General features: G+C 48.5%; 54 protein-coding genes and 1 riboswitch (1 of these 55 running past the window's edge). Of the genes, 26 read left to right on the forward strand and 28 right to left on the reverse strand.

Features of this window, described 5'->3' with window-relative positions:
- Positions 1-385: 385 nt before the first annotated feature.
- Genes AB6805_RS13200 through AB6805_RS13210 form a run of 3 tightly spaced genes read left to right on the forward strand, consistent with a single transcriptional unit; the run spans position 386 to position 1,246 of the window.
- Positions 386-694 carry a hypothetical protein gene (locus tag AB6805_RS13200; protein ID WP_370909889.1) on the forward strand — a complete coding sequence of 103 codons (309 nt, stop codon included), beginning with the start codon at positions 386-388 and terminating at the stop codon, positions 692-694.
- Between the two features lie 3 nt (positions 695-697).
- A complete protein-coding gene (locus AB6805_RS13205) occupies positions 698-982 on the forward strand; it encodes a hypothetical protein (protein WP_370909890.1) in 285 nt (94 codons plus the stop codon).
- Positions 983-1,030: 48 nt separating this feature from the next.
- The gene (locus tag AB6805_RS13210; RefSeq protein ID WP_370909891.1) at positions 1,031-1,246 is read left to right on the forward strand and encodes a hypothetical protein; all 216 of its coding nucleotides are present in this window, start codon (positions 1,031-1,033) and stop codon (positions 1,244-1,246) included.
- Positions 1,247-1,264: 18 nt separating this feature from the next.
- On the opposite strand, the gene AB6805_RS13215 is transcribed toward AB6805_RS13210, so the two are convergent.
- Positions 1,265-1,957, reverse strand: a complete 693-nt coding sequence (locus AB6805_RS13215) for a uracil-DNA glycosylase family protein (RefSeq protein WP_370909892.1) — start codon at positions 1,955-1,957, stop codon at positions 1,265-1,267.
- A gap of 8 nt (positions 1,958-1,965) precedes the next feature.
- On the reverse strand, positions 1,966-4,083 hold the full coding sequence (locus AB6805_RS13220) for an ATP-binding protein (RefSeq protein ID WP_370909893.1): 2,118 nt from the start codon (positions 4,081-4,083) through the stop codon (positions 1,966-1,968).
- A 296-nt stretch (positions 4,084-4,379) separates the two neighbouring features.
- Between AB6805_RS13220 and AB6805_RS13225 the strand changes: the two genes are divergently transcribed.
- The 3 genes from AB6805_RS13225 to AB6805_RS13235 all read left to right on the forward strand — a co-directional run bounded on the left by AB6805_RS13225 (position 4,380) and on the right by AB6805_RS13235 (position 8,129).
- The gene (locus tag AB6805_RS13225; protein WP_370909894.1) at positions 4,380-5,615 is read left to right on the forward strand and encodes a YdcF family protein; all 1,236 of its coding nucleotides are present in this window, start codon (positions 4,380-4,382) and stop codon (positions 5,613-5,615) included.
- 51 nt (positions 5,616-5,666) lie between these two features.
- Positions 5,667-6,611 carry an NAD-dependent epimerase/dehydratase family protein gene (locus AB6805_RS13230; protein WP_370909895.1) on the forward strand — a complete coding sequence of 315 codons (945 nt, stop codon included), beginning with the start codon at positions 5,667-5,669 and terminating at the stop codon, positions 6,609-6,611.
- A gap of 75 nt (positions 6,612-6,686) precedes the next feature.
- Positions 6,687-6,800, forward strand: a riboswitch (SAM riboswitch).
- Between the two features lie 150 nt (positions 6,801-6,950).
- Positions 6,951-8,129, forward strand: a complete 1,179-nt coding sequence (locus AB6805_RS13235) for a PLP-dependent aspartate aminotransferase family protein (RefSeq protein WP_370909896.1) — start codon at positions 6,951-6,953, stop codon at positions 8,127-8,129.
- Here the strand turns inward: AB6805_RS13235 and AB6805_RS13240 are convergent.
- A complete protein-coding gene (locus tag AB6805_RS13240) occupies positions 8,080-9,291 on the reverse strand; it encodes a dicarboxylate/amino acid:cation symporter (RefSeq protein ID WP_370909897.1) in 1,212 nt (403 codons plus the stop codon). The genes AB6805_RS13235 and AB6805_RS13240 overlap by 50 nt on opposite strands.
- Positions 9,292-9,390: 99 nt before the next feature.
- Here AB6805_RS13240 and AB6805_RS13245 point away from each other — a divergent pair, with 99 nt between their 5' ends.
- Positions 9,391-9,717, forward strand: a complete 327-nt coding sequence (locus AB6805_RS13245) for a NirD/YgiW/YdeI family stress tolerance protein (protein WP_370909898.1) — start codon at positions 9,391-9,393, stop codon at positions 9,715-9,717.
- Between the two features lie 9 nt (positions 9,718-9,726).
- Here the strand turns inward: AB6805_RS13245 and AB6805_RS13250 are convergent, their stop codons facing one another.
- Positions 9,727-10,686 carry a sulfite exporter TauE/SafE family protein gene (locus AB6805_RS13250; RefSeq protein WP_370909899.1) on the reverse strand — a complete coding sequence of 320 codons (960 nt, stop codon included), beginning with the start codon at positions 10,684-10,686 and terminating at the stop codon, positions 9,727-9,729.
- Positions 10,687-10,896: 210 nt separating this feature from the next.
- Here AB6805_RS13250 and AB6805_RS13255 point away from each other — a divergent pair, with 210 nt between their 5' ends.
- Together AB6805_RS13255 and AB6805_RS13260 are read left to right on the forward strand one after the other, a co-directional pair.
- Positions 10,897-12,186, forward strand: a complete 1,290-nt coding sequence (locus tag AB6805_RS13255; protein ID WP_370909900.1) for a hemolysin family protein — start codon at positions 10,897-10,899, stop codon at positions 12,184-12,186.
- 10 nt (positions 12,187-12,196) lie between these two features.
- Entirely contained in the window at positions 12,197-13,060 is an 864-nt protein-coding gene (locus tag AB6805_RS13260; protein WP_370909901.1) for a pirin family protein, read from the forward strand.
- A 29-nt stretch (positions 13,061-13,089) separates the two neighbouring features.
- Here AB6805_RS13260 and AB6805_RS13265 read toward each other — a convergent pair whose 3' ends face one another.
- Entirely contained in the window at positions 13,090-13,332 is a 243-nt protein-coding gene (locus AB6805_RS13265) for a hypothetical protein (RefSeq protein WP_370909902.1), read from the reverse strand.
- A gap of 264 nt (positions 13,333-13,596) precedes the next feature.
- Between AB6805_RS13265 and AB6805_RS13270 the strand changes: the two genes are divergently transcribed.
- Together AB6805_RS13270 and AB6805_RS13275 are read left to right on the forward strand one after the other, a co-directional pair.
- Positions 13,597-13,776 (forward strand): hypothetical protein, encoded by a 180-nt coding sequence (locus AB6805_RS13270; protein WP_370909903.1) that lies wholly within the window; start codon positions 13,597-13,599, stop codon positions 13,774-13,776.
- A gap of 53 nt (positions 13,777-13,829) precedes the next feature.
- Positions 13,830-14,459 (forward strand): hypothetical protein, encoded by a 630-nt coding sequence (locus AB6805_RS13275; protein ID WP_370909904.1) that lies wholly within the window; start codon positions 13,830-13,832, stop codon positions 14,457-14,459.
- 42 nt (positions 14,460-14,501) lie between these two features.
- On the opposite strand, the gene AB6805_RS13280 is transcribed toward AB6805_RS13275, so the two are convergent.
- The 15 genes from AB6805_RS13280 to AB6805_RS13350 all read right to left on the reverse strand — a co-directional run bounded on the left by AB6805_RS13280 (position 14,502) and on the right by AB6805_RS13350 (position 33,130).
- Complete coding sequence (locus AB6805_RS13280) at positions 14,502-16,094, reverse strand: beta-N-acetylhexosaminidase (RefSeq protein WP_370909905.1); 1,593 nt, start codon at positions 16,092-16,094, stop codon at positions 14,502-14,504.
- A gap of 75 nt (positions 16,095-16,169) precedes the next feature.
- Positions 16,170-18,785, reverse strand: a complete 2,616-nt coding sequence (locus AB6805_RS13285; protein WP_370909906.1) for a DUF4132 domain-containing protein — start codon at positions 18,783-18,785, stop codon at positions 16,170-16,172.
- Between the two features lie 21 nt (positions 18,786-18,806).
- Positions 18,807-19,946, reverse strand: a complete 1,140-nt coding sequence (locus AB6805_RS13290; RefSeq protein WP_370909907.1) for a VWA domain-containing protein — start codon at positions 19,944-19,946, stop codon at positions 18,807-18,809.
- Entirely contained in the window at positions 19,936-22,296 is a 2,361-nt protein-coding gene (locus AB6805_RS13295; protein ID WP_370909908.1) for a DUF5682 family protein, read from the reverse strand. The genes AB6805_RS13290 and AB6805_RS13295 overlap by 11 nt, the downstream gene beginning before the upstream one ends.
- Before the next feature lie 296 nt (positions 22,297-22,592).
- Positions 22,593-23,672 carry an AAA family ATPase gene (locus AB6805_RS13300; protein WP_370909909.1) on the reverse strand — a complete coding sequence of 360 codons (1,080 nt, stop codon included), beginning with the start codon at positions 23,670-23,672 and terminating at the stop codon, positions 22,593-22,595.
- Between the two features lie 25 nt (positions 23,673-23,697).
- Positions 23,698-25,152 (reverse strand): DUF5691 domain-containing protein, encoded by a 1,455-nt coding sequence (locus AB6805_RS13305; RefSeq protein ID WP_370909910.1) that lies wholly within the window; start codon positions 25,150-25,152, stop codon positions 23,698-23,700.
- Positions 25,152-26,465 (reverse strand): SWIM zinc finger domain-containing protein, encoded by a 1,314-nt coding sequence (locus AB6805_RS13310; protein ID WP_370909911.1) that lies wholly within the window; start codon positions 26,463-26,465, stop codon positions 25,152-25,154. Before AB6805_RS13310 ends, AB6805_RS13305 begins: the two co-directional genes overlap by 1 nt.
- A 116-nt stretch (positions 26,466-26,581) precedes the next feature.
- On the reverse strand, positions 26,582-26,893 hold the full coding sequence (locus AB6805_RS13315; protein WP_370909912.1) for a DUF59 domain-containing protein: 312 nt from the start codon (positions 26,891-26,893) through the stop codon (positions 26,582-26,584).
- Positions 26,890-27,318: a SufE family protein gene (locus AB6805_RS13320; RefSeq protein ID WP_370909913.1), complete on the reverse strand. Its 429-nt coding sequence runs from the start codon at positions 27,316-27,318 to the stop codon at positions 26,890-26,892. The genes AB6805_RS13315 and AB6805_RS13320 overlap by 4 nt, the downstream gene beginning before the upstream one ends.
- 10 nt (positions 27,319-27,328) lie before the next feature.
- Complete coding sequence (locus AB6805_RS13325) at positions 27,329-28,576, reverse strand: aminotransferase class V-fold PLP-dependent enzyme (RefSeq protein ID WP_370909914.1); 1,248 nt, start codon at positions 28,574-28,576, stop codon at positions 27,329-27,331.
- Between the two features lie 7 nt (positions 28,577-28,583).
- Complete coding sequence (gene sufD / locus AB6805_RS13330) at positions 28,584-29,903, reverse strand: Fe-S cluster assembly protein SufD (protein WP_370909915.1); 1,320 nt, start codon at positions 29,901-29,903, stop codon at positions 28,584-28,586.
- Between the two features lie 8 nt (positions 29,904-29,911).
- The gene (sufC, locus tag AB6805_RS13335) at positions 29,912-30,676 is read right to left on the reverse strand and encodes a Fe-S cluster assembly ATPase SufC (RefSeq protein WP_370909916.1); all 765 of its coding nucleotides are present in this window, start codon (positions 30,674-30,676) and stop codon (positions 29,912-29,914) included.
- Positions 30,677-30,718: 42 nt separating this feature from the next.
- Positions 30,719-32,164, reverse strand: coding sequence for a Fe-S cluster assembly protein SufB (sufB, locus tag AB6805_RS13340; RefSeq protein ID WP_370909917.1), 1,446 nt, complete (start codon positions 32,162-32,164; stop codon positions 30,719-30,721).
- A gap of 13 nt (positions 32,165-32,177) precedes the next feature.
- The gene (locus AB6805_RS13345) at positions 32,178-32,504 is read right to left on the reverse strand and encodes a HesB/IscA family protein (RefSeq protein ID WP_370909918.1); all 327 of its coding nucleotides are present in this window, start codon (positions 32,502-32,504) and stop codon (positions 32,178-32,180) included.
- A 56-nt stretch (positions 32,505-32,560) separates the two neighbouring features.
- Positions 32,561-33,130, reverse strand: a complete 570-nt coding sequence (locus tag AB6805_RS13350; RefSeq protein ID WP_079467720.1) for an NADPH-dependent FMN reductase — start codon at positions 33,128-33,130, stop codon at positions 32,561-32,563.
- A 138-nt stretch (positions 33,131-33,268) separates the two neighbouring features.
- Here AB6805_RS13350 and AB6805_RS13355 point away from each other — a divergent pair, with 138 nt between their 5' ends.
- Positions 33,269-33,910, forward strand: a complete 642-nt coding sequence (locus AB6805_RS13355) for a helix-turn-helix transcriptional regulator (protein WP_370909919.1) — start codon at positions 33,269-33,271, stop codon at positions 33,908-33,910.
- A 224-nt stretch (positions 33,911-34,134) separates the two neighbouring features.
- Here the strand turns inward: AB6805_RS13355 and AB6805_RS13360 are convergent, their stop codons facing one another.
- From AB6805_RS13360 to AB6805_RS13370, 3 genes are read right to left on the reverse strand one after another with little or no spacing between them, the layout of a single operon-like run.
- Positions 34,135-34,551, reverse strand: a complete 417-nt coding sequence (locus AB6805_RS13360) for an EamA family transporter (RefSeq protein ID WP_370909920.1) — start codon at positions 34,549-34,551, stop codon at positions 34,135-34,137.
- Between the two features lie 60 nt (positions 34,552-34,611).
- Positions 34,612-35,106, reverse strand: coding sequence for an N-acetyltransferase family protein (locus tag AB6805_RS13365; RefSeq protein ID WP_370909921.1), 495 nt, complete (start codon positions 35,104-35,106; stop codon positions 34,612-34,614).
- Between the two features lie 9 nt (positions 35,107-35,115).
- Positions 35,116-35,670, reverse strand: a complete 555-nt coding sequence (locus tag AB6805_RS13370) for a GNAT family N-acetyltransferase (protein ID WP_370909922.1) — start codon at positions 35,668-35,670, stop codon at positions 35,116-35,118.
- Positions 35,671-35,813: 143 nt separating this feature from the next.
- Between AB6805_RS13370 and AB6805_RS13375 the strand changes: the two genes are divergently transcribed.
- Both AB6805_RS13375 and AB6805_RS13380 read left to right on the forward strand, forming a co-directional pair.
- Entirely contained in the window at positions 35,814-36,494 is a 681-nt protein-coding gene (locus AB6805_RS13375; RefSeq protein ID WP_370909923.1) for a response regulator transcription factor, read from the forward strand.
- Between the two features lie 4 nt (positions 36,495-36,498).
- A complete protein-coding gene (locus AB6805_RS13380; protein WP_370909924.1) occupies positions 36,499-37,872 on the forward strand; it encodes an ATP-binding protein in 1,374 nt (457 codons plus the stop codon).
- 44 nt (positions 37,873-37,916) lie between these two features.
- Here AB6805_RS13380 and AB6805_RS13385 read toward each other — a convergent pair whose 3' ends face one another.
- A complete protein-coding gene (locus AB6805_RS13385; RefSeq protein ID WP_370909925.1) occupies positions 37,917-39,002 on the reverse strand; it encodes an AI-2E family transporter in 1,086 nt (361 codons plus the stop codon).
- Positions 39,003-39,144: 142 nt separating this feature from the next.
- Here AB6805_RS13385 and AB6805_RS13390 point away from each other — a divergent pair, with 142 nt between their 5' ends.
- The gene (locus AB6805_RS13390) at positions 39,145-40,230 is read left to right on the forward strand and encodes a family 20 glycosylhydrolase (protein ID WP_370909926.1); all 1,086 of its coding nucleotides are present in this window, start codon (positions 39,145-39,147) and stop codon (positions 40,228-40,230) included.
- Positions 40,231-40,275: 45 nt separating this feature from the next.
- On the opposite strand, the gene AB6805_RS13395 is transcribed toward AB6805_RS13390, so the two are convergent.
- Complete coding sequence (locus AB6805_RS13395; protein ID WP_370909927.1) at positions 40,276-41,196, reverse strand: helix-turn-helix transcriptional regulator; 921 nt, start codon at positions 41,194-41,196, stop codon at positions 40,276-40,278.
- 456 nt (positions 41,197-41,652) lie between these two features.
- On the opposite strand from AB6805_RS13395, the gene AB6805_RS13400 reads away from it, so the two are divergent.
- From AB6805_RS13400 to AB6805_RS13410, 3 genes are all read left to right on the forward strand, one after another.
- Positions 41,653-41,889 (forward strand): hypothetical protein, encoded by a 237-nt coding sequence (locus AB6805_RS13400; RefSeq protein WP_370909928.1) that lies wholly within the window; start codon positions 41,653-41,655, stop codon positions 41,887-41,889.
- A gap of 69 nt (positions 41,890-41,958) precedes the next feature.
- A complete protein-coding gene (locus AB6805_RS13405) occupies positions 41,959-42,306 on the forward strand; it encodes a DsrE family protein (protein WP_370909929.1) in 348 nt (115 codons plus the stop codon).
- A gap of 208 nt (positions 42,307-42,514) precedes the next feature.
- A complete protein-coding gene (locus AB6805_RS13410; protein WP_370909930.1) occupies positions 42,515-43,342 on the forward strand; it encodes a DUF6089 family protein in 828 nt (275 codons plus the stop codon).
- Between the two features lie 212 nt (positions 43,343-43,554).
- On the opposite strand, the gene AB6805_RS13415 is transcribed toward AB6805_RS13410, so the two are convergent.
- Complete coding sequence (locus AB6805_RS13415) at positions 43,555-43,785, reverse strand: hypothetical protein (protein WP_370909931.1); 231 nt, start codon at positions 43,783-43,785, stop codon at positions 43,555-43,557.
- Between the two features lie 192 nt (positions 43,786-43,977).
- On the opposite strand from AB6805_RS13415, the gene AB6805_RS13420 reads away from it, so the two are divergent.
- The 3 genes from AB6805_RS13420 (at position 43,978) to AB6805_RS13430 (ending at position 46,802) form a co-directional block, all read left to right on the forward strand.
- Positions 43,978-44,304: a hypothetical protein gene (locus AB6805_RS13420; RefSeq protein WP_370909932.1), complete on the forward strand. Its 327-nt coding sequence runs from the start codon at positions 43,978-43,980 to the stop codon at positions 44,302-44,304.
- A gap of 106 nt (positions 44,305-44,410) precedes the next feature.
- Positions 44,411-46,333, forward strand: a complete 1,923-nt coding sequence (locus AB6805_RS13425) for a menaquinone biosynthesis decarboxylase (RefSeq protein WP_370909933.1) — start codon at positions 44,411-44,413, stop codon at positions 46,331-46,333.
- Positions 46,305-46,802 (forward strand): DUF6265 family protein, encoded by a 498-nt coding sequence (locus tag AB6805_RS13430; RefSeq protein ID WP_370909934.1) that lies wholly within the window; start codon positions 46,305-46,307, stop codon positions 46,800-46,802. The genes AB6805_RS13425 and AB6805_RS13430 overlap by 29 nt, the downstream gene beginning before the upstream one ends.
- A gap of 547 nt (positions 46,803-47,349) precedes the next feature.
- Here AB6805_RS13430 and AB6805_RS13435 read toward each other — a convergent pair.
- On the reverse strand, positions 47,350-48,933 hold the full coding sequence (locus AB6805_RS13435; RefSeq protein WP_370909935.1) for a peptide chain release factor 3: 1,584 nt from the start codon (positions 48,931-48,933) through the stop codon (positions 47,350-47,352).
- Between the two features lie 102 nt (positions 48,934-49,035).
- Between AB6805_RS13435 and AB6805_RS13440 the strand changes: the two genes are divergently transcribed.
- The 5 genes from AB6805_RS13440 (at position 49,036) to AB6805_RS13460 (ending at position 57,238) form a co-directional block, all read left to right on the forward strand.
- A complete protein-coding gene (locus AB6805_RS13440) occupies positions 49,036-50,289 on the forward strand; it encodes an ABC transporter permease (protein ID WP_370909936.1) in 1,254 nt (417 codons plus the stop codon).
- A 78-nt stretch (positions 50,290-50,367) separates the two neighbouring features.
- Positions 50,368-51,372, forward strand: a complete 1,005-nt coding sequence (gene tsaD, locus AB6805_RS13445) for a tRNA (adenosine(37)-N6)-threonylcarbamoyltransferase complex transferase subunit TsaD (protein WP_370909937.1) — start codon at positions 50,368-50,370, stop codon at positions 51,370-51,372.
- Positions 51,373-51,544: 172 nt separating this feature from the next.
- Complete coding sequence (locus AB6805_RS13450; protein ID WP_370909938.1) at positions 51,545-53,680, forward strand: alpha-L-fucosidase; 2,136 nt, start codon at positions 51,545-51,547, stop codon at positions 53,678-53,680.
- Between the two features lie 2 nt (positions 53,681-53,682).
- Positions 53,683-54,405 (forward strand): tRNA1(Val) (adenine(37)-N6)-methyltransferase, encoded by a 723-nt coding sequence (locus tag AB6805_RS13455; RefSeq protein ID WP_370909939.1) that lies wholly within the window; start codon positions 53,683-53,685, stop codon positions 54,403-54,405.
- Positions 54,406-54,439: 34 nt separating this feature from the next.
- Positions 54,440-57,238: a gliding motility-associated C-terminal domain-containing protein gene (locus tag AB6805_RS13460; protein WP_370909940.1), complete on the forward strand. Its 2,799-nt coding sequence runs from the start codon at positions 54,440-54,442 to the stop codon at positions 57,236-57,238.
- Here AB6805_RS13460 and AB6805_RS13465 read toward each other — a convergent pair.
- Positions 57,233-57,671 carry the final stretch of an NAD(P)-dependent oxidoreductase gene (locus AB6805_RS13465; protein ID WP_370909941.1) on the reverse strand. It continues 776 nt past the right edge of the window, so the window shows 439 of its 1,215 coding nt (coding positions 777-1,215); its start codon lies off the right edge, out of view; it ends in the stop codon at positions 57,233-57,235. The two genes, AB6805_RS13460 and AB6805_RS13465, sit on opposite strands and share 6 nt — an antisense overlap.

Below are 57,671 nucleotides of genomic sequence, written 5' to 3' on the forward strand. Positions count from 1 at the left end.
TCAGGATTATATGTATCTCTGTAAAACAGATTCAGGATTATTTCTTCAACTGTATAGCTATATTAGGACGAGACAGAGTGCATGGGGAGTGCATGGGGAGTGCATGACGAGTGCATTGGAAGTGCATTAGAAGTCCATGCTGACAGTATTAATACCGCATGGGTTATCCAAGGTATACGCAGGTTTGAAGCATAGCAGAAGTATCCCGGAAGTAACATATATACAAGCATTCTCCATACCTCCCCGCCGGAGGGCGCAACCCCGCCTTGTAAAAAAAATTGTTTACATGTGTTAAATTCACTATATTGTAGTAGTACCTGCTTTATGCCAACAGGAGGTACCATTCGACTATAATATATTATTCAACCTAAACCTGATCAAAACCGTGAATCTGCTGCTCCTTAGCCTTTTGTTTGCCCTGGCATTATGGGCGATGATCTCCATGTACAGGAGTCGTAATCGCAAAAAGGCCGAATTGCTTTTACCTGTAAGGTCTGCGAGTATCATAAAAATTCATAGTTACAAGTCTTTCGGTATCATTGCCACCATCCGCTTTAAATACGACCTGACCCCTCAGATTGGCGACCGGTTGCATGAAGAAGGCAATATCTACCAGATCACCGGCGTGGTAACGCCCGATCCGGTACAGGAACAACCCAAAGATACCTGGGATTGCCGTCTTGTAAAAATCTAAAAAATGGAGTATCTCAAAGTATCTTGGCTTCATCATTTTGAAGACGAACCGGTATACCTATACAGTGAGATAGATTCGCAGCGTTTCGAAAACAGGAAAATTGAAATCTACCCGGATGGAAGCTTCGGCATCGCCTGCAGCAATTTTCATTTCGGCGGCACCGCCTTGTCCGATCAGGTAATGCCCGGCCTGGAAGAAATCATGGAAGACAGGCAATTTATTCCGGAACTAATTTCCCAGGCAGAATTTGAACTGATCTGGAATCAATATTTTTATTTTTTGTCCTGACATAGCTGGTCCGTGGTTTGCGTAAGTTCTTTAGAAAAAAAGAATCTTATGAACGCATTTATGATTAAAACTTCCGGAGGCCGCTTTTATGTAAAGCCCTCTTCAGCTGAACGCTTTCTGGTAGACGTAGACGGGGAAGAGGTAATGATGGAGAAAGACGAAGACGGATATGTACGTGCACCAGGCGCTACAGACAATGGCCGTCGTTTAAACATGGGACTGCTGAACAACATTGCAGACCAGATCGCGGTTCAGACGGCGTAAAAATTCCACAGATTGGGGTTACGGGTGTTCCTCAAAAGCTGTGAGGTATTTGTCGATATACTGCGACTTCGTTTTGGATTTGTACTGCATTACAAAGCGGGGATGTTCCAGCGGGATAATCGCCTTGAAGAATTTCTCCTTTTCATTTAATGCCTGCAGGAACGCGGCATTCTTCCCTGTCCCCATACAATAGCATACCTCACGACTGATATTCCACTGCAATTGCTCTTTTAAACTGCTCACGATAAAAGGATAGGCGGCTTTTGTTAAAGCGGCGCTGTCGTAGTAATTGTAATTTATTTCCTTCCCGCCAGGTTGAAGGGAGGTAAACCCGAGCGGACAAACAGAGCTGATATAAAACTGCTGGTAAAACTTTTTCACTCCACCATAGGCCTCTATTACATCATACACAAATACAGAAGAAGGTTCGTGTGTTTTAAGCCCGGTAATTTCAATGCCGCACTTATCCCACATACGTTTAGTATCCGTAAAAGGTACGCCGGTAGATCCCGATCCCAGCCGGCCGGGGTTAATGCCAAGGATCAGTTGGCGTGGCTGTTTATCGTTATAAAATTTTTTGTAGAACTGTGTCATGATATCCATGATACCGGGGCCTTCCCGGAAAGGGTTCATCACACGTATACCTGCGGGCAACTTGCCCGGGAAATGCAGCTGGCTGTTGAAACTAATGATCTGATCGGCGATAGTCATTCCGCAATTTACGCCATTTGATGATGCCTGGTAATTTTTTCCAGGATGTCTTCTTCGCGGTAAGGCTTCATGATGTAATCATTTAAACCTGAACGGAGATACAGCTCAATATCATCTTCCATAACATTACCGGTGATGGCAATAATGGTTACTGACGCTTTCTTCTTGTCAGGTAATTCCCGGATCATGTTGGTCAGCATCAGTCCATCAATGCCGGGGAGGTCAATGTCGGTCAGTACAAAATCGAATGCTTCACGATGGTATACTTCCAGTGCTTCTTCTGCTGAAGAAACAATCAGGTAGGAAGCCTGCATTCTGTCCAGCATCAGGGCCAGCAGTTTCTGGTTGAGGATACTGTCCTCTACCACCAGTAACCGGATACCCGCCGGAATAGTTGCGTTTGTAGATGTATTATTCACAGGGACAATAATTTTTTTGGTAACAGGTGATGGGGTCATCAGCTTATACCTGATTTCAAAATAAAAAGTGGAGCCTTTTCCTGCAAGGCTTTCCACATGTATCTTTCCGTTGTGCAGGTCGATGATCTTCTTGGAAATATGTAATCCCAATCCGCTTCCCTTATGATAATGGTTATTTCCCTGGGAGAAGGCCTCGAACACCAAAGGTAGTTCTTTATGCGAAATACCTACACCCGTATCTTTTACGCTTACCTGTAATAAGTTGTTGTCACGTATGTGCGCGGTTACCGTAATGCCGCCCTTTTCTGTGAACTTAATGGCATTGGCTACCAGGTTAATCAACACCTGTTTCAGGCGGAAGGCATCGCCCACCACAATTAAAGTGCTGGGGAAGTAGATGTTTACCTCCAGCGTGAGCGACTTCATGGCTGCCTGTACGGCCAGTGTATTGCATACTTCTTCAATAGCAGTACGGGGAGCAAACTTCTCTTCTCTTAATATAGGTTCTGCAGATTCCATCCGCGTGTAGTCGAGCACGTTATTCACTACCTGTAGCAGCATTTCTGCAGAGTGACGTATAGCCGCCACCGTTTCGGGCGTTGTATCGCGTTCCAGCAGGTGCGTATAGCCGAGCACCGACTGTACCGGTGTGCGTATTTCATGACTGATCGTCGCTGCAAAGTCGCTTTTCTGTTGAGCAAACTTTTCAGCCTGTTGCTTAGCCCTTAACAACGCCAGGTCATAGCGGTATAAACGGACAATACCATATATAATAATCGCTGCCAGTAGCAGGATGAGCGGAATCTCCCAGTAATTATGCTTGTCCAGCTTGTAGAGGGAATGATCGATATCGTGACCCAGTTGAAGCCGCCTCTTATCGGTTTCCGCCACGATGTCCTGTTTCAGGTTTGCCATGAGGTGAAGCAATTCGGAGAACAGCCGCTCGTTGGCAATAACGAGGGCGTATTCTTTTTGCTTCAGGTTATTATGACTTTCGGTGGCATCTTTTATAAACTTGTTATAGGCGGCCTGGATCTTTGACAGCTGATCTTTTGAAAAGGCTTTGCCATCCTTTGGTGCGTCGTATTGAACGATTTTCACCTGCTGGCTGGTTTGCTGTACCTGCGATTTATTGCTGATCGCGTCTTTGATGCGGCCCAGTAGTTTCTTGCGACCCTTTGCGGTGGCCGTTTCCGTAGTTATAATCGTGTCGGCCTTTATGTTGGGCGCCGGTATTTTAATGTTACTCAGTTGCTGCAGGGGGAGGGGGTGGGTGGCAGTGTCCCATACCTGCGATAGCTGTAGCAATGAATCTACGTATAGGCGTGTCTGCAGGTACAGCTGCGACTTCTTTACTTTGTCCGCCAGCAGCGCATGCATCTGCCTTTCATTTTTAGCGGAGCTCACGGCGCTGTCCAGGTGCGCAGTAATACTGGTCAACTGGCCCACATAAGCATTCAGGTAATGCTTGTCGTAAGTGAGCGTATATACACGGAAGTTATTGTCTGCTGCGTACAACAGCTGCACTGCCTGGTCAATATGACCTACATCAGTTTTAGTAGCTATCAGGTCTTTAACAACGATGCTTAACTGTGCTGACTCTTTTTTTCTTAATGAGATGATCATGAAAAAGGTCATCAAAACAATCACCATTATCGTTAGCACAGCATAACGTACAAAGGTCTTTTTCTCGTGGGTTGTATACATTGTTACATATGATTGGAACGTCGGCGTGGTGGCAAAACCGCGACGAAAATAATGATTTTACGTTCCCTAACTAATAGATAATCAATGAAAAACTAAAAGAATAGGTATGTATTTTCTGCTGAGTTTCCTATGTATAATTATAATTAATACATTATATATTTTTACCTATTAAAACTTTCATATGGGGGCAAACTTTAAGGTTTTAATATTGGTATATAAAATATGTATTATATTTTAGGGAGAAGATAAAGTTCCCTTTTCCTTTTGTATTATTGTTGCTGTAATACCTGCTTTTGATGAAAAACTGTTTTCTTACCGGTCTGTTACTCCTCGTATGCTTGCCTTTTGTTTTTGGTCAACCTGTTTCACCGGACCCGAATTACAAATTTTACAAAGGAACCAGTGCCCTGCAGGACAGGATCTTTTACCTGTTTACATTGCTGGAGCGTGTGCCTGGTGTACCGCAGCTGATAAATAAGGATAGCACCCTTACCGCGTTGCGGGATGAATACACACAGCGTGTAACCCATCCCGTGAGTAGCGGTGATCTTACCGCTCCGTTGCAGTTTGCCGGTAATACCATCAGTAAAGTGAGCAGCGCTTTTATTACTTTATTACAGCAGCATCCAAAGGAAATGGAACGACTGGTAAGTGAAATGCGCAGTAGTGGCTTATTCCAGTTATATGCCGGGAAAACGGACCCGGTATTGCTCTCCCTTGCCTGGAAGGATGCCGCCGATGGTATGAACTATATCCTTAATGCCTATACGAACGGAAAAGGACTCCGCTACCCCGTGATTGACTCGGCCACTTATTACGTGATGTCGCCCGCTTACAGGGCAATGGTACAACATGTAATTGAAGAGGTGGGGAAAAAGAAGCCGGACCTGTTCTTCCAGCCGTCGCTGCACGTGGCCCTGGAATTACTGACGCTGAACCGCCGCGATGAAGCCGTGCGTTATGAACCATTATCTGATACCAACCGGGATGCTTATAAACAAATAAAGAAAACAGACTGGAACAAATATCCCTACACCGCCATGCTTATCCTGGGAGCAAGCCCGGTGGCAAAGGAGGCTATCAGTGAAACCGGTAAAAGCCGCTGCCGTACCGGTGCGGAATTGTATCGTAAAGGAATGGCGCCCTTTATTATTGTATCCGGCGGTCATGTAAGGCCGGTAGGCACCCAATATTCCGAGGCAGTGGAAATGAGGAAATACCTGGTAAATGAACTGAAGATCCCCGCTTCGGCGGTGATGGTAGACCCGTATGCCCGCCACACCACCACCAACGTGCGTAATGCCGTGAGGATCGTGTGGCAGAGCGGCATACCGGTCGACAAAAGAATGATGTGCGTGTCTGATGTGATGCACGTTGCCTATGTGAACAGCCCGATGTTCACCCAACGTTGTACCACAGAGCTGGGATATATGCCTGCGGCAGATATCAAACAGGCCGACCTTTACTTTTTATCGTTCCTGCCGGATCTGCGGTCGTTGCAGGTAAATGTGTTTGATCCATTGGATCCCTGAAATAAAATATCTGATTCATTTATTCGTCTACTTTATAAATACATCCTCATTATGTCTGATGCTTCTGTCCAGCCCTTATATACAATCCTCGGTGCAGGAGGTATTATTGCTAACGAATTGGCAGCCGAACTGGTGCGTCATCAGAAACGGGTACGCCTCGTAAGCCGGTCGCCAAAATCCATTGAAGGCATCACCGACCTGGTGCCGGCCGATATTACCGATGCCGCGCAAACTAAGAACGCCGTGAAAGGCAGCGCCATCGTATTTCTTACGGCCGGTCTCCAATATAATATCAAGGTGTGGTCTGATGCATGGCCAAAGATCATGACCAATGTAATTAACGCCTGCAAGGAAGCCGGTGCGAAGCTTATTTTCTTCGACAACGTATATTCTTATGGGTTAGTAAACGGACCCATGAAAGAAGATACGCCGTATCATCCTTCCAGTAAGAAAGGAACGATCCGCGCAGCTATTGCAACCCAGTTAATGAACGAGGTAAAGACCGGTGGCCTTACGGCCACCATTGCAAGGGCGGCCGACTTCTACGGACCAGGCGCCGATAAAACCGGCTTCCTGAACCTGCTGATCATCGATAAGTTCCGGAAGAACAGCAATGCCATGTGGCTTGGAAAAGACGATCAGACACATAGCTACACTTTTACACCCGATGCCGCCAAAGGATTGTACCTTCTTTCACAGGACGATACTTCCTGGAACCAGGTATGGCACCTGCCTACCGCCAACCCGGCGCCGGACGGTAACGGATATATAAATATAATTGCCACCCAGATGGGGGTGAAACCTAAATATATGAAGCTGGGCAGTTTTATGCTGACCCTCTCGGGACTGTTTGATACCACAATCCGGGAAATGAAGGAAATGCTGTACCAGAGTAACTATCCTTATATCTTCGACTCTACAAAGTTTGAACAGCACTTTAAGGTGAAACCTACTTCTTATGAAGAAGGAATCCGTTTAACACTGGCACATAAATAATAGTCTACTGATTTAGTAGGAAAATAAATTTGGAAGTTATTTTTTCTGTCTTATCTTTGCACCAGTTCTTTAAATAGCTTATCAAGAAAGGAGGAGGGACATGGCCCGACGATACCTTAGCAACCATCACTGTGCAAACAGTGAAAGGTGCTGCATCCATCCCGGTTTACGGACCAGGAAAGATAAGTCAGATCAATAGTTTTACATGATATTATTCTTACGATAATAGAAAACTCATCTGGCTCCCAGGTGAGTTTTTTTTATGCTCCCACCTTTTTGATATGCTCATTTAACGGACCTGTTTAACCAATTTTTCATCAAACTAAAAATCAAACAAAGATGAGCACTATCACAGAACTGATCCATTCTATTCCCGTAGATCCGCAAACAGGCGCTATTGCAGTTCCTATTTACCAGACGTCTACTTTTGTGCAAACAGCACCCGGTGTAAATAAAGGGTATGATTATGCGCGGTCAAATAATCCTACCCGTGAAACCGCAGAAAAGATCATTGCCAAACTGGAAGGCGGCGCTACTGCATCTGCTTTTGCCAGCGGCCTGGCAGCGATCGACGCGGTGATCAAGCTTCTGAAATCAGGCGATGAAATTGTGGCGGTAGATGATATTTACGGCGGCGCCTTCCGGCTGTTTAATAAAGTATATGAGAAGTTTGGTATCAAAGTAAACTATGTAGATACCTCTGATACACAGGCGGTATTCAACGCCATCACGCCGGCCACGCGCCTGATCTGGCTGGAAACACCCACTAATCCAACGCTGAAGATTTCAGATATTGCGGCTATAGGCCGCATTGCAAAAGCGCATAGCTGTTTGTTTTGTGTAGACAATACCTTTGCCTCCCCCGTGCTGCAAAAGCCGCTGCAGCTGGGCGCCGACCTGGTGATCCACAGCGCTACCAAGTACCTGGGCGGCCACAGCGACCTGATTGCGGGCGTGGTAGTGGCTAAAACCTTGCAGCTGGGAGAGGAGATTAAATTTTATCAGAATGCCTGCGGCGCCATTCTTTCCCCGTTCGACAGCTTCCTGCTGATACGTGGTATTGAAACATTGCACTTGCGTATTAAGCAACATGGCATTAATGCGCAGGCGCTGGCGGAATACCTGGAAAAACACCCGGCAGTAGATAAAGTGTTTTACCCGGGATTGCCATCGCATCCGGGCCATGAGCTGGCAAAGCAGCAGAGTAAAGGGTTTGGAGGAATCATATCTTTTACATTGAAAGATGACAGGGCCGAAGCGGCAACTGCGTTTGTTACAGCTACGCATTACTTTAAACTGGCAGAAAGCCTTGGGGGCATCAAAAGTTTATTGTGTCATCCCGCGGCCATGACCCATAAATCCATTCCCGCAGAAAAGAGAAGGGCAGCAGGCGTAAGCGATAGCCTGATCCGGTTATCAGTAGGACTTGAAGAAACCGCTGATCTGCTGGCCGACCTGGAGCAGGCGTTTACAAAACTGCCGGCGCCCGCCCCCGCAGAAAACGTGTTGTCAGCATAGCCGCAACATTGTCGCCCGTCGCATTGAGGATTGTAGCCAGCGGATCTACCAGCGTGCCTATGATCATCAGCGGCGGGAGCGCTTCTATGGGAAACCCGTAGATGCTCATCACCAGCAGTTCGCCAATGTAGCCACCATTAGGAATACCGCCTTCCACAATGCTGGCTATAACGGTAACGCCTAGTGCCATTAAAATGATGGGGACGCTGTCGAAGCCCTTGCCGAACATGGCAAATACCACGGCCATTTTTATGATAGAAGAAATGCTGGAGCCGTCTTTATGCAGGGTAGCGCCCAATGGCACTACCACGTTGCCAATATCGCGTGGAACACCCATCCGCTCAACTGCCTGGAGATTAGCCGGAATAGTAGCGATGCTGCTGCCGGTACCAACCGCAGTAAGGGTAGGTACAATATTATTCTTCCAGAAAATTTTCATACCCGGTATACCGCCGGCAACAAATGCGTACGCGCTGAAGCCAACAATAAAATATACAACGCCAAAGCCGTAGTAAATACCGAGGGAGTGTGCATAGGAGCCAAACAGTTGCGGCCCTACAGTGCCCACCTGGTAAGCGAAGTAGGCGCCCAGCCCGATAGGGCCCAGTTTCATGATAAGCGTAAGGATATCTTTCATCACCTCGTTGCCCGACTGCAGAAATCCGCGGAAAGCAGCGCCTTTCTCTCCCGTACGCATGGCTGCAAAGCCCACCAGGCCGGAGAAAATAAGGAAGGGCAGCATATTTTTACGCGACAGCAACTCATAAAATTCATTCACAGTGAGCAGCCGTACTGCCTGCTCGCCCCAGTTGCCCGGCTGTTCCAGGTTCACATCTTTTGTAAGCGTTACCTGCTGGTGGATGGGAAATATCCATACGGCCACAATAGTAAGAAAGGCAGAGATGAGAACGGTGCCAAGGAATACCAGCGACATCACACCGAGAATACGGCCCAGCTTATGCCCGGCTTCTATATTGGCAATGGCGGACGAGATCGCAAAAAATACCAGTGGTATGATGGCTGTAAACAGCAGGTTCAGAAATACATCGCCCAGTGGTTTGATAACGGCTACACGCTCACCCAATATCAGCCCGGCAATACTGCCGGCAATGATGCCTGCCAGTAACCAGAACATACTGCTGTACGTTTTGAGGAATCCCATACCTGAAGTTTATGATTTACAAGATAACCAAATGTATCTGTTCGGTGAACAATCTGCCATGATTATTGTTTATGGTGTTAGCAAACCAATATATTTATCATGAAAAGCTGGATGCTATGTTTGTTGCTTCCCCTGTTCGCTCTGCAGGAACGAACTTACACCGTCGGAGAGGTGATGCGCAATGCCCGGCAACTGCACAACGACAGCATCGCTGTTAAGGTGACCGGTTACATCACCAAAAAGCTGCGTGGCAATACTTATCTTTTTGAAGACCGTACCGCCGAAATCCAGGTGGATATAGATCCTAAGTTCCTCCCGCAACGGCCGTTCAGCGACCGGGAAGAGATCACTATTAAGGCGCTGGTGGAATACGAAGTCAACAAGCCCATTACTTTAAAGGTAAACCAGCAGGTAAGCAACGATTAACGGCTACGGCTATATGATTTTGGCTACAAACATATAGATGCTCCTCATACTTGCCAGGATCACAATGATCGCCACCGCTACCATAATAGTTTTAGCAGAAATCTTATTGGATACTTTTGCCGCGATAGGAGAGGCGATGGCGCTGCCTATTACGAGGCCGAGTACGGCATCCCAGTGTACGTGATACAACACCGTTACAAACGTGAGGGAACTAAGCATGGCGATAAAAAAGCGGGTAGCCTTTACCGTGCCCAGCGAAAAACGGGGATGCCGGCCGCCGGCAATCAGGGACGACAATACAATAGAACCCCAGCCGCCGCCACCGATAGCGTCTATAAATCCGCCACCGAAGCCCAGCAGGCCTATTCGCTTAATTTTTTTAGCTGCGTGTTTTTTGCGCTGCGCATTAATGGCTCTCATCAGGATGACGGTGCCGAGAATCAGCGTATACAGCGATACTACCGGTTTGGTGTATTGTGCGTAATGTTCCAGCGACGATAAGAGGTAAGCCCCTATCACAGCGCCGGCAATACCCGGTAATATGAGTAGTTTGAATAGTTTTTTATTGACATTTCCCATCCGCATATGCATCCAGCCGGCAATGCCGCAACTGAGGATCTCCGAAATATGCACCGCCGTACTCGCCGATGCAGGCGGAATGCCCATCGACAGGGAAAAAGTAGTGGAGGTAATGCCGTAAGACATACCGATGGCGCCGTCGATCATGGCGAAGATAAACCCGGCTATGAGGAAATAGTAAAAAGTAGGAGGTACGTCTTCTATATACGTGCGGAAATCGGGCGATTGCCACCACGCCACACCCAGGATAACGCCCAGTATGAGGATGCCTGCTATACCATAAATCCAGCGCTGTTTTCTAAAGTTGACGCTTTCCTGCGGCGTTGCAGCATTTGATTCGTTTGTGTCCGGAACTGCAGGTGCAGCAAGGGTAGTAAGTTCTTTCTCCATTTTTTAATAATGTGCCAGCCTTAATTCCCCACAAAATACATAAACTCTATGAAATAAGTAGACTGATTGAAAAAAATTGCATATCAGGAAGGTAAAATCCGGAATATATCTCCCGGAATTTTAATTTATAATCTGTAATTCTTCAAAATACCCGAACGTATAAAAATTGATTTACCTATATTTGGGGTTGCGAACCAATTTAACAACTACATGCTTTGGCAACTCTTCTGGACAATTATATTAGTATTATTAAACGGATTCTTTGTTGCGGCAGAATTTGCCATTGTTAAAGTACGTTCCTCCCAAATCAACAGTAAAGGCGGTTTGACCGGCAAAAGAGCTACCGCCGCCGCCAAAAGCATCCTGAATAACCTGGACGGGTACCTGGCGGCCACACAGCTGGGAATTACCCTGGCTTCACTGGGACTTGGCTGGGTAGGTGAATCGGTGATGACGGCCATCGTACTCCGGCTGATGGAAAGTCTCGGTGTTACCATTTCAATGGCCGCTACCCATGTAATTGCCGTAGCCGTTGCTTTCACTATTATTACCATCCTGCATATCGTTTTCGGGGAGCTGGCTCCCAAATCAATGGCTATCCGTAAACCGCTGCCCACCACGCTGGTGGTAGCTATCCCGCTGCGGGCGCTGTTTGTGATTTTCCGTCCTTTTATATGGCTGCTCAACGGGTTGGCCAACAGTATTCTCCGCCTTATGGGTATTAAACCGGCCGGGGAATCAGAAATCCATTCGGAAGAAGAACTGAAGCTGATCATTTCTGAAAGCCAGGAAGGTGGCGCTATCGAGGAAACCGAACGGGAACTGATCCAGAATGTATTTATGTTCGACGACAGCCGCGTAAAGGAAATCCTCACCCACCGGAAAGACATATCCTCCCTCGACATCAACCTCCCGCTGGATCAGCTGATAGACCAGGTGATCAGGGATGGTTACTCCAGGTACCCCGTATCCAGCGGTTCGCTCGATGAACTGAAAGGCGTGGTGTATACCAAAGATGTGGTGAAAGGCGTGCATGAAAAAACATTGCATAATATTAAGGATATCATGAAGCCGGTATTTTATGTGCCGGACAGCATGAAAATAAAAGACCTGCTGCGTACCTTCCAGGGACAACGCCTGCAAATGGCGGTAGTGACCAACGAATTTGGCGATACAGAGGGAATTGTTACCATGGAAGATATCCTGGAGGAACTGGTAGGCGACATACAGGATGAACATGACCATGAAACGCCGATTGTAGAGCAGAAAGATGATAATTTTATTGTAGATGCGCATGAATACCTGGCAGATATCAATGAATTATTACCCGATCCCCTGCCGGAAAGTGAACATTATGAAACCCTTTCGGGTTTAATCAACTACATCCATGGAAATATTCCGAGGGAAGGAGAAGTGATCATCATTGAAAATTATGAAGTACTGATCCTGAAAATGTTCCGCAGCTCCGTGGAAAAAGCCAGATTAAAACTGATCCGATAAAATAATTTTTATGGAGAAGAAAATCCTCCACGTCCTTGAAGGACGCGAAAAACATATTACAGATACGGAAGTCGTAAGACAATCGCTGCCTACCATGCAGTTCCGGTTTGCCAACCCGTTTATTGTGGTGCATCATATGCCGGCAAAGTATTTTGCGCCGGGATCGCCGGAAGACAGGCTGCATCCGCATCCACATCGCGGATTTGCACCGGTTACCTTTATGCTGCAGGGGCAGGGATATCACCGCGATAATGCCGGTAATGCCATGACCGTTACCGCGGGCGACGTACAATGGATGTTTGCCGGGAAGGGCATTTTGCATAGTGAAGGCCCGTCGGAAGAATTTCTGAAGAAAGGGGGCCACTATGAACTATTGCAGCTCTGGTTTAATGTGCCTGCAGCGCATAAAGCAGAAGATCCCTGGTACCAGTATATCAAAGGAACAGAAATGCCCGCAGTAGCGGTAAAAGAAGGCGTGCACCTCACGCTGGTGGGCGGCGATTATGAAGGTAAAACCGGGCCGTTAAAAAACTTTACGCCCATCACCGCCATCTGGGGAAATGTGGAAGCAGGAAAAGCTGTAACGCTTACGGCTACACGTGGGTACTGGACGTTGTTATATGTAGTGGATGGAAAAATAGAAGTGAATGGAACCGCTGTATCAGGCTATCACCTGGTGGTGTTTGATAAGGATGATGAGCAACCGGACATTCATATTTCAGCACTTGAAAATACCCGCCTGTTATACCTTTGCGCAGAGCCGATCAATGAATCCGTGGCGGCAAAAGATAATTTTGTAATGAACACTGCGGAAGAAACGGAGCAGGCAATACAGGATTATAAGAATGGGTTATTTGGTACCCTCGAACAATAAAAAGGAGGGGAGATTCCCCTCCGCTAAAATCATCTGAATAAAGTATCTCTTTTCTGTGGCCAGGAAGTATCTCCTTTCTTATCTTTTTTCTTCTTGTGTTTCATGACGGTATCCATTGGCTTAGGCGGAAAAGTGTCCTGTGCAAATACTTCAATCTGATCAATCTGAGCTGGCTTTACCGGAGCCGCCTGTGCTTTGTCCGGAGTACCCCTGAAGAAAAAGAGGAGGGTAAGCGTGCTTATAAGGCCGATGGTAGCTGGTAGGTTTTTCATAAAAAAATAAATTTGTTCAGGTATTAATAAGCAGATATCATGCGCCCTTTCCAGCGGCAGAGCACTGTTGATGTAAGCTGCTGACAATATTTCAGTTATCTTATCGTTGCGTTATTTGTTCCCCGTTTTTACTGTGGATATTGCACGTCAAACAGTGGAGTGATAGACACGTTATCCCATACCGTATACCCCTATGGACGGGCGGAAGAACGTGAGGCACTGCTTTTGTGGCGCTTAAGATATTGTTCACCAAAAATTTATCTTATGAAAGGCACCAGAAATGAGAACACCCGGCAAAGTAAACAACAGTCTTTTTCCAATATGCCACGTCCCGAAATCAGGGATAATCTTGACAGCAGGAAAAATGAAGAACAGGATTATAAAGGCAGCGACACCACGCACAACAGCAAAGACACCAAAGCTAACAAACATAAAAAGCATTGATGACAGGCAGTTCCGGCCGCTAACCGGCCGCCGGGCTTTTAAATCAGCAGCATATGGATCATATATTTTTCAGGTTATCGCTGTTAGCGGTGGTAATTTGCACCGCATGTAACAGCCCGATGCAGAATGAACAGGAGCGGGCAGCCAAAGATTCGGCCAATGCACCGGTTCAGGGCGTGCCGGAAGAAAAATCGGAAAGCATATCGTTAGATACCACCTACGGGGATTACCGCATTTCGGCGATTGCCACCGGTACCGGCAGTATGCGGGATCTTATCCTGGCGGTAGGCAGCAAAAAGGATTCTACACAGGCGGACAGCACCATTGAGCATGACGTGAAAGGGCAGCTGAAAAATATGATGATCGCAGACCTGGATGGAAACGGTAAACCGGAGCTTTACCTGCAAATGTTATCGGAGGGTACCGGCCGGTTTGGTAAGATCTATGCTTTTGAAATAGGACGGCCTAAGGTTACAAGGATTAATACCTTCTCCCTGGATACCATGCAGCAAAAGGATTACAGGGGACAGGATACATTTTTTATAAAAGAGAAAACGCTGGTACGTACTTTTCCGGCGTTCAGGGAAGGTGATCCTGATGCGTTAACTGCAAACACCAAAGGGATTATCATTTATCACCTGCAAAAGGCAGGCGACACCCTGAAGCTGGTGCCGGCGAAATAAAGGCTATTGCAGCCATACCAGGCTGCAATAGCTTTTATACAATTATTTATTGTACTGAATACCTTCCTTATCCCAGCGGGTATAGAAGTATTGCAGTGCGTCGGAGAACTGTGTGAAGTTTTTATTGGCGGGAATGGTCCAGCCATCTTCCGCATAAGCCGCCAGGCGGGGAAACACCTGGTGGTTCATTGTTTTTACATCCGGAATCCATTCGCCCCACATCTGGCAGCCACTACCCAGTATTTTGCTGTGGAACTTCGGATCAAGGCCTTCCGGGATGGGATCAAAGCTGTAGGCTTTTTCCAGTGATATTTCCTTGTAGCTGTAATCCAGGTACGTCATGGCGTGATAGGAGTTGATCACGTCGTATCCTTTGGACACCGCATCGGTGATCAGTTTCAGCTCCCCTTTCCAGAATTGCACAATGGTACCGGCTGCGAGTTTTTCCGTTGCGGAAACATCTTTGCTATCAGTGAACTCATGCAGTTTTGTGCCCATAATTTCATTCCAGCCGGCCATACGGCGTTTTTTGCCTGCCAGGTAGTTGGAGATATTATTGGTGAAAGCAATCTGCAGGTCGGCAGGAGAACCCAGTTTATGGGCTTTCATATAGGCGTTCACCCCGGCATCTGCTTTCCACTGGTCGTATTTTACTTCGTCGCCGCCAATATGGATTACTTTGGAGGGGAACAGGGCAATCACTTCCTGCAACACATCTTCCAGGAAGGCGATCACTTTGGGATCAGACACATTGAAAACGTCGTAGTGCACACCGAATTTACCCGGAACCTTGATAGGCGTGTGTGTGGTGCCAAGCCAGGGATAAGCAGCAATGGCTGCGCTGGAATGGCCCGGCATTTCTATTTCAGGAACAATGGTAATGTGCCTGTCTGCCGCGTATTTGATAATGTCTTTAATCTGTTCCTGCGTATAAAACCCTTCGTGGGGTTTGCCGTCGTATACTTTGCTGTTCCATGTACCGGATTGGGTGGAATCACGTTTGCTGCCCACAGTGGTAAGCAGTGGATACTTTTTGATTTCAATGCGCCAGCCCTGGTCGTCGGTGAGGTGCCAGTGGAAAACGTTCATTTTCAGCAGCGCCATTTCATCCAGCAGGTGTTTTACGGTTTCGCCGCCTTTGAAGTAGCGGCCCTCATCCAGCATAAACGCCCTCCAGCCGAAGCGGGGCTTGTCTTTGATGGACACGGCATTAATCGTATATGCGCTGCCGTTGGCGGTAATGAGCTGGCGTAAAGACTGGATACCATAAAACACACCGGTTGAAGTTGCCGCGGTGATGGTGATGTTATCAGGCGTTACCTGCAGCTGGTAGCCTTCCTTGCCTAATTCCTTTTCCAGTTTTGCGTCCAGGGAGAAGCGGATGTAGTTGTTTTTGGCAGCAGGTTTCAGTGTGAGAGAGAGGCCATATGTTTCCTGTAATGCTTGTTGCAGCTGGTTGGCCTCGCCGGCGCACTTGCCTGGAATGATGGCAGTGGCGCCGGATAAAGAGAATGTGCCGGATAATGTTTTTACTTCCGACGGCTGCGGAATAATATTGATTGCCTGCAGGGGCATGGTACTTACCGACAGCAGCAGCAGGCCGGCAAATGCCAGTGTGGAGCGTAGTTTTAACATACGTAGATTTTTATTGTTCACTTGGTTAAGGTGAAAAAATACAATAAAATCCCGTGATTTAAAAGAACTGCGCCATTAACCTTCCTGTTCCATATAACCGCTTGGTAATCCGTTTTCCATAGAGGCGTCGCCATAATCGTATTCTACCGCATAATTTTGCGGCAGGGTTACGGGCCTGTCCAGCTGAGGGAACACCGGCTGCGCTTTGAATTTATCTTTCCATTGCTGCAGGGTCGCTGTATCCAGGTGAATGGGATGCAATATCCTTACCTGCGCATTTTCCGGAAGCGTAACCAGGTCGCCGTTAAGCGTCCGTGGCGTTATGTTTTCATCGCAGTAGAAGGCGGTGATCAGCTGATCGCCTTCATCGAATAACGCCCAGACAAGCCTTGTGGCGAAAACGGACATCACCGGGTTATGCCGGAATACGGCCTGCCATTTTGCAGCGCTCCATTTTCTTTGTTCTTCCAGGAAAAGTTCCAGTCGCTGTGTTTGTACTTTGATGGTATCGGACATTTCCTTTGGCAGTGCTTTGAAAGCATTCCTGATTTCCCTGGGAGTGGCTACCGGGATCGCTTTCAGGCGGCGGCCCTTATCATTGATATAAGCTGGTTTAAAGTTACTGTCGAGGAATGCGCGGTATGTTTCGCCTTTCACTTCGAAGGACCTGTACAGGCCATCGAAGCCAAAATCAGGCACTATTGAATCGATCAGCTCCTGCAGCGTGAGACCTCTTTCAGTGGCCGTCAGCTCCAGCGCCCGGAGGGCTGCGGCGCCCACTACTGCTTTACGGAAGCGGTACCTGCGTGAGAAGAATTCCACTTCGCGGAGCGCTTTATTGCTGCCATGGAGGGCCAGTGCGCCCACGCCGTGTTCCGCCATTTTGAGCCGTTTGGTGGTAATCCAGAGTTGTATGTCTTCCCGCAGGGTATCGGCCAGCAGGTCGTCTCCCAGCAGGGCGGTGAGGGTCATGAGGTACTTTAGCTTCAGGTCGCCGCCCTGGTCGGCATATGCTTTATAGAGTGCGCGGGCAAAGTCGCCGCTGCGGGACCGGTCGATCAAACGCAGCAGTGGTTTCGCTTCCACGTCGGCGTGTACTTCCGTTACCCTCGACATGCGGTAAATAAGGAAGCGCATCATATCGGTGGTCATCACCGTACCATCCAGCAGGTAGAGTGGCGGCAGGGCTTTGTCGTCCAGCCATTTCTCTGCCGGTTTGGAGAGTTTGTGCCTTTTCTTTGCAAACATCACCAGCCTGGTAACGAGCACCAGGTCGTCGGTATCTGTGAGGGTATGTCCTCCCAGTGTTTCCAGCATCAGGTCGCGTGCATCGTCGTTTACTTCCTTGTGGAGTGCCTGTTGCAGCAGTTCGCGGGCATGCTCATGGTCGAGTTTAGACAGGATCTGTACGGCGGTTAAGCGTTGATCGGCTTTCTTATGCCCCAGTAATTCCGCCGCTCTTTCCAGCGCCTGCGGGTGTTCCGCCAGTATAACGGCAACGAGCGTACGAACTGATTTCAGTTTATGCAGGGTGTATGGCCAGAGCTGATCAATATACAGTGCCTTGTCCAGCTGGGAGAGCACCGGGAGTATTGTTCTGGCGTCGTAATCATTTTCCAGTGCGTGCAGCAGCATAGGCGCTGCCTGTTCCTGTAATTCGTCTGCCAGCACCTGGAAGGCTTCCGGGTGGAGGGACCGTTTTTGAGCAAGCAGGCCAGCGAGATACGGAACGGCTGCGGGGCGGTCGAGGTGCAGCAAGCCGCGCACCGCCAGCACGCCGGGGGGCATGTTGTTGGGTGGTATGTTCCCGGTTACCTTTGAGTAGCCCGATTCCGGTGTGTACGGGCCGGCAACCTGCCTTTCCAGGTAATTGCAGGCTGCTTTCAACAGCCGTTGGTTATATTTTTCGGGGAGATGACCGGCGAGAAGATAATAACCACTGACGGCGGCGGCATAATCGGGTAGTGCGGCCAGTTGTGTAGTTGTTTTCTCGATCAGCGGTTCATACTTGCCCGGGTTGTTTTGCAGTAATACGCGGGACACGGCCTGTTGATCCGGGAGGTATTCCGGCAGCAGGAGAATGCTTTCCAGGTATTCCATTTCCCGGTCCGGGTGTCCTTTGGTAAGAAGCCGGAAGAAGAGGGAGTTCCATCCTTTTTTACGCCAGGTGTTTACGTAGGCGTTGATCACATGAGGTTCCGCGCTTTTGATCAGGTCCTGCAGAAATTTACGCAGGGGCGTGAATTTCAGCGGTGCAAGGTCGAAGTTGTTGCCGTCCCTGGAATAACTGATCATGAGGGAGCCGATTTCTTCCGGCGTACAGCCCCGTTGCTGAAGGTAGCTGGTAAAATAGCTGAACCGCAGTACGATGGAGGAGGAGGTGCCGGGCATGTCCATCATCGGAATGATGGTTGTCAGGAAGGTTTCCCTGCATTCGTTCCAGGTAAGCGGCGGTGAAATCAGCTTTAGTATGAGCCGGTCGTTGTCGTCCCAATGGTCGGGAATTTGCAGCAGGGAGATGAAATGTCCCATTTGCCGGGCGGTTTCAGCGGTGGGAAATACCGGTGTTTCATAGGTGTGCCCTGTAAGGAAATCTACCCCGGACTGTATAGTGCCTGCGATGTTTTCATAGTCATTCAGTTGTTTCAGTTTTTCAACAAGAGGTAGTATAGTTTCCTTTTTGTATGGCATAAGGGTATAGATAGATTCAGATTATTTTTTCAGCACAATATCTTCTTTTGCTGCCCATTGTGCAACATCCTGTTTGCTCAATGCGCAGGCCATCATCTCCGGAAATTTGTCCGGTGAGCAGGCGAATACGGGTATTCCGAGGTTTGCCAGGAATTGGGCATTCTCATGATCGTAGCTGGGGGCGCCTTCATCGTTCAGCGCCAGCAGTACGATTACCTGTACACCCGCTGCTGCAAGTTCGGTAAAGCGTTTCCGCATATTTTTTTCATCTCCTCCTTCAAAGAGATCGGTGATCAATACCAGTACGGTGTCTGCCGGTTTGGTGATGATCTGCGCGCAGTATTTCAGTGCGGCATGGATATCTGTACCTCCGCCCAGTTGCACGCCGAACAGCAGTTCCACCGGGTCCTGCAATTCTTCTGTAAGGTCTGCCACGGCGGTATCAAAAACCACCATCTGCGTTTTTAGCGCCGGGATAGAAGCCATTACAGCCCCAAAGATACCAGAATAAACGACAGACGTACCCATTGATCCGCTTTGATCCAGGCATAATACCACTTCTTTTAGCGCCGACCGTTTGCGGCCGTACCCGATCAGTGTTTCAGGGATGATGGTTTTATACTCCGGTTGATAGTGTTGCAGATTTTTCTGGATGGTAAGCGGCCAGTTCACCTCGTTATGCCGTGGGCGCCGGTTGCGTGCGCTGCGGTTTAAGCTGCCGGTGATGGCCTGTTGGGTAGGTTGTGCCAGTTTCCGCATCAGTTCATCCACCACTTTTTTCACTACCTGCCGGGCGGTGTCTTTGGTTTTTTCCGGGATAACCTTGCTCAAAGTCATCAGGGTAGCCACCATATGTACATCGGGTTCTATGTTTTCCAGCATCTCTTTTTCGAAGAGCATCTGGGTGAGGTTCAGGCGCTTGAGGGCGTCCTGTTGCATTACCTGCACTACAGAGGCGGGAAAGTAGCTCCTGATATCGCCCAGCCAGCGGCTTACGTTTGGAGAGGATGGTCCTAGTCCTCCCTGCCTGGTGCTGTCATACAGGGCTTCCAGTGTTTTGTCCAACTGCAGGTCCGTTTTATTTAACGGGAAGGAGGTACCGTCATTCTGGGATCCACCCAGCACGAGCCGCCACCTGCGAACCTGTTCTTCATGCTCCATCCGGTAATAATTTAGCGTCTTTAAATCCCAGCAGCTGCATCACTACGGGGATGCCCCGGGCGCCCCGGTCATGATCTATATCCCCTGTGGTAGTTGCTTTTATGCTGGTTCCATTTCCGCCGTGTTTCACTTTGTCGCCCAGTTTTTTTCGTTCCGGGGCGGTAAAGTTAGAAAAGGTGCGGCGTAATAACGGCAATACCTGTATGAAAATATCATTTTCCAGTTGGGAAACCCAATTATGCACCATGCCCCACAACTCTTCATCCAGGAGCAGCAGGGTGCCGCTGCCCCTGAGGAAGCCCTCCAGCCAGGCCGCTGCCAGTGCGGGCGGATTGGCTACGGACATGGATACACTGAAAGCTTTTACCAATGTTTCCCCCGTCATTATTTTGCCGTCGAATAGCAGCCGTGAAGCGTAGCCGGCTATCATGGGGGCCGATTGCGCGTTGCGGGAAATGGCCAGCAGCGTTTCCTGCCAGGAGGTGGTGAGGGCATTATCCTGTATGAGGTTAATGGCGTCGTTCATGGCAAAGAAGAGATCCAGCAGCGGGAGTGCGGCATCATCGGCAACGGCGGTGCAGGCAGCGGGTAAGCTGATGCAGATGCGGCCGATCATGCTTTCGGTGATGTTGCTGACCAGCGCCGCATCTGTTTTACGCACGTTGCCATAGCGGCTGATATTCACCAGTGAGGGAATTACTTCCATCAGCTGGAGCACATCGCCGGAAGCAGCAGCGAGGTTGTTGATCCGGTGGATCAATACTTCCACTACAGCGGGGAGTTCTGCAGGGATAGCTGATTCCAGCATTTTACATACCTGCTGCAGGGTGCCGGTATTATTGGCGGTGTTGGTAACAAAGCTGGTAGCAGCTTCTGCTACGGTATTTCCCCAACTGCCTTTTTCAATGATATCAATGGAAAAGGCGGGGGCCCATTGGAGGCGCCATTGTTCTTTAAAGGTCCCTTTCCCGGACACCTCGAATCGTTTTCCCCAGTATATTTCCAGCAGTTGCAGGCGGTGGAGGAAAATACTTCTTTCCAGGTCTGTGTCTTTCCGGAGGTCGAGGGTATAGTCTTTAAAGTCGGCTGTTTGCGGCAGCCTCAGTTTTTTCTGCCACCGGGAAATATCGGCCTGGAGAGGAGGCGTAGGCACTTCTGCGGGTACTTTCCCGATCCGGTTGCGCACAATCAGTTCATCGCGGATCAGTTGCATGAGGATACTTTCCCCGTTGCAGAGCACACTGAGGGTGGCCTCGTTGAGTTCTTCCAGTCCGGGTCTGGGATAATGACGGAGGGCCGCCAGGGCGTTGGCCAGGCGTACCGCTTCCATTACGTGGGCCACGGAGGTATCCTGTTGCTGCTCCCTGAAAAGCTTTGCTACCAGTGCCATCCAGCGGGTACCATCATCGGCAGGGTATTCCCAGATGTGTTCATACCATCCCGGTGAGGGGATGCCGGCGCCATAGCCGCTTTCATAACTGAGGCGGCTATATGTCCATGGTATCCAGGTGCATTCCACTTTTGTTTTGGGGAGGCCTTTCAGCAGGTCGTTATCATCTTTTTGTTTGGGCATGGTTTGCAGCGCCGGTGCGTGCCAGGCGCCGCATATGACGGCTATCCGCTGGAACATTTCCTTTTCTGCCTGGCGGATGCACTTCCGCATCCAGGCTTCGCGGAGGGCTTCTTTCCGGTCATATCGACGGGGGAGTTCTTCCCGAAGGGCGTGCATGGCGTCATGCACCGCCTCAAATACCTGCTCCTGTCCGAGGCGGTATTCAAACATATGTTCCCACCAGCGTTCGCCGTCGTCGTAGCCGGCGGCATGGGCCAGGTGGGCGACCGGGTCCTGCGGGGATGGCGGGAGAAATTCCAGGTCCAGTTCTTCCGCGTTGAATGCTTTTGTGGCAGCATTCAAGGCGGAGTTCAGTTCCGCGGGAGGCATGTCTTCCCCTGGTGTTGTATTTTCAGTTGCTTCTTTTTGAGCTTCCTCTTTTTGAGCGCCGGCTGCTCTTTTTGCCGCGGCTTCGTTTTCCATGCCGAATACATGGGCCAGGGGAAGGTCCATAAAGCGGGCATGAATGCGGTGGGTTTTAGCGTACAGCATGGCCTGCCATTCCGGTGAGAAGGCCGCAAACGGATAGAAGCAGGCTTTCTGCGGACTATCTGGCTGATAAGCCAGGATGGCCACGGGTGGTTGCAGCTCTTCATGACCAGCCCATTGCAGCAAGGCATCTGCTTCCGGTGGTCCTTCGATCAGCACAATATCCGGCTCCAGCTCTTCCAGGAAAGCTTTTACATTCCTGGCGGAGCCAGGGCCGTGGTGCCGGATACCTAATATATGTACGGACATACGTCTATCATATTAACAAATGAATGGAGTGCCAGCAGTTCGGCATCTCCCGGAAATTATACTGAAAGTAATTTCTAAACAAGTATTGTGTAATAGGCACATTATGACTGATTTATGAAATCACTATTAAAGTAAAAACTAAAGTAGTAAAGCAGGCGTTTTCACGTGGTAACAGCGTTTAAACCATGCTTTATACCCTTCGTAAAGGTGGACTTGATAGGGCGTATGCCCCGCTTTGACCCTTAGTAAAGGTGGACTTGATACGCTTCATCCCCGCTTTAAAGGCGGACCTGCTGTTAAGCGAGGTCACGGCAGGCGCGGTACACGTCTTTCCAATCCTCCCGTGTTTTCACCACTGTTTCAAGATATTCCTGCCAAACCAGTTTATCCTGAACGGGATCTTTCACGACAGCGCCGATGATGCCGGCTGCGAGATCCGCAGCATTGAGGGTGCCATCGCCGAACCAGGCGGCCAGGGTGAGACCATTATTCACCACTGAAATGGCTTCAGCGGTGCTGAGGGTGCCGCCGGGCGACTTCAGCTTGGTTTTTCCATCGAGGGTAACGCCGTTGCGGAGTTCGCGGAAGATGGTAACGATGCGGCGGATTTCTTCCACCGCAGGTTTTTCTGCCGGCAGGTCCATCGTTTTTTCAAAGCTTTCCACCCTCCTTCTTACAATATCAATTTCTTCCTCCATCGAATCCGGAACAGGCAAGATAACGGTATTGAAGCGGCGTTTCAGCGCACTGGATAATTCATTTACGCCTTTATCGCGGTTGTTGGCGGTAGCAATGATATTGAATCCTTTGGTCGCCTGTACTTCCGTATTCAGTTCAGGAATGGGAAGTGTTTTTTCCGACAGGATAGTGATGAGGGTATCCTGCACATCGGCGCCGATGCGGGTAAGTTCTTCTATGCGGGCAATTTTGCCTTCCTGCATCGCGCGCATCACCGGGGTTTCCACCAGGGCATTCCGGGTAGGGCCTTCTGCCAGCAGGCGGGCATAGTTCCAGCCATAGCGCACACTTTCTTCGCTGGTACCGGCGGTGCCCTGAATGATGAGCGTGGAATCGCCACTGATGGCTGCGGCCAGGTGTTCGCTCACCCAGCTTTTGGCGGTGCCTGGCAAACCATACAGCAGCAGTGCCCTGTCGGTGGCGAGGGTAGCCACGGCTATTTCCATGAGGCGTTTGCTGCCAATATATTTAGGGGTGATTTCAAAACCGTTCTTCAGTTTCCCGCCGATCAGGTAAGTAACTACCGCTTGTGGCGGCAGTAACCAGTTTTGCGGACGCTTCCCTGCGTCGTCTTTTTTCAGTTCTTCCAGCTCCTGTGCGTACAGTTGTTCGGCGTGGTAACGTAAAATGTCTGACATGGTATGTTGATTAATGTGTTTGGATTTAAAGTGATTGTATCTGGCTTTTTGCCTGGAGCAGCCGGCCCAGGTGAACTTTGATATTATTCCAGTAACCGGTGTGATAGGCCTCTACGGGCGTGATATCATCCAGGGTAGCGGCTATCGCCACCGGTATTTGCCGGATATGATTATTCATGAATTGCTGATTGTAGGTGTAAGGCTGTGTGGCCGCATATTTGAAGATCCGGGTACACAATGGGAGGCTCCATTCTTCCTGGTTGTTGCAGGCGTACTGGATAATGGAGTCCGGGTGTTCATCAAAGAACTTTTCACTGAACTGCTGTTGTTGTTCCGGCGGCAGCAGGGGGATGATATCTATATAAAAAGTTTCGCTGTGCTCCATAAAGGAAACGGCGCGCGCTTTGTCTTCAAACCAGGCAATAGCCAGCACCAGTGCAGGGATAAAAGGTTTCAGCGATTCCTGCAGCTGGAAGAGAGCGATGACCCTTTCCGTATTCCGGTTAAAATGTTCTTCCCAGCGGGCCGGGTGTACGAAGCTGATCAGCTGGTAGAGGATGTGTGTTTCATCCGTGATGCTTTTATCGTTGCTGAGTTTTTCGATGCCGCTCTGGAAGATGCTGTCGTCTGTTATTTCCGGGAGCGCTACGGTTACCTGGCCGTATTCATCGAGTTGTATGGCGCCGGCCACGATCTGCCAGTATTTTTCGTGGAGGGAGGAGCCGGGCAGTTTTTTCAGGATGCGGGTGGCGGTTTCTTTTACCTGTTTGCTTTTTTCCGTGAGCAGTGATTCCAGCCAGGGAATATCTGCGGGATGAGCGGGTTGTTCCAGTACCGAGAGCAGTTCCGTTTTCACAGTCGCGCTTTCTTTGGGCCAGGATTGCTCCAGCCAGGTGCGCGCCATAACGGGATCGGTTGCACGCAATTCCTTCAGCGCTTCAAAACGCTGTGCGGTGGCGCCGTTCTGCCATCTGTCTTCGATGGTATCCGCTACGCGTGAAAAGTTCCAGTCGGGGTTAAAGTGCCCGAGCCATTCCGCACGTTGCCCGCCTGTAGCGGCGATCAATGCGCGCAATGATTTATTCCGCCAGCCTTTGTCGAGCATCACGGGCAGTTGCGCCGGTGGCAGGAGTACATTCGCCTTGGCGCAGTATTCGAGCCATAGCTGCAGCAGCTGGATGCTTTCGGTTTCCAGTACCTGTTGCAGTACTCTTATGGCGGCGGGCTTGCAATAAGGTTTTGTTTCCGGCGGGCACACTTTCATGGGTGCTACATTGGCGGTAACGGGTTGCGTACCGCTCAGGCGGTAGTTGTAGAGCACTGCTGCCAGTTGCAGGAACTTATCTTCTTTATCTGTATCCGCGCCTGCGAGGATGGTGTGGGCTGCCTGTTGCAGGGGGCCGTTCATACCGGTGCTATCCACCGGCTTTTTAGCGGTGCCCAGCAAGGCGGTATTAATGAGTTGATGCCAGTGCTCCATTATAATATTTTATATTCCTGTTCATGCCAAACGCCAATGGGTTCATATTGGGTTTCTTTACCTGTAACTGCCATGTGGAGGGGTGTTCCCCCGCTCAGCGCCAGCAATTTCCAGGTGTGCTGGAAAGTTTTTTTCATGGCCATCAGTTGCTGGCGGCTGTCCTGTAGCCACCATTGATCCGCGTGCCAGACAGGGGTAAGGTCTGCGATCGTATATACCTGGTCGTTATACAGGGGCAATACTTCATTGATGGCGGTTTGTGCGGTTACTACTTCCTGCCATCCGGCGTAGCCGTTGAAGGTGTGGTTTGCCGGCACTGTTACCTGTTGTTTGATCAGTGCGCGCAGCGGTGCTGCGGAAGGATAAAATACCAGTTCCGCATTGATGGCGTTGCCGGGCGTGAGGGTATTGGCGATGGTGCTTTGTCCGCGTACATAAAACTGCAGTATCAGTGCGGGACGTTTGGTATTTATGCCGTATAGCCAGTAGCGTTCCACCACGAGGCGGTCTTCCTCCGTAGTTTGTTTTCCCAGTACCTGCCAGGTGTCGGTGATACCGTTTTGTTCCTTCAGTTCTTCCTGTGAGGTAGAAAAACCGGCGAGGGTACGGATATCCTGCTGCAGTGCGGGCGGGAGATCGCTGAGGTGCTGATAGCCTTGTATAACGAGGTAAATGCGTGTGAGCTGGGTGATGAAAACGGACTGCCATCCGTCGTGGAAGTAGCTGATGTCTGCCAGTTCGCGCATCATGGCGGCGAGGCCGGGGGCCTGTGCATCTACCATGCGGCGGATCATATTTTCGAAGAAAGCCGGATCTTTTTCGGGCATGTCCATGATACCGTTGCGCACGAGATCTTTTATCCAGCGGAGGAGTTCTGCGGCGCCGTCGCTTACTTTCTGCATGCGTGCTTGTTGCCTTTTGGCCTGGGCGGAGGTATCCGGCTGCTTCTCTGTTGCAGTGGCGGGTGTATTTTTCTTCTCATCTTTTTCGGCGCGTTTGGCGAGCCATTCGCTTACCCAGGAGGGCGGTGTTGCTTCCGGGAAGGAAGCCCGTTGTCTGGAGTAGAGCAACAGCAGGCCCAGTCCGTGTTTGCAAGGAAACTTACGGCTGGGGCAACTGCATTTGAATGCCATGTTGCCGGTGTCTATCTGTGTCTGGTATGGTTTGCTGCCGCTGCCCTGGCATTCGCCCCATAACGCTATATCGCTGACGCCTTTACTAACCCATTTAGCCGGGTTAGCCAGGTCCTTCCCGGATTTACGGGAAGATTCATCAGGCGCCATAGCAAGCACTTGTTCGTCGGATAGGTTCAATGGATTAACGATTTAAAGCGCAAAGTAAATAATTCCATAAAATAAAAAACCAAATATCAGGTAACACTACGCAGTGTATCTGATATTTGGTTTTAGTATGTAAGTATTAGGTTGTTTTACAGAAAGCCGAGTTCCAGTTTAGCTTCTTCACTCATCATTTCTTTTGTCCAGGGTGGATCAAAAGTAAGGTGCACATCCACATCGGAAACGCCTTCTATATTTCTTATCTTTTCATCTACTTCCCGGATAATATCGCCGGCTACGGGGCAGCCGGGAGCGGTAAGGGTCATATCGATACCGATCCTGTTATTTTCCTTGATCTTTACTTTGTATACCAGTCCAAGTTCCCATATGTTCACCGGGATTTCCGGGTCGAATACGGTTTTGAGCTGTGCTTCTATCTGTTCTCTTAATATTGCTTCACTCATTGCTGATTAATTTTAGCCTGGTAGGCGATGGCGTACAGCTTCATTTGTTTGAGCATACTCAGCAACCCGTTGGAGCGGGTGGGGGAGAGATGGCTGCTCAAGCCGATGGCATCGATAAAATAAATGTCTGCTGCGGCAATTTCCTGTGGCGTATGACCGGAAAGTACATAGATCATCAGGCTTACGAGGCCTTTGGTGATAACGGCATCGCTGTCGCCGGTAAAAAACAGTTTCCCGTCTTTCAGCTCTGTATGCAGCCACACGCGTGACTGGCAGCCTTTGATGAGATTGTCCGGCGTTTTAAATTCTTCTGAGATGAGCGGTAATTCCTTACCCAGCTGGATGATATATTCGTATTTATCTTCCCAGCTGCCCATCACCGAAAAATCGGATATTATTTCTTCCTGTATTTCCTGAATCGTCATATTCACCTGTTTACAAAAGCATGGCGGCGGCTCTTTTTATGCCGGCTACCAGTTTGTCTATTTCTTCTTTGGTATTATAGAAAGAAAGGGATGCACGCACGGTACCGGGGATTTTAAAGATATCCATCAGTGGTTCGGTGCAGTGGTGTCCTGTTCTTACGGCGATGCCTTGCTGATCCAGCAGTTCACCCATATCAAACGGGTGGATGTTGTGTACCAGGAAGGAGATGGCACCGCTTCTTTCTGTGGCGTCTCCGATAAAACGAATGCCATCGATCTGGCGTAGTTCCTGCATGGCATATTCCATCAGCTCTTCTTCCCATTGCTGGATTTTGGAGATCCCGGTTTGCTGCAGGTATTCGATAGCCGCGCCCAATGCGATGCCACCGGCAATGTTGGGGGTACCGGCTTCAAATTTATACGGCAGTTCGTTATAGATTGTTTTTTCGAAAGTAACGGTTTTAATCATATCGCCGCCGCCCTGGTAGGGGGGCAGTTTATTGAGCCATTCTTTTTTGCCATAGAGTACGCCGGTGCCGGTAGGGCCATAAATTTTATGGCCGGAGAAAGCCAGGAAATCCACGTCGAGTGCCTGCACATCGATACTGATATGCTGGATCGCCTGGGCGGCATCGAGCAGTACCGGTATATTGCGTGCATGCGCTAACGTTATAATGTCCTGTACCGGGTTTACGGTTCCCATGGTATTGGAAACGTAGGTAACGGCTACTATTTTCACGGAATCATCCAGCATGGCTTTGTATGCGTCCATCTGGAGTTCGCCGCGGTCGTTGATAGGAATTACCTTGAGTGTGGCGCCGGTTTCTTCGCAGGCTATCTGCCAGGGCACTATATTACTATGGTGTTCCATGGCGGAAATGATGACGCTGTCGCCCGGCTGGAGGAAGCGGCGGCTCATGGTATTGGCTACCAGGTTGATGCCGGCGGTGGTACCTGCGGTGAAGATGACTTCATGCGGGTCTGCGGCATTGATATAACCTGCAATGGTGATGCGGGCTTTTTCGTATGCGTTGGTAGCTACCTGGCTCAGGTGATGTACACCCCGGTGCACATTGCTGTTATATTCTTCGTAATAGCGGGCTTCCGTGTCTATTACAACCTGTGGTTTCTGCGTGGTAGCTCCGTTGTCGAAGTATACCAGCGGTTTACCATGTACCTGTTGTTGCAGGATAGGAAAATCCTTTCTGATCTGCTTTACGTCCAGGCCGTCGGTTATGATGTTAGCAATATGTTCCATCGTAAAATTAGTTATTCATGATCTCCGCAATCTGCGTCTGCAGGAAATGTTGCAGGGCAGGCACCTTCACTGCATCTGTGATGTCGTGGGAGAAGGCGTTTACCATCAGTGCTTTTGCCGCATCTTCGCCGATACCGCGTGAGCGGAGGTAGAACATGGACTCTTCACTGAACTGACCGGCAGTAAAACCGTGGCTGCACTTTACGTCGTCGGCATAAATTTCCAGCTGAGGCTGTGAATTGATGTCCGCTTTGGTACCGAGCAGGAGGTTATTGTTCTGCTGGAAAGCATTTGTTTTCTGTGCTTCCTGGTGTACAAGGATCTTGCCGGTAAATACGCCGTTGGCGTTATCGAGCAGTACGCCTTTGTACAGTTCGTTGCTGTTGCAGTCCGGCATGATGTGATCCATAAAGGTATGGTTATCTACATGTTGGTGTTTGCTGGCAATATATAAACCGTTCAGATTAGTTTCGGTATGACTGCCATTCAGGGCCACGCTCAGGTTGTTACGGGTGAACGGGGTGTTTGGCAGGGTGAAATTAAAATGGTGGTAACGGCTGTCTTTGTGTTGCTGTGCAGCAGTGGTATGTACTTCCCGGAAGCTTTCGGCGCCCTGTTGTACATTATAGTGCCACAGTTCTGCATTTTCCAGTACCACGGTTTCCAGTACACTGTTCGCAAAAGCGATGGCAGCGGTTTCCGGGTGAATGGAAGTTTCGATGATGGTGGCGGCAGCGTTTCTGTTCAGGATCCACAGGTGGCGTGGCTGAATGAAGGCATGCGCTGTACAGGAGTAAACGTTTACTACATGTATGGGTTTATCGACCACGGTGTTGGCGGCCAGTTCGATATACAGGCCATCTGCGAAGAGGGCTGTATTGAGCTGTGCCAGTGATTCTGCGGCCAGGTGGTGCTGTTCGTTGAAATAAGTAACAAAGCCTGGTGTGGTGGTATGGGCACTCATGGCTCCAACGGTGATACCTTTGCCTTGCGGCAGGGTAGACTGATCCGCCTGGAGGTGGCCATTTACCAGCACAATGCGGTAGCAGTCCAGTTCAGGAATAGCGGTGCTGTTTACTACTTCTTCCGCAACGGGCGAAGCAGTGGTGAGCAGTTCATAAGGAAATTCTTTCAGGTAGCGCTGAATATTCGTGTAGCGCCATGCTTCCGTTTTCAGCGTAGGTAAGCCTATCGCAGAGAAACGCTCCAGCGCCTTGCGGCGGATGTCCTGCAGCGTATCGGTAGCGAGGGAGGGAGCCTGTGCCGACAGTGCATTTACATCTTCTGTTAACGCCTGGTAAAATGGCAATATCATATCGCTTGTCATAGTTCTTTTTATACAGATTCTTTCAAATGTAATTCCTCTTTCAGCCAGTCGTATCCTCTTTCTTCGAGTTCCAGTGCCAGTTCTTTGGTACCGGTTTTAATGATACGGCCGTTGTATAATACATGCACAAAGTCAGGTATGATATACTCCAGCAGGCGTTGATAGTGAGTAATCACTACGAAAGATTTTTCTGCATCGCGTAATTTGTTTACACCATTTGAAACAATACGCAGTGCATCGATATCCAGTCCGGAATCTGTTTCATCCAATATGGCGAGCTGTGGGTTCAGCATAGCGAGTTGGAAAATTTCGTTACGTTTCTTTTCGCCACCGCTGAATCCTTCGTTCAGGGAACGGTTCATCAGGTTGGAGTGGAAATCGACCAGTTGTTGTTTTTCTTTGGTCAGCTTCAGGAATTCCCTGGCTTCGAGGGCCGGGAGGCCTTTATACGCCCTGATTTCGTTCAGTGCGGTTTTTAGGAAGTTGAGGTTAGAAACACCTGGAATTTCTACGGGGTATTGAAAAGCGAGGAAAACACCTTCGCGGGCGCGTTCTTCCGGAGCCATATCCAGCAGATTTTTGCCGTTGAACCAAACTTCACCTTCGGTGACAGTGTAGTTATCACGTCCCGCCAGAACAGAAGCCAGTGAGCTTTTGCCGGAACCGTTAGGTCCCATGATAGCGTGCATTTCTCCTTTGTTTATTTCGAGATTAATGCCTTTCAGAATTTTTTTCCCTTCTACTTCTGCGTGCAGATTTTTAATCGTCAGCATGATTGTTTTATTTCGTTCTGTATGTATTAATTGGATAATGAGTTATCCAACGCTTCCTTCAAGTGTAATAGATAATAATTTTTGCGCTTCTACTGCAAACTCCATCGGGAGCTGGTTCAGTACTTCCTTCACATAGCCGTTTACGATCAGGGCAACTGCCTTTTCGCTGTCGATGCCACGTTGGTTCAGGTAGAAGATCTGGTCTTCCCCGATTTTCGAAGTGGTGGCTTCGTGTTCGATCATGGCTGTTTTGTTCCTTGATTCGATGTACGGGAAGGTGTGGGAGCCGCATTGGTTACCGATGAGCAGGGAATCGCACTGGGTAAAGTTACGTGCGTTATCGGCACGTGGCCCAACGGATACCAGGCCGCGGTAGCTGTTATCGCCTCTGCCGGCGGAAATACCTTTGGAGATGATGCGGCTTTTGGTGCCTTTACCGATGTGGTGGATCTTGGTACCAGTATCAGCGATCTGTTTGTTACGGACTACTGCCACGGAGTAAAATTCACCTTCGGAGTGATCGCCCTGCAGGATTACGCTGGGATATTTCCAGGTAATAGCGGAGCCGGTTTCTACCTGTGTCCAGGAGATCTTGCTGGCAGCGCCTTTGCAGATCCCTCTTTTGGTAACGAAGTTATAGATACCGCCTTTACCGTCTTTATCACCGGGATACCAGTTTTGTACGGTAGAGTATTTTATTTCAGCCTGTTCGAGTGCTATCAGTTCCACTACTGCGGCGTGCAGTTGATTTTCATCACGCATGGGAGCGGTGCAACCTTCGAGGTAGCTTACATAGCTGTTATCGTCTGCGATGATCAGGGTACGTTCAAATTGTCCGGTGTTCTGTGCATTGATACGGAAGTAAGTGCTCAGTTCCATCGGGCAGCGTACGCCTTTGGGAATGTAAACGAAGGAGCCATCGGAAAATACGGCGGCGTTGAGTGCTGCGAAGATGTTATCCGTATGGGGAACCACGCTGCCCAGGTATTTCTTTACCAGGTCGGGGTGTTCCTGTACTGCTTCACCGAAAGAGCAGAAGATGACGCCCATTTCTTTCAGTTTTCCTTTGAAAGTGGTAGCTACGGAAACGCTGTCGAAAACGGCATCCACGGCTACACCGGTAAGGGCTTTCTGTTCATTCAGGGGAATACCCAGTTTTGCGAAGGTAGCCAGCAGTTCCGGATCTACTTCATCCAGGCTATTGAGCTGTATTTTCTTCTTTGGTGCGGCATAATAGGAAAGTGCCTGCAGATCAAGCTTAGGCATTTCAAAGTGCTGCCATTTCGGGAATTCCATTTTCTTAAACGCGGCAAATCCCTTCAGGCGCCATTCCAGCAGCCATTCAGGCTCATTCTTCTTCGCCGAAATAAAACGGATGATATCTTCATTCAGCCCCGGAGGAGCTATATCCATTTCAATATCGGTGCTAAAGCCAAACTCGTACTCCTTATTGGCTATATCATCAATTATTTCGTTACTGTTGATCATACAAGTTTAATATTTAAACCGCAAAGCTTTCGCCGCAGCTACACGTTCTGGTTGCATTTGGATTATTAAAGTAGAGGCCTTTTCCGTTGAGTCCATCAGAATAGTCCAGTTCTGTACCATACAGGTACAGGAGGCTTTTCATTTGTACTACCACTTTTACGCCTTTATCTTCAAAAATCTGGTCGCCTTCTTCTTCGGTTGCTTCAAATTTCATCACATATTCAAGACCAGAGCAGCCACCACCTTTTACGCCTACCCGTACAAAGGTGCCCGGCGCATGATGTTCTTTTTCCATCAGCGCTTTTATATATTCTCCTGCTTTTTCTGAAACGGTTATCATACTCAGAATTTGTTTTAATTAGCTATTTACCGGTTTCCCGGCCTATCCTTATCTGTTTATCCTTCAATACCAGCCACTACATGCGATTTAGCCGCACACAGTAACTGCACCATCGTATCCAGTTTATTTTTATAGAACTCAGTGAACCCGCGGGTTTCGGGGTCATACAGGTTGTCTTTCAAAATGGGCAGGGAATATGGTAAAACCCAAGCCCTTAGCGCCTTTGCCACTGCATCCATCGCATTTATACCCTGCATGGCCTGGGTGCCGTCCGCCCAGGACAGCAAAGCTACAACCTTTCCTGTTAAATAAGGACGCTGGTTCTTGCTTGTCATCTCGAGCCAGTCCAGGCAATTTTTCATGGCGCCGGTCATGCTGCCATGATATAAAGGAGTCATCCAGATATGCAGGTCTGCCTTACAAAAAGCTTTGCACATGGCATCTACTGCGGGTGGTTTCGTTCCTGCCTCGGCCTGGGAGAAAAAGGGGATCTGGGCGTTACCCAGACTAAAGATCTCCGGGGAAAATCCTTTCTCTTTTAACTGTTCCGTCAGATACACCGCCAGCTGGTTTGCTGTGGCATAAGGACGGTCATCTATCGCACCATTAAATATCAGGACGTTCATTAATATTTAACTTTTAGAGATTTAAATGATTATGAGATTAAATTTTGATGAAGGATCTCATAAACTCACCAAAATCCCAAAATCTTTTTTTTAGCTTTCACAAAAATACCGATATTTGAGAATAAAACAAGTAAGAACTTGGAAAATTATCCAATACGAACCAAGAATGCTGCCGAACGGTTTTTGACGTTGCTCAAGACCCGGGGACCGCTGTCTGCAGCTGAATTGGCCAATGAATTGGGTATTACCGGAGAGGGTGCCAGGCTTCAACTGCTTAAACTGGCAGAAGAAGGATTGGTGCAGTCGGAAAGTGCTTCCAAAGGCGTAGGGCGCCCAGTTTTAATATGGAGTCTTACCCCCCTGGGTAATGCCCGTTTCCCTGACACACATACCGAACTCACCCTTCAGCTGATCCAGACCATTAAAACGGTATTGGGTAAGGAAGCGCTCGATAATGTGGTAAACGCCCGGGAGAAAAGCCAGCTGGAAAAATACAGCAGCGCCCTGGAAGGCGTTAACGGTATTGAAAACCGGCTCACCTCGTTTGCGGCCATCCGCTCCGGCGAAGGCTACCTGGCTGAATGGAAAAAAGAAGGCGATACGTATTACTTTATAGAGAATCACTGTCCCATTTGCTGCGCTGCCACAGAATGCGACAATATCTGTACTTCCGAAATGCGAACGTTTGTGAGCATACTCGGGGAGAAAATGAATGTGTCGCGGATGGAGCACATTATCAACGGCGCCCGCCGTTGTGTGTATAAGATAGAGGCGGAGTAGCGGATTTTGTCTTTCTCGCTGATTACGCTGATTATACTGATTAGTTTGATTTTTACTTTTGGATTTTTTTAAGATTTTAAGATTTTTTATAATAATTAAGGGAGATAAAAGCAAATATATCCGCTTCTATCTCCCTTAATCCTTTATAAAATCCAAAAGTAAAAATCAAACTAATCAGTATAATCAGCGTAATCAGCGAGAAAGACAACCTCCGCGTGAGACTGTTATTTCAGGATGAGCACCAGGGTGCCGGCGATGATGAGGCTGGCGCCGATGGCGGTTTTCAGGGTGAGTGTTTCGTGAAGGAAGATGGCAGAGAGGAGAATGGTGAGCGCTACGCTGAGCTTATCTACGGGGGCCACCTGTGATACTTTGCCGATCTGGAGCGCTTTGAAGTAAAAGATCCAGGAACAGCCGGTTGCGATGCCGGATAAGATGAGAAAGAGCAGTGCGTGTTTGGACAGGGCGCCAATGCCTTTATATTCCCCCCTTGCAAACACAATGGCCCAGGCCAATACCAATATAACCAGGGTCCTGATGGCGGTAGCCAGGTTGGAAGGGATGTCCGCTACCCCGATTTTGGCAAGGATAGCGGTTAAGGCCGCGAAGAAAGCGGATAGTAATGCATAAAACCACCACATAATTTTCCTTTTACGGTTTGTAAATTATCCCGGAAAACTGAAGGAATGTTGTAGCCGGAATCAGATCTTTCTCCCTAAAATTTTTAAACTTCTTTCCACTCCGTCCAGCACCGCAATTTCCGGCAGGTGCGCCCATTCTTCAAAGCCCATATTCAGAAACAGTTTCAGACTAGGTTCGTTGTGCGCGAAAATGAAGCCCAGCAACGTTTGTATACCAAATTCCGGCGCTACGGTAATGGCATGTTGCAGTATTTTTTTGCCTAATCCCTTGCCACGCACCGTTTCATCGAGGTAGATGCTTACTTCCACGGTGCCGTCGTAGGCCGGCCGGCCGTAAAAAGACTGAAAGCTCATCCATCCCACATTACTGCCGTTGTCGTCTATCATCCACAGGGGACGGAGGGTATTGTTGTGCGCATGAAACCAGGGCAGCCGGCTTTCAACAGTAACAGGAGAGGTGTCGGCAGTCACCATTCTGCTGGCGATAGTGGTGTTATAAATTTCAACGATCCTTGGCAGGTCGGCTTCTGTAGCATGCCGGAATTGTAAGCTCATGATATAATATTAGAAAATAGATTCGCGTGTATGTTCGTGTCTCAGAAGACTGTAGAGTTCCGCATTTACGAATTTTCCTTTTTCAAAAAAAGCATCTCTTAAAAAACCTTCGTAGCGGAATCCCAGCCGGCTTAACAGTTTGGACGACGCCTGGTTTTCCGGGTCCACAAAGGCTTCAATGCGGTTGAACTGCAATTCTTCATAGCCATAACTGAGCATGGCGCTTATCGCTTCTTTCATAATGCCTTTGCCCCAGTAGATGGGTTTCAGGTCGTAGCCGATTTCCGCTTTGAAATGTGTTTTGTTGATTTTGTGATACCCGCAGGTGCCTATCAGTTCATCCTTTCCGGCCAGTGTGATGGCCCATCGCATGCCTTCTTCCTTTTCCAGGCTTTGACGGAAAAACTGTATAATATGTGTGGCTTCACTGATATTGGAAAATGAATCAATGTCCATATATTTTGTGACGGCATCATCCGAAAAATGCCTGAACAGGGCGGCGGTATCTTTTTCGTCTATTGGTCTCAGTACCAGGTTGCCGGTATTTAAAACGGGTAAATGCATGATACGGTTGCCGGTTTAGGTTGGGGCAAAGCTAACAGATATTGCGAAAATGTCCATAGGAACCTTGATTTTAATCCCGCTTTAATGCCTGCCCGGATAAACAGTCCTACTTTTGCAGGGGTTATTGCTTATAATTTTTTGATATGAACATACTGGTTATAGAAGATGAAGTAAAAGTGGGGGCTTTCATCAAACGAGGGCTGGAAGAGCATCACCACCATGTGGATGTGCATACGGATGGCATTACCGGTCAGCAGGCGGCGCTGGAACACGACTATGATCTCATTTTACTGGACCTGATGTTGCCGGGTATAAACGGAACGGCTATATGTAAAAAACTGCGTGCGCTGGAAATCAGTGTCCCTGTATTAATGCTTACCGCGTTAAATGCCACGGAGGATATTGTAGAAGGACTCAATGCAGGTGCAGATGATTATCTCGCCAAGCCTTTTCATTTTTCAGAGCTGATGGCGCGTATCAATGCGTTGTCGAGACGGAAAAGCCACTTCCACGAGGAGCCTGCGGTGCTTAGGTTTGCGGATCTTCAACTGGATACCCATTCCAAAACTGCCAGCCGGGAGGGGCAGGAAATTGTGCTTACGGCGAAAGAGTATGCGTTGCTGGAGCTGCTGCTCCGTAATACCGGAAGGGTGCTGTCCCGGGCGCTTATTTCAGAAGCCGTGTGGGGACTCGAGTTCGACACGGGCACCAATACCATTGATGTATATGTTAATTATCTCCGGAATAAAATTGAAAAAGGCTTTACCGGTGAAAAGCTGATCCATACCGTAGTGGGGATGGGTTATGTGATGAAACAGAAATAAGCTTATGAAGATCCGGCACCGGCTATCACTGCAGTTTACTTTGATTTCAGGTATTATCCTTACGGTTGTTTTCGTACTGATATACCTGTTATCTGCCCAATACATCCGGAACAGTTTTTATAAGCTGTTGCAGATGCGTGCGTTGGTAACTGCGCAGGTGTACCTGGAAAAGGACGAGCTGACGAAGAAGAAATTTCTTGAAATAGAAAAGAGCTACCGGGAACGGATACCCGATGAATCCAGTAATATTTACGATCAGCACAACCAGGCGGTGTTCATTGAAAAAACGAGGTATAACTGGCCGGTGTCGCTGCTGGAAACCATCCGTCACCAGGAAGTGTACCGTTTCGTTTTCCGGGAAGAGTCGGGCCTGGGGATTTATTATCCCGATAACCAGGGCGATTTTGTGGTGATAGTAACCGCGCGTAATACGGCGGGCATCCAGCAACTGCAATATCTTTTATGGATACTGGTCGTGATGTTTTTTGTTGCCCTGCTGATCACCTTCCTGATGGGACAGTGGTATGCCAGCCGGGCGCTCGAACCTATTAAAAGCATCAACCGGCAGGTGCAAAAGATCCGCTCCAACAACCTGCACCTGCGCGTGCAGCAGGGATTGAATAAAGATGAAATAGATGAACTGGCTGCTAATTTCAATGGCCTGTTGCAACACCTGGAACAGGCTTTTGATATGCAGCGTTCTTTTGCATCCAATGCCTCCCACGAGTTGCGTACGCCATTAACTACTATTATCGGGGAGATAGAAGTAACGCTTCAGAACAACCGTAGCCGGGAAGAATATATACAAACGCTGGGTACGTTGCTCGGTGAATCGGAGAAACTGAAGATCATTACGGATGGACTGTTGCAGCTTACACGGGTAGATGCCAATCTTACCGAAGCCAACAGTGAGCTGATCCGGATGGACGAGTTATTGTGGGACCTGGCGGAATACTGGCGTCATAAATCGCCGCCGGTGCAGTTGCACGTACAACTCAGCGGTCTGCCAGACGATGCTGCTTTGCTTTGCATCCGTGGTAACCGTTCGCTAATGGCATTGGCGTTGCAAAACATCCTCCGTAATGCATTTAAATTTTCGTATAACCGTGACGTTAGTTGCCGGCTTTCCTATAGCGACAGTGGTATCAGCCTGTCTGTAAGCGACCGTGGTATTGGTATTGCGGCAGCTGATACCGAAAAGATCTTTATGCCGCTGTACCGGGCAGATAATGCGCATTCCTTCGAGGGGTATGGCATTGGCTTATCCATGACGCAAAAGATTCTGTACCTGCATAAGGCCTCCATCACGGTGAGCAGCGTGTTAGGGCAGGGAACCACCTTTAATATTTTCCTTCCTCCGGCCGGTAAATGGCTGTAAGGTTTGTTAGTCCGGACCGCTGCGGCAACGACGATATTTATGGTTTAGTCTTTCTTCACCACTTTCACCTTCTTTACTTTCGGTTTGGATTCATCGCCAAGCAAAATAGCCCAGGGGGTCATCTCTTCGATATTCTGACAAATAATTTTAATAATAGCGATGGTCGGAATGGCAAGGAACATGCCGGGGATGCCCCATAACATATTGCCCAGTACCACCCCAATGATGGTGATCAATGCGTTGATCTTTACCTTGGAACCCACAATGCTGGGGAAAAGCACGTTACTGTCGAGTACATGAATGAGGAACAGGGCAATGCCTGCCTGCAATGCCTGTATAGGCGTACCCGTAGCCAGTGTTACCAGGATGATAAGGATGGCGGCCGTTAAGATCCCTACATAAGGAATGATATTAAAGATAGCGGCCATTACACCCAGCAGGATAGCGTATTTAATACCAAGAATAAAGAACAGTGCGGTATTGAGAACGGCTACTATCACCATTTCTATCATCAGGCCGCCTACATAGCTTTTAATAATGGTGCGGGTGCTGGCGATGACGGTGAGTAATTTTTCGCGGTGTTGTTCCTGGAAGATCTTGATCAGGAAAGATACCAGTAACCTGCGGTAGAAGAGGATAAAGAAAGCATACAGGAATACAAATACAACGAATACCAGCAGGGAGGAAAGCGACAGGAATGTTTGACTGATGAAGCTGGTGGCGGTTCCAAGGGTACCCATCATCGCTTTTTCCACGTAGCTCATTTGTGTGCTGGAGTTGATATGAAACCTGGTATTGATCCAATCCTGGGTGGAGTCTATCACCAGGGTAAGCTTTTGTTCCAGTTGCGGGAAATCGGAGATGAAGGCTTCCATTTGTTTGGCGAGTAGGAGCATGACCAACAGGATGGCGATGATAAACAGCAATACCGCTATGATGGCTGCCATCCCCCGGGGCAGGCGCCATTTTTCCAGCTGATGAACAACGGGCAGCAGCATGATGGCAATGAGCATGGCAAACATCAACGGAACGATGATACCACTGCCAACATGAGCTATATAGATGATAAGGATAATCGAAAACAGGGTAAAAGTGAGACGGGCAGTAAACGGTAGTTTGATCTCGTTCATAGAGGTAGTGCTTTTATCAAAGATATTAAAAATCAAAGTGTATAACATTAGAATGCTGATTATACATTTGTTACGGTGAAAAGGTTGCAGTTGCGCACCGCTTTTATTATTTTACGGACATGCCCGTAAAAATTGAAGCGTTATGAAAAAACTGTTTGCCCTTTTGCTGCTCGTTTGCGGCAGTGGATCCCTTTCCTTTGCAAAACCCCTGCCGGCTGACACCTTACCTGTCCGCGGTTTTTGTATAGCGGCGCCCAGGGCGGAAGGACTGGCACCGTTCCTGAAATTTATCGATACAGAACTGGCGCCGCGGCACATCAATACCCTGGTGCTGCGGGTTGATTTTAATTACCAGTTTAAGTCGCACCCGGAACTGCGTGATGCCGGCGGGTTAACCGAACAGCAGGTAAAGCAGTTGGTGCAAGCCTGCCGTAAGCATAATATCCGGCTGATTCCGCAGATCAACCTGCTGGGACACCAGTCGTGGGCGGGTACAACTACCAACCTGCTGAAGGTGTACCCTGATTTTGATGAAACGCCGTGGGTAAAGATGCCGGCGAAATATGTATGGCCAAATGCAGATGGGTTGTATTGCAAAAGCTATTGCCCGTTGCATCCGGAGGTACATAAAATTGTGTTTGAGTTGGTGGATGAGATCTGTGATGTATTTGAGAGCACCGCTTTTCATGCCGGCATGGATGAAGTATTTTATATTGGCGAGGATAAATGTCCGCGTTGCGGCGGCCGGGACAAGGCCGAATTATTTGCCGGGGAGGTATGGACGATCCGGAATCACCTGGCGCAGCAGGGGCGTGAGCTGTGGATGTGGGGCGACCGGTTGCTGGATGGTAAGCTGACGGGGTTAGGCGCCTGGGAGGCGAGTATGAACAATACGCATCGGGCGGTGGACCTGGTTCCGAAGGATGTGGTGATTTGCGACTGGCACTACGAGCGTCCGGATAAAACGCCGGTATACCTGGCGATGAAGGGATTGTCGGTGATTACGTGTCCGTGGAGGATGCCGGCCAATGCGAAGCTGCAGCTGAAGGATATGTATGATTACCGGGCAAGTGCTACCAAAGAAATGAAACCCCGCTTCCAGGGAATGATGCAAACGGTTTGGTCGGATGCCGCCGGCTTCCTGGATGAGTTTTATGGAACGGGCAAGCCGCAGAAAGATACCGTGAATACGAGCGCCAATTGTTTCCGGGCTGTATTTACCAAATAAATTAAAAGAGAACGGAATGACCAATGATGTCATTCCGTTCTCTTTTTAATAATGTTTTTTGAGCAGCGGAATAAATATTTCAGAGTATTGAGGGCCGTCGAGCGAGATGAAGAAGTGGTTCCCGCTCATTTTGAAGATTCCTTCCTTACAGTTCATGCTGATAAAATTATACATCGGCATACCTGCTGTGGCGAAGTCCATTGGCACCGGCAGTTTGAGGTAGTTGCCACCTGCTATCCGTTTTGTGGCGAGATAGGAGTGGTTTTTCGTGAGCTGGATATGCGCGTTTATTGCAGCCGTTGGAATCAACAGGCCGGCGAACATCGACAGCTTTTCATAGTTGGTTACCGGTACGGCGTCGAGGGTACCTGTAATGATCCTGCTTTGTGGCAGATCGTATAATGTCTGCATCTTTTTAAACAGACTATGATAGGTGTTCATGCGGGCGATCATTTCAGCGATCGGGTCCTGGCCCCGTGAAATGAAGGAGTAGTACAGGATGCTGTCCGGCATTCTGATTTTCTCACAGCGATCATAATTGAACAATTCCTGGAATGCTTCACTACCTACAGCTGCGGTGATGGTTTTAGTGATCTGCAGGGTCCTGTTTTCATTGGGCAGGATGATGATGCGACGGAAATCTTTGGGACTTTCTTTAAAGTGTAGTTTAAAGGCTTTGCTGAAAGCAGCGGTGGTGGCGTATCCGCAATACTCGCTTATTTCACCGATGTTATAGCCACTGTGCCGGAGCAGGCCTGCACCGAGTTCCAGGCGGTGTCTTTTAACATAGTGCCAGAATGGTTCTCCCATGTAATTCACAAAGTTGTGATAGAAGTAGGAGTAGGAGATGCCGAGGCGTTCTGCCACATCTCTGATATTAAAGGGATCACTTACGTGATCATCTGCATAAGATAACCCTTGTAAAGCAAAATTTTCAAGTTGTTCTTTGGTCAAAAGGGCGGCCATAAAATATGAGGGATTTTAGTTGATTTTCATTGGATCCGGTACATGCTGATTTACATCCTGGATAAGCAGATCGCTACGTGAACATTATCTCTAATTTAATTTTTTTATGATTACCGGAGAAGTAAATTTCAGGATCATTTTATTAAGTTGATTTTCAATATGATATATTTTGTATTTAGCATATAAATTTATAATATGTAGAAAAATTGTTGCCTGGAAGGAGATTCCGGAGGAGAAAAAAAACAGAAAAAGCTAAAATGGACAAACCGTTAATTACGGGAATGAATATCTTTAACAGTCGTGTCATGTTTGGATCATCAGTCGGGCATTCCCACAGTTTTATAGCCATTAAATGATTTTGTCCTATCAATCCTGTTATGGAGTTGCGGCCTTCGCAACACCATTTGCCGATGGTTTAGCATATTTGATTGATTTGATTGTATAACCTTTTATGTTATGGTAGCCGTCATCATTGTTTTAGCGTTATTGTTGCTGCTGGGTTGGGCCATCCTGTATCACCATTTCAGGGCCCTGCGGGTAGCTAATATTAACCTGGTAAAACAGGCGCAGAAAGAGGCTTCGTTGCAGTTCCAGCTGCGTGAAGCCAGGGAAAAATACAATAAGCTGGAAGAGAAGCTCAGAAAGGTACAATATGAGCTGCATAATGGAAAACAAAAAGAGAGTCAGCGCTGAAAAATAACATCCACCTGGTATTGATGTCATTACTTTCGGGTTTGCCAATATTTAGTTAGGTTTGTTGGCATGCAGGTAGTTTTTCAGATTACATCCGGTGAGCGGGATGCACAATTGTCCATGCTCGGGCAGCTCAATAATCTTCTTCATTATACCAGTGAACGTCAAACACGTGTAGCCATAGAAGTGGTAGTACATGGTCATGCCTGGAATTTACTGCTGCCGGAGAGCCACCCTTTCCCCGAAAAGATAGCGTCCCTGCAGGGACGGTCGGTCCGTTTCCTTATTTGCCAGAATACTTTGAACAGCCGTCAGCTGGCGGCGGATCAGCTGTTTCCCTTTGTGGAAGTGGTGCCTGCAGCCATAGCGCACCTTATAGAAAGGCAACAGGAGGGATGGGCCTATATAAGATGTTAGTTTAATTGTTTATGAGTTAATTGGTTTATTAGTTTATTTTTACATTTTTAAAGTAAAGTGCCGGGAATAGCGGTAGAAAGTTTGGGAGGGCGGCACCAAATAAAAATTGTAGTAATAACGTTAAATGGATGCACGAATAATAAGGACTAACCTCTTAAACTTAAATACATTGAAATTCTCCAAATCTACCGGAATACTGTTGTTATTCATGGCAGTTCCCTTTTTCACCTTTGCGCAGGACTGGCATGTCGGCGCTTTTGCAGGTATCAGCAACTACAGCGGGGACCTTACCCAGCAAAGGGTGGATATGAAATATACCCGGCCGGCGCTTGGCTTGCTGGTGAGAAAGGATATTAACCGTTACCTCACTATCCGTGGCTCTTTTACATGGGGAATTGCTACCGGCGCCGACAGCACCAACTCTTCCAAGGACCTGGTGGCCCGTAACCTTAGTTTCCGGACCAATATTTTTGAAGGCAGTCTGATTGGGGAAATCAACTTTTTTGATCTCGACGAAAAAGGGTTCACGCCCTATGTGTTTGCGGGTGTAGGTGGTTTTGGTTTTGATCCCACTTCTAAAGACCAGTCGGGCAACCGGGTACGGCTTCGTCCCCTCGGCACCGAAGGACAGGGATTACCGCAGTATCCTACCCGTCAGCCTTACGACCTGTTTTCCTTTTCCTTTCCGTTTGGAGCGGGTGTAAAGGCGATCATCAATGATAAATGGACACTTGGATTTGAGATAGGACTTCGTGCTACTACCACAGACTATATGGATGATGTGAGCACTAACTATGTTGATCAGAATACCTTGCTGACCTACCGTGGCCAGAAGGCGGTAGATATGGCTTACCGTGGCGATGAAGTAACCGGCAAAGTGGCGCCGGGAACGTATCCTGCAGATGGCGCTATCCGTGGTTCTGATAAGCATAACGACTGGTATGCGTTTTCCGGCTTTACTATTACCTACCGTTTGGGTGGTGGCAGTGGCTGGGGTAAACAAAAGGCTACCCGGTGCCCGATACTCAGACCGTAATCAGCTGATATTCAAACTGTTTAATACTTTATTTATCCTTTTAATCCCGGCCTCCCGCCGGGATTTTTTTTATTGGCATAGTTGTTGAATTTATGAGTTCAAACAGGTACTAATGCAGCCACCAGCTTATGGCGGATCGCAGAATCACAAATCGCGGAGAGAGTAATGAATCAACAGCCGCAAGAAAATAAGTTGGTGTGCAACTGCCTGTTTTAATTAACGAAAAAGAAGTGCCATGAGGAAGTTTTTAAATATAGCTTCAGTGATGTTGATAACAGGTTCAATGAGCCTTTCTGCACAACAAAGGCCGCCTGCACCACCACTGCCACCCAGGCCACCGGCCCCGGCACATTTACCACATCCGCCGGCGCCACCAGTACCACCGGGATTGCCCAGGCCTCCAACGCCTCCGCATCACCGGCCACCGGCTCCGCCAACACCACCGCATCATCATAAAAAACCGTATAAAAAGCATTACAAGAAACCGCGTAAGCCCCGGAGATATTCTTTTATCGCATATCCGGGTTCCACTTATGTTGTTACAGATGCCAGTTTTGCCCGGTATGCGGGTTAACATTAACAACACACCACAACTATTATTTGCCAACCGATCTTGAACTAAAAACCAAAGAAACATGAAAAAAGTACTGCTGTTGATGCTGCTTATTGGCGGCACTGTGCTCACCACGTATGCACAAAGGGGACATGGACGTGGCCACGGATATGGACATGGGCGCGGACATGACCGTTATGATGATGACCGCTGGGAAAGATGCGAGCGACCCAGAAGAGTGTATGTACGCGACAGGTATGACTATGACTGCTACCCTCGTCAAAGAGTGGTATACGCCAGACCGGCTTACTACCCTGCTGTAATACCTGTTCCGGTGCCAGCTCCGGTACGCTACTACCCATCAAGGCCGAGGGCCGTATTCCACGCGGGTGTTACCATCGTGAACTGATAACTGAAAATGGAATAAATGAGATGCCTCCCATATTTAAAATGGGGGGCATTTTTTATTGCGGTGCGGGATGGTTACTTTTGTTGATTGGTAATAAGATTCAAACATGGCATATAAAAATCTCAGACACTTTATAGACACGCTGGAACAGGCAGGAGAACTGGTACGTATAAAAACTTATGTGGACCCCAAGCTGGAAATTGCTGAAATAACAGACAGGGTCAGCAAATCGCCGGATGGCGGCAAAGCCCTGTTGTTTGAAAATACCGGTACCGACTTCCCCGTGCTGATCAATTCCATGGGGAGCTACAAGCGTATGTGCCTGGCGCTGGGCGTGAGTGAACTGGACGATGTAGCCGGTGAAATTGAAAATCTCTTTAAATTATTATCCAAACCAAAGGAAAGTATACTTGATAAACTGGCCCTGCTGCCAAAGCTCGGACAGTTTGCTTCCTGGATGCCCAAGGTAGTAAGTGGAAAAGGCAGTTGCCAGGAAGTGGTAATGGCCAACCCGGACCTCAGCAAGTTGCCGGTGCTTACCTGCTGGCCCAAAGATGGTGGTCCTTTTATTACCCTGCCTGTAATTCATACCAAAGACCCGCTTACCGGCACCCGCAACGTAGGCATGTACCGCATGCAGGTATTTGAAAAAGATATGACCGGTATGCATTGGCATAAACATAAGGTATCCGCTAAGCACTTCATGGAATACAAGAAGCTGAATAAGCGTATGCCCGTTGCCGTAGTATTGGGCGGAGATCCCGTTTATACTTACTCTGCTACCGCTCCGCTGCCGGAAAACGTAGATGAATATATGCTGGCCGGCTTTCTCCGCAAGAAGAAAGTAGAGCTGGTAAAGTGCATCACCCAACCGGATATAGAAGTGCCGGCAGATGCCGATTTTGTGATTGAAGGTTATGTAGAACCGGCTGAAGACCTCATCTGGGAAGGCCCTTTCGGTGATCATACCGGGTATTACTCACTGGCCGACTGGTATCCTAAATTTCATGTCACCGCTATTACGCACCGCAAAGACGCCGTATATCCGTCGACGATAGTAGGCATTCCGCCGCAGGAAGATGCCTGGATAGGTAAAGCCACCGAACGTATTTTCCTGGCGCCGATTAAAATGACACTCGTACCTGAAATCATCAACATGGAAATGCCGGTGGAAGGCGTGTTCCATAACCTGGTGATTGCACAGATCAAAAAAGATTATGCCGGCCAGGCGCAGAAAGTAATGAACGCCATGTGGGGCGCCGGCCAGATGATGTTTAACAAGATCCTGGTGGTAACAGACGACGGCACAAAGATCACCGACTATAAGCAGCTGGCACAGTATGTCTTCCAACACCTGAACCCTGCTGCTGACATATACCTCAGCCAGGGGCCGATGGATGTACTGGATCACTCCTGTTCCAAAATGGGCTTTGGCGGTAAAATGTGTATCGATGGTACCCGCAAATACGAAGAAGAGCAGGACACCACCTTTATATCTGTTCCGGCGCCGCGGCAGCTGGATACAGCCGCCATCATGCAGCAGTTCCCGGAAATCAAAGGCATCAACGCATCGCTGCTGCCACTGGATATTTCCTGTGTCCTGGTGGCAGTAGAAAAGGCCCGTCCTTCGCATGTACGGGAGCTGAATGAGCAGCTGTACACCTTACCGGCACTGGCGGGCATTAAAATGATCCTTTTCGTAGAGCATACCGTGGATGTAAGCGATCTGGCTTCTGCGTTATGGCGTTTCTGCAATAACCTGGACCCCAAACGCGACAGCTTTATTGTCCGTATCCCTTCCGGGGAACCCGGTAAATATATTGGCGGCATTGGTATGGATGGCACGCTGAAAACCAGGCTGCTGGACAACTTTGAGCGCGACTGGCCCAATATCATTGTGGCCGACGATGCTACTATCCGGAAAGTGGATACCAAATGGCCTGAGCTGGGTATCGGACCTTTACTGACTTCTCCTTCTCTCAAATACAAACAACAGATTTATGGTGAAGAAGCGGTGGTACAGCAGTAGTTACCTGCTGCTGATCCTGTTACTGGCCGGCAGCCTGCGGGCAGCCGGCCAGGTAAGTGCTGCCGACTTCCGTTTACTGGATAAGCTGGAAGGCACCTGGAAGATGAACACCCGCAAAAGCATCATCGTGGAAACCTGGAGCCGGGTCAATGACTCTACCTGGAAAGGAAAAACCTGGCGGGTAGTAGGAGCGGACAGCGCCCTGCAACAATCCATGCAGCTGGTGAGAAGAGAAACCGGCATCTTTTATATTCCAGCCTATGAAGGGCAGGACAAACCCGCCACCATACACCTGAAACTGCGGGTTTTAAAAGCCATTGGTTTTGTTGCAGAAGACCTGAACAACGATTTCCCCAAAAAAATCACCTACCGTTTTAAAGACGCCAAACACCTCGATGCCCGCGTAGAAGGCGTGCGGGATGGCACTACCGAGGAATACATTTTCCAGTATACCTTCTCCCCGGAATAAAGTTTCCCGATTGCGTAAATGATTTTCCCGCTTCGAGAAAGCGGAGTGCATGGCTGTACCTACTTTTGTGTGACACACACACGATACACAGCACCAAGATATTCTCAATAAAGCAATAATTTGAGTTGGTCGTACAAGTAATGCCGCGCCTGTTCACAGGGAGCGGCTTTTTTGTGCGGGCGGCGCCTTCGGCGCCTTTTGTCTTGGAGCAGGATTACGCTGATTATATTGATTACGCTGATTTTCCCACCTTTTGTTTTAGATTTTTTTCGGGAAGATGTAAATGATTTTCCTGCATTTTGTTTTGGATATTTGGGTGTTTTTATTTGATTAGAATGATTTTTCTGGTATTGTGACAAAAATTTGGAGATAGAAACAGACATCTCTGTTGCTATCTCCCAAAATATTTAAAACAAAATGCAGGAAAATCAATCTGATCTCTCCCCAAAAAAATCTAAAACAAAAGGTGGGAAAATCAGCGTAATCAATATAATCAGCGTAATCCTGCTCCAAGACAAAAGGCGCCGAAGGCGCCGCCCTCCCTCCGCTATTTATGAATCTCCGATGTGAAGTTGAATTGAATGTCAGGGTTGTTGGTGCGCTCGGTGTTAAGGTACCATTCCGATTGCGCCAGGTATACGATATGGCCGTCCTTGTCTTCCACGATGTTGGAGGATTTGAAGCGGATGAATTCCTCGATTTTCTCTTTCGGACCGGTGAGCCAGCAGGCCTTGTAGAAAGGCAGGGTATTGAACTGGCAGGCGGCGCCATATTCCTGGAGCAGGCGGTACTGGATTACTTCGAACTGCAGGTCGCCCACACAGCCGATGATTTTGCGGTTGCCACCGTGCTGGGTGAACAGCTGTGCCACGCCTTCGTCTGTAAGCTGGCGGATGCCTTTTTCCAGCTGTTTTGTTTTCAGCGGATCTTTGTTCACCAGTTCCTTAAACAGTTCAGGAGAGAAGCTGGGGATACCGGTGATATAAAAGTTTTCACCTTCCGTGAGTGTATCGCCGATTTTGAAGTTGCCGGTATCAAACAGCCCGACCACGTCGCCGGGATAGGCATCGTCTACCACGTTCTTTTCGCGGGCGAGGAAGCTGTAAGGGTTGCTGAACCTAACGTCTTTGTCTAAACGAACATGATGATAGAATTTATTCCTTTCGAATTTACCGGAGCAAACGCGGAGGAAGGCGATACGGTCGCGGTGACGCGGATCGAGGTTGGCATGGATTTTAAAAATGAATCCACTGAACTTATCTTCGTTTACGTCTACTTCGCGGGTGGTAGCGGTGCGGTTACGCGGAATGGGTGCAATGTCCACAAAGGTATCCAGCAGATCTTTCACGCCGAAGTTGTTGACGGCGCTGCCAAAGAAAACCGGCGCCAGTTTACCCGCGAGGTACTCTTCCCTGTTGAAGGTATCGTACACGCCTTCGATCAGTTCCACGTCGCCACGCAGCTGTGCGGCATCTTTTTCGTTGAAGTGTTCATCGATGTAGCTGCTGCTGAGATCTGTGAGCGGCACTACGTCTTCGTCTGTTGCTTTCTTGTTGGGAAGGAAGGCCACGAGGCTTTTATCGTACAGGTTGTAAACGCCTTTAAAGTCGCTGCCCATATTGATAGGCCAGCTGAGGGGTCTTACCCGGATGTTAAGTTTTTCTTCCAGTTCATCCAGGAGGTCGAACGGGTATTTACCATCGCGGTCCATTTTGTTGACGAAGATGATCACGGGTGTATCGCGCATGCGGCATACTTCCATGAGTCTTTCCGTTTGTTCTTCCACCCCTTTCACGCAGTCGATCACCAGTACCACGCTGTCTACGGCAGTCAGCGTGCGGTAGGTATCTTCCGCAAAGTCCTTGTGACCGGGGGTATCCAGGAGGTTAACGAGGATATCGCGGTATTCGAAGGTCATAACGGAAGTGGCTACGGAGATACCTCTTTGCCTTTCAATTTCCATGAAATCCGAAGTGGTGTGCTTCTTTATTTTATTGGACTTCACTGCACCGGCTGTTTGAATAGCGCCGCCAAACAGGAGGAATTTCTCTGTCAGCGTAGTTTTACCGGCATCCGGGTGAGCGATGATAGCAAAGGATTTTCTTTTACTGATTTCGTTAGCGTACTTCATAAATATCCGAAAAATGGCAGCAAAGGTAACTAAATTTTTTGTTCGGCTATATTTCGTGTTTATTGGCGCTGCCCGTGCCGATAAATCCGCTAAATTTGGAATATGATAGCAACCCTTAAAATATTATGGAATAGTTTCAAAATGGCGATGCAGGAGCTGCGGGTGAATAAGCTGCGCACTTTTTTATCGTTGTTTGGAATAACCATTGGCATCTTCTGTATCATCGCCGTATTTACGCTCACCGGCAGCCTGGAACACAATATCAGAAAGGATCTGGCTGACCTGGGCGACGATGTGGTATATATGCAGAAGTGGCCCTGGGGCGGTAATGGAGAATATCCGTGGTGGAAGTATATGAACCGTCCGGAGCCGGAGTATAAGGACCTGAAACCTATACAGGATAAGGTGCAGAGCGCCAGTTTTGCTTCATTTAATTTTGAATCGGGCAATAAGAAGGTGGAATATGGGGATGATTATATGGATGGGGTGACGATGATGGCGGTGACGAACGATTTTGACCAGATACAGACCTTACAGATCCTGGACGGCCGTTTCTTTGCCAACAGTGAAAGTAACAGCGGCACCAATGTGGCGATCCTGGGCTTTACTATCTGGGACGGACTTTTTCCTTCGCCGGAAGCGGCTATGGGCAAGGTGGTGAAAGTAGCGGGGAGGGATGTAAAGATCATCGGGGTGCTGAAGAAGAAGGGAGAAAGCATGATTGGCGGGATCGGTTACGACAATGCCATTATACTGCCTTACCGGTTTGCCCGTACAGTAGTGGATGAGCGCCGGTTTGCGGACCCGTATATCCTGATAAAGGCCAAACCCGGTGTGAGTATGGATCAGCTGAAAGATGAGCTGAAAGGGGTGGTGCGCGCGTCTCACCGGTTAAGGCCGAAGGAAGAGGACGATTTTTCCCTGAATGAAATCAGTACGGCGAACGACAACCTGAACGCGATGTTTGGGGCGATCAATATGGGTGGGGGAATGATTGCGATTTTTGCGCTGATAGTGGGGGCTTTTGGTATTGCCAATATTATGTTTGTAACCGTAAAGGAACGTACCAACATCATAGGGTTGAAAAAGGCCATAGGAGCGCGACGGGGCATTATCCTGATGGAGTTTTTGCTGGAAGCGGTGAGTTTGTGTTTGTTGGGAGGAACTTTTGGCTTGCTGCTGGTTTATCTTCTTACATTAATTATTAATCTGTCTGGTTCCTTTGAGATGGTGCTATCTGCCGGTTCTGTGATATTCGGGTTGAGCATATCTGCCCTGGTAGGGCTGCTGGCGGGCTTTATTCCTGCTTATACAGCCAGCAAGCTGGATCCGGTGGTGGCCATCCGCAGCAACTAAACATGCATACGTAACAGGCAACAGCGTAGCTGTTGTACAGGCGGGGTTTTCCCGCCTTTTTTATTAATTTTGCGCCTTATGTCGGTTAAAATATTAGCTATAGAGTCGTCCTGTGATGATACAGGAGCAGCAGTCATCGTAGACGGGCAGGTGTTATCCAATCATATTGCCGGTCAGAAGGTACATGAGCAATATGGGGGCGTGGTGCCGGAGCTGGCTTCCCGCGCCCACCAGGAGAACATAGTGCCTGTAGTGGATATTGCGCTGAGAACCGCAGGGGTGAAGCGGGAGGAGCTGAGTGCAATTGCGTTTACGCAATCGCCCGGATTGATCGGGTCACTGCTGGTAGGCAGTTGCTTTGCCAAATCGATGGCGATGGCGCTGGATATTCCCCTGATAGGCGTGCATCATATGCAGGCGCATGTACTGGCTAACTTTATAGATGATCCCAAGCCGGACTTTCCTTTTTTATGCTTAACCGTGTCTGGTGGTCATACCCAGATCGTTTTATGTGAAAGTCCGCTTAGCATGCGGGTAATTGGTGAAACGCTGGATGATGCTGCCGGAGAGGCTTTTGATAAAAGTGCCAAAATATTGGGTTTGCCCTATCCCGGCGGCCCGTTGATAGATAAATATGCGCAGACGGGCAATCCTGCGCGCTTTAAGTTTCCCGAGCCCCGGATACCCGGTCTGAACTTCAGTTTCAGCGGATTAAAAACGGCTATTCTTTATTTCCTGCAGGAGAACCAGCAGAAAGATCCTTCCTTTATTGCGCAAAACCTGCCTGATATCTGTGCCTCTATCCAGCACCGTATTGTGAGTATATTACTGAACAAGGTGGTGAAGGCCGCTGAAGAAACAGGTATCCGCGATATTGCCATTGCCGGCGGCGTGAGTGCCAACAGTGGTTTGCGGACTGCTTTAACGGAATATGGCCGGCAACACCAATGGCGGACCTTTATTCCCAAGTTCGAATATTGTACGGATAATGCAGGTATGATTGCCATTACAGCTTACTATAAATACCTGGCGGGTGACTTTGCGTCACTGGATGCGGTGCCTACTGCGAGAGCCGCTTTTTAATTTCATTAACAAGGTTGGCTAAAAACGAACTGCTAATTGCTAAAATCCTATTCTAAATCAATAGTATATCGGTTTAGCTTTAAGTCGTGCTTTGGGATCGCCTTCGGCGATGTTAAATTGTCCTGGAGCAGGATTACGCTGATTTTATTGATTTTCACATTACTTATTATCTATGAAGAGAATTTTTAGCATTTTACTGGCGCTTATTGTGGTGGGAAAGTTTGTGGTGGCACAGGAACCTGTGGCGCAAATGGAGTGGAAGAATCAGAAGTATTCCATGTTTATACACTGGGGGGCTATTTATTCCACGCTGGGAGGCGTTTGGGAGGGTAAGCCCGTTACGAAGGGATATAGTGAACAGATACAGGCGCATGCCGGTATTTACAGTGATACGTATGGAGACGTGGCCAAACAGTTTCACCCCGAACAATGGAATGCTGACTCAATTGTGCTGCTGGCAAAGGCTGCGGGCATGAAATCGGTGGTAATGACTTCCAAGCACCATGATGGTTTTTGCATGTTTCATACTGCGTATACGGATTATAATGTAGTGGATGCAACGCCTTTCAAACGGGATGTGCTGAAAGAATTGTCGGATGCGTGCCACAGGCATGGGTTGAAGTTTGGGATGTACTTTTCTTTGATCGACTGGCATTTTCCACAGGCGTATCCTATTTCCAGCAGTAATAGTGATCCTATTACCCCCGAGCATCATGAATTCAATAAGAAGCAGGTAACGGAGCTGATGACCAACTATGGCCCGGTATCCGAGATATGGTTTGATATGGGATCGCTGACAGCTCAGCAAAGCAGGGACCTTGCTGATATTGTGCATCGTTTGCAGCCGGGTTGTATGGTGAGTGGCCGTTTGGGAAATGATGCCGGTGATTTTTGTGTAATGGGAGATAACCAGTATCCTGACTATAAGATTGCTTCCGCATGGCAAACGCCTGCTTCCGTGTATGATGAAACATGGGGCTATCGCAGCTGGCAGGAGCATGGCAAGGCGGAAGACAAAGCGCATGAAAAACTGGAGGGGCTGATTAAAGTGGTAAGCCGTGGCGGAAACTACCTGCTGAATATTGGCCCGCGTGGCGACGGTTCGGTGGTGGACTTTGAAAAAGAGGTGCTGCTGTTAAACGGCGCCTGGCTGAAACTCAATGGCGAAGCTATTTACAGCGCTGCTGCCAATCCGTTTGATACTACCTTTGCCTGGGGCGAAGTGACTACGAAGCCCGGAAAATTATACCTGCATTTATTGCAGCAGCCGGAACATGGCACTATTATCTTACCAGGACTGAACAGTAAGATCAGCCAGGTAACCTTATTGAGCAATGGAAAGAAAGTACCCGTTAAAATATCTGCCAAAGATGGTAACACCTATCTCCGGTTACCTGCAGATTTTAAGCTCGCAGATAAAGACATTGCCGTGCTGGCAGTTGCCTGCAAAGGACCTGTAGCGATTACACCGGTTCACTTATTACATCATGCTACGCGTTTGAGCAGGGATAACGCTACGCCGTTATTCAGCTTCTCCGGTATTGATTATGAAAGCTATTACCGCAGTGAGGTGGGTGAGTCGTGGGCATTTACCACTCCGCGCCCTGCTGCGTTGCAGCTGGTGTATAGCGATGCAGAGAAAGGCAAACGAATTTTGCTGACACTGAATGGTAGCACCAGGGAAGTGTTGCTGGATGGTGGTGTTACCAGTCCGCTGAAAAATGACCCGGCTTCCCTGCAGTGGGGACCGATGTACAGCGTGGGTCCTTTCTGGTCCGGTATTGATGGCACGCATGGAAGTGTGAAAGATATTGATCCGTCCAAACCCTGGCCTAATAAGGATAATGCTGCGTGGACACTGCACAGCGACTGGAAGAATGATGCACCTATTACATTAACCGCCGATAAAAGTGTGGCCAGTTATATTTTACAGGAGATCACTGCGCCAAAAGCCGGTGATTACCTGGTTGGATTTAATAGCGGAGATGGAATTGCGGTATATCTGAACGGGGAAGAGCAGTTATTGCACAATAACCCGGAGAGGGGAGGTACGCAATCGGAAGTGTTATTATTATCTTTGAAAGAAGGAAAAAATCAGCTGGTGGCCAAATTCTACAATCGCTTTGCGAAGCAGGCAGTAGTGGGCATCAGCCGCAATGTACCGCAGGTGTTATATGTTCAGCAGTTGCCGGAACGTACAGGCGGCAGCGGTAAAGTAGAAAACTGCGTGATCAGGCAGGCCAACCCGGTATCTGTGCACCGTAATTTACGGATGCCTAACCTGGCGGTGGTATTAGATTCAAAATAAAGATGGCAAATACCTTTTTTAAATTTAAACAGTTTACGGTTCACCAGGAGCATTGCGCCATGAAAGTTTGTACGGATGCCTGTATACAGGGGGCTTTCACGGCGCAGTACCTGTCGGACAATGATATAACGGCGCCGGCTATACTGGATTTAGGCGCCGGTACCGGGCTGCTGAGCCTTATGCTGGCGCAGCAGGTAGATGCTGAAATCACAGCGGTGGAACTGGACGCCGGAGCCGCTCACCAGGCCATACAGAATTTTGAAGAATCGCCCTGGGCAAACCGTTTAACCCTAACCCGGCAGGATATACGAAAACTGGATGGCACAATGAAGTATGATTTTATTATCAGCAATCCGCCCTTTTATGAGCGGGCGTTGAAGAGTGGGCAGGCGGAGAAAGACCAGGCCATGCATGCCACCAACCTGAGCTACCAGGAATTGATTGCGGCAGTCGACCAGCAATTGGCGGCGTCGGGAGAGTTGTCGGTGTTGCTGCCTTATACTGCCTTTGAAGGTTTCCGGGTATTGGCGCAGGCAGCAGGGCTTCATTTGAAGCAGGCGTTGTATATCCGGCAGAGTGTGAACCATGGCTTTTTCCGGACCGTGGGTATTTTTTCGAGGAAGCCGGTGAATACTGTGATCAGCGAACTTTCCGTGTATGATGCGGAGCGTGTGTATACGCCTGGATTTACAGCCTTATTACGGCCATATTATTTATACCTGTAGATTTTTTGTATTTTGGCACTCTATTTATCCTGATATGCTTCGAGTAGCCAGAATTTGTTTGGTGTTTTTATTGTTGCCCGTTATTGTGCATGCCCAGAAAGAGATCAATATCTGGTACTTTGGATATAATGCGGGGCTTAACTTCAACACTACCCCTGCCACCGTTCTTACAGACGGACGAACTTACACCCGCGAAGGGGTAGCCACCATTTGTGATGGCGCCACCGGGAAATTACTTTTTTATACAGAGGGATCTACCGTTTGGAATGCCCAACATGGTATTATGCCCAATGGAACTGGTCTCATGGGCGACCCATCCAGTGTGCAGTCGGGTATTGCCGTACCATTTCCGGGGCATCCGGGGCAGTATTACCTGTTTACTACCATGACCAATAAAGGGTTCCGTTACAATATACTGGATATGGCGCTGGATAACGGGAAAGGTGATATCATTCCTTCTACCAAGAATACCGCGTTGCTGAGTAATAGTCAGAGCACGGAGAAAATGGCCGCCACCCGGCATTGTAACGGGAGGGATTATTGGATAGTAACGCATTCCGCCAATGGCGCTACTTTTCATGTATACCTGCTTTCCCCCGCCGGATTATCTGCTGCCACTACTTATACAACTGGTGCAGTTATTCATCCGGGAGGCTGGGAAGAAACCGGTCATATTAAGTTTTCGCCTGACGGCGGCATTATAGTGCATTCCCTGGGATCTATCCGTCAGGGCGCCATGAGTGTGGTAGATTTGCTGAAGTTCAATAACAGCACAGGCGTGATCAGTCCTCCTTTTGCTTCGCTCAATATTATTTTCCCACTTGGTATCGAATTCACTATCAGCGGGAAGCTGCTGTACGTAGTGAGCATGAATTATCTGAATTGGGGTAAGTTATACCAATATGATTTGACGGCGCCCGACATCAATGCTTCCCAGCAAACAATAGTAACCAATACGGATGATATCCAGATGGGCGGACTTCAGATGGGGCCTGACGGGCATATTTATATGGGGTATGAGCAGGGATATTACGGGGGATACCGGTATGTGGGTATGATCCATAACCCGGAGGTGAGGGGTGTAGGTTGTAATTTTGAACGGGATGCGATAGATATGGAGCCTCCTGGCACCGGGCAACACAGAACCTCGGTGTCCTTTCCCACATTTGTAAATAGCTTTCTTTATTTTCCTGCTGACTTTACCGCATCAGATCTCTGTACCCCCAGTCCTCTTTTCAAGTTGAATAACGAAGTAGGTGTCACCAGTATATTGTGGGATTTTGGAGATGGAACTACTTCTGTTGAGCTGTCGCCCCGGCATACATATGCCATCGAAAAAAAATATACCGTAAAAGTAAAGGTAACGCGTCGATGCAGTACGGATGAGAAAATACAGGATATCATTCTTGGCAGTAAGACAGAGGAAAGTGTTACAAAAAGTATTTGCAGTAACGACACATATACGCTGCCGGATGGCAGGGAAGTGAGTACCGCCGGCGTTTACGTTAGTACGCTGAAAAGATTGAGCAATGGTTGCGACAGCATTATTAACACTACCTTAAAAATATTGCCGGTATATCAGTTGACGGAGAAAGTGACTATCTGCAGTGGACAGGAGTACCAGTTGCCTGATGGAAGAAAGGTAAACAGTTCCGGTAGCTATACATCTTCCCTGAAAACTTACCAGGGCTGTGATAGTATCACTACCACTGTGGTATATGTGCCGGAGAAGAACTATCCGCAGGATGCAGTTATTTGTGAGGGCGATAATTACCGCTTACCGGATGGGAAGGTGGTGACTGTTGCGGGCATCTATAACAGTATTCTTATGTCCTCGGCGGGCTGCGACAGCATTATTATCACAACACTGGTAGTGAATCCCGTTTATGCCGCCGCGGAATCCATTAGCATTTGCGATGGTGATACTTACCGCTTGCCGGATGGCCGGACTGTAAGTGTTACAGGACAGTATACTTCCCGTTTCAAGAGTGATAAAGGATGTGACAGTCTTATTGTTACCAATCTGCAAATGCTACCCCGTTATAATATTGCGAAGACTGCTATTACCTGTGAGGGAGAACCTTATATGTTACCGGACGGGCGGTCAGTGAGGGTTTCCGGTACGTATGTATCTTCGTTCGCTTCTTATCATGGATGTGATAGCATTATTACCACCCGGCTTACTGTAATGCCTGTTTACAGCCAGGAAAAATATGATACCATTTGTAATGGACAATTTTATACGTTGCCTGACGGCAGAAGTGTGAGCAGTGCCGGGCGTTATGTGAGTGCATTGTTTACTACCAGTGGCTGCGATAGTACAGTTATTGTGTACCTGGCATTAAAAGAGAAGCCGCAGGTAACGCTTGTCCCTGAAGTGTGCTTGTTTTCCGGCCGGCCAACCGTTATAACGTTGGTTCCGGGATACGACAAATATGAATGGCAGAATGGATTTTCCGGAAATGTTTACGCCATCCGTTACCCGGGTATTTACCGGGTGGCTGTTTCCAATGAATGCGGTGTGGTTAACCTGCAAACGTTGGTGAAGGAATGTGCTTCGGACTTGTATGTTCCTAATGCATTTACGCCGAATGGTGATGGGCTGAATGATGTGTTCAGGCTTCGTCAGCCGAACGGGCAGGTATTGCTGGAGTTCAGGGTATTTGACCGTTGGGGCGTGGAAATATTTTCCACGACTAACCTGTTGCAGGGATGGGATGGTACTTATAAAGGGCAGTTGCAACCGGTGGGAGCCTATGTATATTTCATCCGTTATAAGAACATCGATGGAATAGAAAAACAGCTGAAAGGCGCTGTTAACCTGTTGCTATAGCGTTCCTTTTGCATAGTCTTCGAGGTACGCATACCTTTCGGTGAGTTTGCCATTAGCGACGATCGTTGCATTACTGATCATCCCGCTGTTTGTTTGCAGTAATTCATCAAAAACATATTTCATCAGCTGGTCCCCGAAATACTGCGAGGCGTCCCGCGGCAGTTCGTTGGGGAGATTGCTTACGCACATCATGTCTACCGTTCCGGAGAGATAGGGTTCCGTTTGTTCCATCTTATCTTTTGTAACGCCGTACACGGGGCTTTCGATGGTACTGTCGCCGAGGTTGCAGGGAATGGAGCCGTTGGTATCGTCTGTGATATCGGCGATGACCTGTATGCGGAAGTTTTCTTTTTTCAGATCATCTGCCTGGAAGAGCGGTGGGATTTTCTGGTCCCAGTAGATCCCGTTCATGAGTATATCACTTACGGTGACA

It is taken from the genome of Chitinophaga sp. RCC_12 (genome assembly GCF_041360695.1).
Taxonomy (GTDB): Bacteria; Bacteroidota; Bacteroidia; order Chitinophagales; family Chitinophagaceae; genus Chitinophaga.

Excerpts from the sequence above, each read along its gene's own strand:
- AB6805_RS13205 (WP_370909890.1), top strand. The coding sequence starts at position 698 with ATGGAGTATCTCAAAGTATCTTGGCTTCATCATTTTGAAGACGAACCG.
- AB6805_RS13210 (WP_370909891.1), top strand. The coding sequence starts at position 1,031 with ATGAACGCATTTATGATTAAAACTTCCGGAGGCCGCTTTTATGTAAAG.
- AB6805_RS13215 (WP_370909892.1), bottom strand. The coding sequence starts at position 1,957 with ATGACTATCGCCGATCAGATCATTAGTTTCAACAGCCAGCTGCATTTC.
- AB6805_RS13220 (WP_370909893.1), bottom strand. The coding sequence starts at position 4,083 with ATGTATACAACCCACGAGAAAAAGACCTTTGTACGTTATGCTGTGCTA.
- AB6805_RS13225 (WP_370909894.1), top strand. The coding sequence starts at position 4,380 with ATGAAAAACTGTTTTCTTACCGGTCTGTTACTCCTCGTATGCTTGCCT.
- AB6805_RS13230 (WP_370909895.1), top strand. The coding sequence starts at position 5,667 with ATGTCTGATGCTTCTGTCCAGCCCTTATATACAATCCTCGGTGCAGGA.
- AB6805_RS13235 (WP_370909896.1), top strand. The coding sequence starts at position 6,951 with ATGAGCACTATCACAGAACTGATCCATTCTATTCCCGTAGATCCGCAA.
- AB6805_RS13240 (WP_370909897.1), bottom strand. The coding sequence starts at position 9,291 with ATGGGATTCCTCAAAACGTACAGCAGTATGTTCTGGTTACTGGCAGGC.
- AB6805_RS13245 (WP_370909898.1), top strand. The coding sequence starts at position 9,391 with ATGAAAAGCTGGATGCTATGTTTGTTGCTTCCCCTGTTCGCTCTGCAG.
- AB6805_RS13250 (WP_370909899.1), bottom strand. The coding sequence starts at position 10,686 with ATGGAGAAAGAACTTACTACCCTTGCTGCACCTGCAGTTCCGGACACA.
- AB6805_RS13255 (WP_370909900.1), top strand. The coding sequence starts at position 10,897 with ATGCTTTGGCAACTCTTCTGGACAATTATATTAGTATTATTAAACGGA.
- AB6805_RS13260 (WP_370909901.1), top strand. The coding sequence starts at position 12,197 with ATGGAGAAGAAAATCCTCCACGTCCTTGAAGGACGCGAAAAACATATT.
- AB6805_RS13265 (WP_370909902.1), bottom strand. The coding sequence starts at position 13,332 with ATGAAAAACCTACCAGCTACCATCGGCCTTATAAGCACGCTTACCCTC.
- AB6805_RS13270 (WP_370909903.1), top strand. The coding sequence starts at position 13,597 with ATGAAAGGCACCAGAAATGAGAACACCCGGCAAAGTAAACAACAGTCT.
- AB6805_RS13275 (WP_370909904.1), top strand. The coding sequence starts at position 13,830 with ATGGATCATATATTTTTCAGGTTATCGCTGTTAGCGGTGGTAATTTGC.
- AB6805_RS13280 (WP_370909905.1), bottom strand. The coding sequence starts at position 16,094 with ATGTTAAAACTACGCTCCACACTGGCATTTGCCGGCCTGCTGCTGCTG.
- AB6805_RS13285 (WP_370909906.1), bottom strand. The coding sequence starts at position 18,785 with ATGCCATACAAAAAGGAAACTATACTACCTCTTGTTGAAAAACTGAAA.
- AB6805_RS13290 (WP_370909907.1), bottom strand. The coding sequence starts at position 19,946 with ATGGAGCATGAAGAACAGGTTCGCAGGTGGCGGCTCGTGCTGGGTGGA.
- AB6805_RS13295 (WP_370909908.1), bottom strand. The coding sequence starts at position 22,296 with ATGTCCGTACATATATTAGGTATCCGGCACCACGGCCCTGGCTCCGCC.
- AB6805_RS13300 (WP_370909909.1), bottom strand. The coding sequence starts at position 23,672 with ATGTCAGACATTTTACGTTACCACGCCGAACAACTGTACGCACAGGAG.
- AB6805_RS13305 (WP_370909910.1), bottom strand. The coding sequence starts at position 25,152 with ATGGAGCACTGGCATCAACTCATTAATACCGCCTTGCTGGGCACCGCT.
- AB6805_RS13315 (WP_370909912.1), bottom strand. The coding sequence starts at position 26,893 with ATGAGTGAAGCAATATTAAGAGAACAGATAGAAGCACAGCTCAAAACC.
- AB6805_RS13320 (WP_370909913.1), bottom strand. The coding sequence starts at position 27,318 with ATGACGATTCAGGAAATACAGGAAGAAATAATATCCGATTTTTCGGTG.
- AB6805_RS13325 (WP_370909914.1), bottom strand. The coding sequence starts at position 28,576 with ATGGAACATATTGCTAACATCATAACCGACGGCCTGGACGTAAAGCAG.
- sufD (WP_370909915.1), bottom strand. The coding sequence starts at position 29,903 with ATGACAAGCGATATGATATTGCCATTTTACCAGGCGTTAACAGAAGAT.
- sufC (WP_370909916.1), bottom strand. The coding sequence starts at position 30,676 with ATGCTGACGATTAAAAATCTGCACGCAGAAGTAGAAGGGAAAAAAATT.
- sufB (WP_370909917.1), bottom strand. The coding sequence starts at position 32,164 with ATGATCAACAGTAACGAAATAATTGATGATATAGCCAATAAGGAGTAC.
- AB6805_RS13345 (WP_370909918.1), bottom strand. The coding sequence starts at position 32,504 with ATGATAACCGTTTCAGAAAAAGCAGGAGAATATATAAAAGCGCTGATG.
- AB6805_RS13350 (WP_079467720.1), bottom strand. The coding sequence starts at position 33,130 with ATGAACGTCCTGATATTTAATGGTGCGATAGATGACCGTCCTTATGCC.
- AB6805_RS13360 (WP_370909920.1), bottom strand. The coding sequence starts at position 34,551 with ATGTGGTGGTTTTATGCATTACTATCCGCTTTCTTCGCGGCCTTAACC.
- AB6805_RS13365 (WP_370909921.1), bottom strand. The coding sequence starts at position 35,106 with ATGAGCTTACAATTCCGGCATGCTACAGAAGCCGACCTGCCAAGGATC.
- AB6805_RS13370 (WP_370909922.1), bottom strand. The coding sequence starts at position 35,670 with ATGCATTTACCCGTTTTAAATACCGGCAACCTGGTACTGAGACCAATA.
- AB6805_RS13375 (WP_370909923.1), top strand. The coding sequence starts at position 35,814 with ATGAACATACTGGTTATAGAAGATGAAGTAAAAGTGGGGGCTTTCATC.
- AB6805_RS13380 (WP_370909924.1), top strand. The coding sequence starts at position 36,499 with ATGAAGATCCGGCACCGGCTATCACTGCAGTTTACTTTGATTTCAGGT.
- AB6805_RS13385 (WP_370909925.1), bottom strand. The coding sequence starts at position 39,002 with ATGAACGAGATCAAACTACCGTTTACTGCCCGTCTCACTTTTACCCTG.
- AB6805_RS13390 (WP_370909926.1), top strand. The coding sequence starts at position 39,145 with ATGAAAAAACTGTTTGCCCTTTTGCTGCTCGTTTGCGGCAGTGGATCC.
- AB6805_RS13395 (WP_370909927.1), bottom strand. The coding sequence starts at position 41,196 with ATGGCCGCCCTTTTGACCAAAGAACAACTTGAAAATTTTGCTTTACAA.
- AB6805_RS13400 (WP_370909928.1), top strand. The coding sequence starts at position 41,653 with ATGGTAGCCGTCATCATTGTTTTAGCGTTATTGTTGCTGCTGGGTTGG.
- AB6805_RS13405 (WP_370909929.1), top strand. The coding sequence starts at position 41,959 with ATGCAGGTAGTTTTTCAGATTACATCCGGTGAGCGGGATGCACAATTG.
- AB6805_RS13410 (WP_370909930.1), top strand. The coding sequence starts at position 42,515 with ATGGCAGTTCCCTTTTTCACCTTTGCGCAGGACTGGCATGTCGGCGCT.
- AB6805_RS13420 (WP_370909932.1), top strand. The coding sequence starts at position 43,978 with ATGAAAAAAGTACTGCTGTTGATGCTGCTTATTGGCGGCACTGTGCTC.
- AB6805_RS13425 (WP_370909933.1), top strand. The coding sequence starts at position 44,411 with ATGGCATATAAAAATCTCAGACACTTTATAGACACGCTGGAACAGGCA.
- AB6805_RS13430 (WP_370909934.1), top strand. The coding sequence starts at position 46,305 with ATGGTGAAGAAGCGGTGGTACAGCAGTAGTTACCTGCTGCTGATCCTG.
- AB6805_RS13435 (WP_370909935.1), bottom strand. The coding sequence starts at position 48,933 with ATGAAGTACGCTAACGAAATCAGTAAAAGAAAATCCTTTGCTATCATC.
- AB6805_RS13440 (WP_370909936.1), top strand. The coding sequence starts at position 49,036 with ATGATAGCAACCCTTAAAATATTATGGAATAGTTTCAAAATGGCGATG.
- tsaD (WP_370909937.1), top strand. The coding sequence starts at position 50,368 with ATGTCGGTTAAAATATTAGCTATAGAGTCGTCCTGTGATGATACAGGA.
- AB6805_RS13450 (WP_370909938.1), top strand. The coding sequence starts at position 51,545 with ATGAAGAGAATTTTTAGCATTTTACTGGCGCTTATTGTGGTGGGAAAG.
- AB6805_RS13455 (WP_370909939.1), top strand. The coding sequence starts at position 53,683 with ATGGCAAATACCTTTTTTAAATTTAAACAGTTTACGGTTCACCAGGAG.
- AB6805_RS13460 (WP_370909940.1), top strand. The coding sequence starts at position 54,440 with ATGCTTCGAGTAGCCAGAATTTGTTTGGTGTTTTTATTGTTGCCCGTT.